General features: G+C 72.7%; 39 protein-coding genes (1 of these 39 running past the window's edge). 24 read left to right on the forward strand and 15 right to left on the reverse strand.

What is annotated here, in order from left to right:
• The 10 genes from AWX74_RS34765 to AWX74_RS40985 form a co-directional block, all read left to right on the forward strand.
• A partial coding sequence (locus AWX74_RS34765) for an HNH endonuclease (RefSeq protein ID WP_131799613.1) occupies positions 1-427 on the forward strand: 427 nt, incomplete at its 5' end.
• Between the two features lie 208 nt (positions 428-635).
• Positions 636-1,223, forward strand: a complete 588-nt coding sequence (locus tag AWX74_RS34770; RefSeq protein WP_091285469.1) for a DUF6529 family protein — start codon at positions 636-638, stop codon at positions 1,221-1,223.
• 17 nt (positions 1,224-1,240) lie between these two features.
• Positions 1,241-1,687, forward strand: coding sequence for a Rieske (2Fe-2S) protein (locus AWX74_RS34775; RefSeq protein ID WP_091285472.1), 447 nt, complete (start codon positions 1,241-1,243; stop codon positions 1,685-1,687).
• 14 nt (positions 1,688-1,701) lie between these two features.
• Positions 1,702-2,250 (forward strand): FHA domain-containing protein, encoded by a 549-nt coding sequence (locus AWX74_RS34780; RefSeq protein ID WP_091285475.1) that lies wholly within the window; start codon positions 1,702-1,704, stop codon positions 2,248-2,250.
• Positions 2,251-2,379: 129 nt separating this feature from the next.
• Positions 2,380-3,618, forward strand: coding sequence for an MFS transporter (locus tag AWX74_RS34785; RefSeq protein ID WP_091285479.1), 1,239 nt, complete (start codon positions 2,380-2,382; stop codon positions 3,616-3,618).
• A 264-nt stretch (positions 3,619-3,882) separates the two neighbouring features.
• A complete protein-coding gene (locus AWX74_RS34790; protein ID WP_165615917.1) occupies positions 3,883-4,557 on the forward strand; it encodes a DUF2510 domain-containing protein in 675 nt (224 codons plus the stop codon).
• Between the two features lie 69 nt (positions 4,558-4,626).
• The gene (locus AWX74_RS34795) at positions 4,627-5,451 is read left to right on the forward strand and encodes an oxygen-binding di-iron domain-containing protein (protein ID WP_091285485.1); all 825 of its coding nucleotides are present in this window, start codon (positions 4,627-4,629) and stop codon (positions 5,449-5,451) included.
• Positions 5,452-5,523: 72 nt separating this feature from the next.
• Complete coding sequence (locus AWX74_RS34800; RefSeq protein WP_091285588.1) at positions 5,524-5,790, forward strand: GNAT family N-acetyltransferase; 267 nt, start codon at positions 5,524-5,526, stop codon at positions 5,788-5,790.
• Between the two features lie 542 nt (positions 5,791-6,332).
• Positions 6,333-6,944: a nuclease-related domain-containing protein gene (locus AWX74_RS41785; protein ID WP_242666562.1), complete on the forward strand. Its 612-nt coding sequence runs from the start codon at positions 6,333-6,335 to the stop codon at positions 6,942-6,944.
• 95 nt (positions 6,945-7,039) lie between these two features.
• Positions 7,040-7,705: a hypothetical protein gene (locus tag AWX74_RS40985; protein ID WP_091285490.1), complete on the forward strand. Its 666-nt coding sequence runs from the start codon at positions 7,040-7,042 to the stop codon at positions 7,703-7,705.
• 14 nt (positions 7,706-7,719) lie between these two features.
• Here AWX74_RS40985 and AWX74_RS34815 read toward each other — a convergent pair whose 3' ends face one another.
• A complete protein-coding gene (locus AWX74_RS34815) occupies positions 7,720-8,673 on the reverse strand; it encodes a TauD/TfdA dioxygenase family protein (protein WP_091285492.1) in 954 nt (317 codons plus the stop codon).
• A gap of 403 nt (positions 8,674-9,076) precedes the next feature.
• On the opposite strand from AWX74_RS34815, the gene AWX74_RS34820 reads away from it, so the two are divergent.
• The 4 genes from AWX74_RS34820 to AWX74_RS34835 all read left to right on the forward strand — a co-directional run bounded on the left by AWX74_RS34820 (position 9,077) and on the right by AWX74_RS34835 (position 14,534).
• Positions 9,077-10,663 (forward strand): ABC transporter substrate-binding protein, encoded by a 1,587-nt coding sequence (locus tag AWX74_RS34820; RefSeq protein ID WP_091285494.1) that lies wholly within the window; start codon positions 9,077-9,079, stop codon positions 10,661-10,663.
• A 75-nt stretch (positions 10,664-10,738) separates the two neighbouring features.
• Positions 10,739-11,698 (forward strand): ABC transporter permease, encoded by a 960-nt coding sequence (locus AWX74_RS34825; RefSeq protein ID WP_091285497.1) that lies wholly within the window; start codon positions 10,739-10,741, stop codon positions 11,696-11,698.
• Positions 11,695-12,672, forward strand: coding sequence for an ABC transporter permease (locus tag AWX74_RS34830; protein WP_091285501.1), 978 nt, complete (start codon positions 11,695-11,697; stop codon positions 12,670-12,672). Before AWX74_RS34825 ends, AWX74_RS34830 begins: the two co-directional genes overlap by 4 nt.
• A gap of 62 nt (positions 12,673-12,734) precedes the next feature.
• Positions 12,735-14,534: a dipeptide ABC transporter ATP-binding protein gene (locus tag AWX74_RS34835; protein WP_091285504.1), complete on the forward strand. Its 1,800-nt coding sequence runs from the start codon at positions 12,735-12,737 to the stop codon at positions 14,532-14,534.
• A gap of 17 nt (positions 14,535-14,551) precedes the next feature.
• Here AWX74_RS34835 and AWX74_RS34840 read toward each other — a convergent pair whose 3' ends face one another.
• The 3 genes from AWX74_RS34840 to AWX74_RS34850 all read right to left on the reverse strand — a co-directional run bounded on the left by AWX74_RS34840 (position 14,552) and on the right by AWX74_RS34850 (position 26,169).
• A complete protein-coding gene (locus tag AWX74_RS34840; protein WP_091285507.1) occupies positions 14,552-15,112 on the reverse strand; it encodes a sigma-70 family RNA polymerase sigma factor in 561 nt (186 codons plus the stop codon).
• A 193-nt stretch (positions 15,113-15,305) separates the two neighbouring features.
• Positions 15,306-18,197, reverse strand: a complete 2,892-nt coding sequence (locus tag AWX74_RS42195) for a right-handed parallel beta-helix repeat-containing protein (protein WP_091285512.1) — start codon at positions 18,195-18,197, stop codon at positions 15,306-15,308.
• Positions 18,198-18,264: 67 nt separating this feature from the next.
• On the reverse strand, positions 18,265-26,169 hold the full coding sequence (locus AWX74_RS34850; RefSeq protein WP_091285515.1) for a hypothetical protein: 7,905 nt from the start codon (positions 26,167-26,169) through the stop codon (positions 18,265-18,267).
• 342 nt (positions 26,170-26,511) lie between these two features.
• Here AWX74_RS34850 and AWX74_RS34855 point away from each other — a divergent pair, with 342 nt between their 5' ends.
• Genes AWX74_RS34855 through AWX74_RS34865 form a run of 3 tightly spaced genes read left to right on the forward strand, consistent with a single transcriptional unit; the run spans position 26,512 to position 28,180 of the window.
• Positions 26,512-27,525 (forward strand): hypothetical protein, encoded by a 1,014-nt coding sequence (locus tag AWX74_RS34855; protein ID WP_091285519.1) that lies wholly within the window; start codon positions 26,512-26,514, stop codon positions 27,523-27,525.
• Positions 27,526-27,555: 30 nt separating this feature from the next.
• Complete coding sequence (locus tag AWX74_RS34860; RefSeq protein ID WP_054567627.1) at positions 27,556-27,849, forward strand: hypothetical protein; 294 nt, start codon at positions 27,556-27,558, stop codon at positions 27,847-27,849.
• 16 nt (positions 27,850-27,865) lie between these two features.
• Positions 27,866-28,180, forward strand: coding sequence for a WXG100 family type VII secretion target (locus AWX74_RS34865; RefSeq protein WP_091285522.1), 315 nt, complete (start codon positions 27,866-27,868; stop codon positions 28,178-28,180).
• A gap of 46 nt (positions 28,181-28,226) precedes the next feature.
• Here AWX74_RS34865 and AWX74_RS34870 read toward each other — a convergent pair whose 3' ends face one another.
• From AWX74_RS34870 to AWX74_RS34905, 8 genes are all read right to left on the reverse strand, one after another.
• A complete protein-coding gene (locus AWX74_RS34870; protein ID WP_091285525.1) occupies positions 28,227-32,900 on the reverse strand; it encodes an FtsK/SpoIIIE domain-containing protein in 4,674 nt (1,557 codons plus the stop codon).
• A gap of 2 nt (positions 32,901-32,902) precedes the next feature.
• On the reverse strand, positions 32,903-34,363 hold the full coding sequence (locus AWX74_RS34875) for a hypothetical protein (RefSeq protein ID WP_091285528.1): 1,461 nt from the start codon (positions 34,361-34,363) through the stop codon (positions 32,903-32,905).
• Positions 34,356-35,270 (reverse strand): RICIN domain-containing protein, encoded by a 915-nt coding sequence (locus tag AWX74_RS42200; RefSeq protein ID WP_091285531.1) that lies wholly within the window; start codon positions 35,268-35,270, stop codon positions 34,356-34,358. The genes AWX74_RS34875 and AWX74_RS42200 overlap by 8 nt, the downstream gene beginning before the upstream one ends.
• 415 nt (positions 35,271-35,685) lie before the next feature.
• On the reverse strand, positions 35,686-36,645 hold the full coding sequence (locus AWX74_RS34885; RefSeq protein WP_091285535.1) for a Rieske (2Fe-2S) protein: 960 nt from the start codon (positions 36,643-36,645) through the stop codon (positions 35,686-35,688).
• A gap of 58 nt (positions 36,646-36,703) precedes the next feature.
• The gene (locus AWX74_RS34890; protein ID WP_091285539.1) at positions 36,704-36,952 is read right to left on the reverse strand and encodes a hypothetical protein; all 249 of its coding nucleotides are present in this window, start codon (positions 36,950-36,952) and stop codon (positions 36,704-36,706) included.
• Positions 36,953-37,349: 397 nt separating this feature from the next.
• Complete coding sequence (locus AWX74_RS39270) at positions 37,350-39,041, reverse strand: serine/threonine-protein kinase (protein WP_114476449.1); 1,692 nt, start codon at positions 39,039-39,041, stop codon at positions 37,350-37,352.
• 269 nt (positions 39,042-39,310) lie between these two features.
• Complete coding sequence (locus tag AWX74_RS34900) at positions 39,311-40,120, reverse strand: adenylate/guanylate cyclase domain-containing protein (RefSeq protein WP_226930837.1); 810 nt, start codon at positions 40,118-40,120, stop codon at positions 39,311-39,313.
• A gap of 82 nt (positions 40,121-40,202) precedes the next feature.
• Positions 40,203-41,600, reverse strand: coding sequence for an FAD-binding oxidoreductase (locus AWX74_RS34905; protein WP_091285542.1), 1,398 nt, complete (start codon positions 41,598-41,600; stop codon positions 40,203-40,205).
• 239 nt (positions 41,601-41,839) lie between these two features.
• Between AWX74_RS34905 and AWX74_RS34910 the strand changes: the two genes are divergently transcribed.
• The gene (locus tag AWX74_RS34910) at positions 41,840-45,733 is read left to right on the forward strand and encodes an ATP-binding protein (RefSeq protein WP_091285546.1); all 3,894 of its coding nucleotides are present in this window, start codon (positions 41,840-41,842) and stop codon (positions 45,731-45,733) included.
• A 568-nt stretch (positions 45,734-46,301) separates the two neighbouring features.
• Complete coding sequence (locus AWX74_RS34915; RefSeq protein WP_091285550.1) at positions 46,302-47,636, forward strand: ABC transporter substrate-binding protein; 1,335 nt, start codon at positions 46,302-46,304, stop codon at positions 47,634-47,636.
• 135 nt (positions 47,637-47,771) lie between these two features.
• On the opposite strand, the gene AWX74_RS34920 is transcribed toward AWX74_RS34915, so the two are convergent.
• The gene (locus AWX74_RS34920; RefSeq protein ID WP_091285553.1) at positions 47,772-48,641 is read right to left on the reverse strand and encodes a hypothetical protein; all 870 of its coding nucleotides are present in this window, start codon (positions 48,639-48,641) and stop codon (positions 47,772-47,774) included.
• 356 nt (positions 48,642-48,997) lie between these two features.
• On the opposite strand from AWX74_RS34920, the gene AWX74_RS41815 reads away from it, so the two are divergent.
• The 3 genes from AWX74_RS41815 (at position 48,998) to AWX74_RS34935 (ending at position 51,648) form a co-directional block, all read left to right on the forward strand.
• Positions 48,998-49,297 carry a hypothetical protein gene (locus tag AWX74_RS41815; RefSeq protein ID WP_226930838.1) on the forward strand — a complete coding sequence of 100 codons (300 nt, stop codon included), beginning with the start codon at positions 48,998-49,000 and terminating at the stop codon, positions 49,295-49,297.
• A 197-nt stretch (positions 49,298-49,494) separates the two neighbouring features.
• Positions 49,495-50,532, forward strand: a complete 1,038-nt coding sequence (locus tag AWX74_RS34930; protein WP_091285556.1) for a hypothetical protein — start codon at positions 49,495-49,497, stop codon at positions 50,530-50,532.
• Positions 50,533-50,679: 147 nt separating this feature from the next.
• Entirely contained in the window at positions 50,680-51,648 is a 969-nt protein-coding gene (locus AWX74_RS34935) for a TIGR03621 family F420-dependent LLM class oxidoreductase (RefSeq protein WP_091285560.1), read from the forward strand.
• Here the strand turns inward: AWX74_RS34935 and AWX74_RS34940 are convergent.
• Complete coding sequence (locus AWX74_RS34940) at positions 51,576-53,021, reverse strand: acetyl-CoA hydrolase/transferase family protein (protein WP_091285564.1); 1,446 nt, start codon at positions 53,019-53,021, stop codon at positions 51,576-51,578. The genes AWX74_RS34935 and AWX74_RS34940 overlap by 73 nt on opposite strands.
• A gap of 638 nt (positions 53,022-53,659) precedes the next feature.
• Between AWX74_RS34940 and AWX74_RS34945 the strand changes: the two genes are divergently transcribed.
• Both AWX74_RS34945 and AWX74_RS34950 read left to right on the forward strand, forming a co-directional pair.
• Positions 53,660-54,862 carry an ABC transporter substrate-binding protein gene (locus AWX74_RS34945; protein WP_226930840.1) on the forward strand — a complete coding sequence of 401 codons (1,203 nt, stop codon included), beginning with the start codon at positions 53,660-53,662 and terminating at the stop codon, positions 54,860-54,862.
• A 458-nt stretch (positions 54,863-55,320) separates the two neighbouring features.
• Complete coding sequence (locus tag AWX74_RS34950) at positions 55,321-56,517, forward strand: ABC transporter substrate-binding protein (RefSeq protein ID WP_242666563.1); 1,197 nt, start codon at positions 55,321-55,323, stop codon at positions 56,515-56,517.
• A 72-nt stretch (positions 56,518-56,589) separates the two neighbouring features.
• Here AWX74_RS34950 and AWX74_RS34955 read toward each other — a convergent pair whose 3' ends face one another.
• Positions 56,590-57,671, reverse strand: partial view of a DNA polymerase gene (locus AWX74_RS34955; RefSeq protein WP_091285597.1) — the 3' portion only. It continues 1,075 nt past the right edge of the window; only the last 1,082 of its 2,157 coding nucleotides appear in the window; its start codon lies beyond the right edge, outside the window; its stop codon occupies positions 56,590-56,592.

A 57,671-nucleotide genomic window follows, 5' to 3' on the forward strand; every position in this document is an offset into this window, starting at 1 on the left:
CGGCCGCCGCCACCGCTTCCCCACCAGCCGGCTACGCACCGCCGTCCACGCCCGTGACCACGGCACCTGTCAGTACCCGGGCTGCGACCACACCCGATGGCTGAACATCCACCACCTCACCGGCTGGGCCAACGGCGGCCACACCGACCTCGACAACCTCACCCTCCTCTGCGGCACCCACCACCGCCACCTCCACGACGAAGGCATCGTGCTCCGCAGAACCCCCGACGGCACCACCACCGCGCTGCTCCCCGACGGCCGCACCCTCACCCCCGCACCACCCGTCACACCCGGGGAACACCCCACCACCGCCCTCGCCGACGACACCGAACACGTCACCCCGGACGCGATCACCACCCGCAACGGCGGCCGGCTCAACCTCGGTGAATCCCTCTTCGTACTCCTCCAGGGCCGTGCCGTGGCGTAACGGGCGAAGGAGGCGGCTGGTGACCGCCGGTGGGTCTTGTTCGTGGATCGACGTGGCCAGCCCACTGGAAGATCCTGAGTAGCTCGTCGTCGGACGCGGTCGGCTTTCTTTTCCTCCGTTTACCTGTCGTTCGACTGACGCTCCTGCGTTCGAGTTCGTCTTCTCCTGCATAGTTCGCCGAACAAGTTCCTTGTCTGAAGGGGGGCGGATGGAGCTCGGCGTCAAGACCGACGGCTCACGCTCAGGGGAGAACACGCGCTCGGCCGGGGCCGGGTTCGCCGTGGCCCTGCTGGCAGGCGCGGCGGTCGCGCTCTCGTTGGGCGTGTACGCGAAGGCCCACGACCCGGCGGCGCGTCCGTTGTTCACACTCGGCTTCTCCGGAATGCTTCCGATGAAGGCCTGGCTCACCACCGCCGCGGCGGTGCTGCTTCTCGTGCAGCTCACGACCGCACTGTGGATGTGGGGGCGGCTTCCCGGCGCCGGCAGTGCTCCGGCCTGGGCGGCCCCGACGCACCGCTGGAGCGGCACCCTGGCCTTCGTGCTCACGCTCCCCGTCGCGCTGCACTGCATCTGGGCGCTCGGGTTCGCCAGCGACGAGACCCGCACGCTCGTCCACAGCCTGGTCGGCTGTGGGTTCTACGGCGCCTACGCCGCGAAGATGCTGGGCCTGCGGACCCGGCGGCTGCCCGGCTGGGCCCTGCCGGTCCTCGGCTCCGCGGTTCTCCTGTGCCTGCTCGTGCTCTGGCTCAGCGCGTCCCTGTGGTTCTTCACCCGTCCCGACATCCCGAAGTTCTGAGAGAGGCCGACAGAGACATGGCACAGGAAGCAGCGACACGTCGTGCCGTGCTGCCCGGCCTCGCGGTGACCGTGGTCGCCGCCGCCGCCGGTTACGGGGTGGCGGCGAACAGCAGCGCGGCGGACGCCAAGTCCGTGACCGCGGCGGCCAACGGCGGTGCGACCGCACCGGACACCCAGGGCCCACTCGCCCAGCTCGCCGACATACCCCAGAACGGAGGGCTGGTCCTGCGCGCCGAGGGAATCGTCCTGACCAGGGACGGCGGGGACAACGTCCAGGGGTTCTCCGCGGTCTGCACCCACCAGGGGTGCACGGTCTCCTCGGTCACCCAGGGGCAGATCATCTGCCCGTGCCACGGCAGCAGGTTCGACGCCTCCACGGGGCAGCCGGTCGCCGGCCCTGCCAAGAAGCAGTTGCCGCCGGTCAATGTGGCCGTTCGTGACAACGCTGTCTTCGGCGTGTGAGGGGAGACGGACACGTGGACCTGACCAGCATCCGGGTGACCACGCCCGCGGGCACGGTGGAACTGAGCCCGGACCGTTCGCATGTGATCGGCCGCGGTCGTGAGGCGGACGTCCCGTTGACCGACACCAAGGTCTCCCGCCGCCACGTCGAGCTTGTCCCAGAACCGGACGGGTGGATCGCCCGCGACCTGAGCTCCAACGGAATCTGGCGGGACGGCGCCCGGAGCCGACAGGTGGTCGTCCACGGCGAGGTCGTCCTTCACCTCGGCGGCAGCAACGGCCCGCGGATCGTGCTGTGGGCGCCGCAGCCGCAGCCGCGGCCTGAGCCCGAGCCGCACGGAGCTCGCCAGGCGCCGCCGATGAAGGACAACTCCGAGGCCCAGACCGTTCTCGCCGGTCCGGGCGCACGGATGGCGCCGCCACCCCCAGCGGTGCCCGCCGGTGCCCCCGCCGGAACCGGAACCCCGGCGCCCGCTCGGGCGGGTCTGATGCGGATGCTGCCGACGTTGATCTGGCTCGCGGCGGTCGGCTTCACCCTCGGAGCCCTGGTCGCGCTGTCCTGACCGGCGCCTGATGTGACTTTCGCAGGCGTCCGGCCGGTCGGGCCGGGAATGCGGGATTCTCGGGAAGGATCTGGAGCACGGGCGGCCGTCCCCCGCCGCCGGCGGTGGTCGGCCGCGTGGAGGAGGACCGTGAACCCGTTCCGTTCGCTGCGCGTGCGCAATTTCCGGCTCTTCGTCGCCGGGCAGATCCTTTCGGTTGCCGGCACCTGGATGATGGTGGTCGCTCAGGACTGGCTGGTGCTCGACCTGACCGACGACTCGGCGAGTGCGCTCGCCGTCGTGACCGCGCTGCAGTTCACCCCGTCGCTGCTGCTGATGCTGGTCGGAGGCCGGCTCGCCGACCGTTACGACAAGCGGCTTCTGCTCACCGCGGCGAACGTCGCCTCCGGTGTGGTGGCGTCGATGTTCGCGGTGCTGGTGCTCAGCGGCGGCGTGACCCTGTGGCAGATCCAGCTGTTCGCGCTGGCGCTGGGTGTGGTGAGCGCGGTGGAGACCCCGACCCGGATGGCGTTCATCAGCGAGCTGGTCGGGCCGGAGCTGCTTCCGAACGCGTCGGCGCTGAGCGCCGCGTATTTCAACGTCGCCCGGGTGGTGGGACCGGCGCTGGCCGGTGCGTTGATCGCCGCCGTCGACGCCGGGCCGGTGATGCTCCTCAACGCGGTGAGCTACCTGGCGACCGTGGTCGGACTGCGCATGATGCGTCCCGAGGAGCTGCGCCGGTCCGCACGCCCGGCGGCACGGGCCCGGATCATCGACGGAGTGCGCTACGTGCGGTCACGGGACGACCTGCTGCTTCCGCTGGTCCTCGTCGGGGCGGTCGGCCTGTGCGCGATGAACTTCCAGCTCACGCTGCCCCTGCTGGCCAGGACGGTGTTCCACACGGACGCGGCCGCGTTCGGGTTGCTCACCACCGCCTTCGCCGGCGGGTCGCTGCTGGCGGCGCTGGTGACGACCGGGCGCCGCACCCGCCCGTCGGCGGACCTGGTCAACGGCGCGGCGCTCGGTCTCGGCGTGGTGATGACGCTGACCGGCTGGGCCCCGACGTTCGCGACCGCCGCCGTCGGCCTGTTCGCCACCGGGTTCGCGGTGATCTTCTTCGCGCAGGCGGCGAACCACCGGATCCAGCTCGGCAGCGACCCGGCGTTCCGCGGGCGGGTGATGTCGATCTACTCGACGATCATGATCGGTTCGACGCCGCTGGGTTCGCTGCTGGTCGGCGCGCTGGCCGAGGCGGTCAACGCGCGGGCCACGATGTGGTTCGGCGGAGCCGCCTCCCTGGTCGCGGTCGGCGCCGTCCACGCGGCCGGCCGCCGTGCCCGCGACGGTCGTCCACTTCCCAACCCGGCCGAGCTCGCCCGGAACGCGTGAAGCCTCCCTTTCCCTGGACCCTCGCGTCCCTGGACCCTCGCGTCTGCCGCACGTCGCACCGGCCGGCGTACCGCGGCGCCGTGTCGGGACGTCGCCGTACTGTTCTGACTGCTTCCTCGCAATCTATGGATTGTCCGTAGTGGGTTTCATGATCGAATCGTGATCAGCTGGATCCGGACACCCCATCCCAGGATGGGTTCTCGGGCTCGCGTCAGACCTACACTCGGCCGCTATGTCGCCTCGCACGGTTGCGCACCGCGGCCGGTGACCACACCAGGCGGCGGGCCTGCCGCTCCTGGCTGGTATCCCGACCCGCAGGGGCGCTTCGCCCACCGCTATTTCGACGGCAGCGGCTGGACGGACCAGATCGACGACGGTCGCGGCTGGCACGGGCCCGAGTCCGGCTGGCCGGCACAGCTCCGCCCGGGCCCCGGTCCCGGCGCGGGCGGGGGAGGGGGCGGGGGCGCCGGCGGTGGAGGGGACGGGCCGAGCACCGCCGGCGTCACGGTGGTACTGCTCGGCGCCCTCACGATGATGCTCGGCCTGTTCTCCCTGCCCTGGCTCTCCGACGAGGGCGAGACGGCATCCCTCGAAGACATCCGTGTGCTCGTCGACCGGTATGTGGTGGACGCACCGGGAATCGTCGGGGCCTACTTCGGCGTCGGCGTCTTCTTCGCCGCCTTCGGTGTCCCGATCGTGGCGCTGGCCGCCGTGTTCGCCCGCGGACCGCTGCGGCGGGCGTTGATGGTGATCACCGGCGTCGCGGGCGGCCTGGCCGTGGTCTGCCACCTTCTCGCCTGCCGTGATCTGGTCGACGGCCACATCGAGGAGTACAGCGCCGGCCCGTGGGTGGCCGCGGCAGGGATGGTGATCACCGTGGTCGGTGTGTCGCTTCCGCGCCCCCGGGCACCGCGGCTCGATCCGTTCGGCCCCCGGTAGCGGGGGCCGAGGTGCGCGGGTAGCGTCCGGCCGGGTCGTGGGCCGCTCGCGAGTGGAGGACGATGCGCCATGGGCACAGAGGTCGACGAGATCGCCGATGGCATCTACCGGATCTCCACCTTCTTCCCCGAGGTGGCCGGGCCGGCCGGGTTCACCTTCAACCAGTTCCTGATCGCCGCCGAGGAACCGCTGCTGTTCCACACCGGTATGCGCCAGCTGTTCCCGGAGGTCTCCGCCGCGGTAGCCCGGGTGGTGCCGGTCGAGCGGCTGCGCTGGATCGCCTTCGGCCACCTGGAGGCGGACGAGTCCGGCGCCATGAACGAGTTCCTCGCCGCGGCACCCCGCGCCCAGGTCGCGCACGGCCAGCTGGGCTGCGAGATCTCGCTGCGTGACCTCGCGGACCGCCCGCCGCGCTCGCTCGCGCACGGGGAGGTCCTCGACCTCGGTGACCGGCAGGTGAGCCGCCGGGCCCGTCATTTCGACACGCCGCACGTCCCGCACGGCTGGGACTCCCGGGTGTTGTTCGAGGAGACCACCCGGACGCTGTTCTGCGGGGATCTGTTCGCCCAGCTCGGCGACGGCCCCGCCGTCACCGACGACGACCCGGCCGACCTGGTCGAACGCTGCCTGGACGCGGAAGCGGCCCTGCGGCAGACCTCCTGCCTGACGGCGGCGACGTCCACCCTGCGACTGCTCGCCGAGCTGGAACCGCGCACCCTCGCCGTCATGCACGGGACGTCGTGGCAGGGCGACGGCGCGGCGGCGCTGCGCAGGCTTGCGCTCGGTCTGGAGGAGCGGTTCAGCCCGGAGGCCGAGTTCGCCTGGCGGCCGAGCGTCCTCGCCGCGCCCGGCGGCACGGGGCACCCGCAGGTCGTCGACGCCGTCCGCCGTTAGATCCGCTCGGAATGGTCGCTTCACCCGCACCGCGGTGACCGTTCTGCGACGGTGGGGCCGTGAGAACCCCGCATCCGCCGCAGCCGGTGTGGGCATGCCACCGACGCGGTCCGCACCGTTCTCGGCCTTGGCTTCGGCGTCCTGGAACTCCGTCGGATCAGCGCCGCGATCGGCCCCGACAACCTCGCGTCCGTCGCCGTTGTCGAGCGGCTGGGCTTCACCCGGGAGGGGCGGATCCGGGATCACGTTTTCACGAACGGCGCCTGGCGGGACAGCATCCTCTACTCGTTGCTTCAGCCTGAATGGGAGGCCGCGGCCCGCGGGTCGCGGTCGAGATGACAGGGAAGGCCGTGCGTCGGGTCGGCGCGGAAATCGGCGCTTCGGCACCTGTGCCAGTTCCGGGAGGATAACGTGATGCGGCCGAGCATTTCATGGTTGTTGAGCGGGAGGCCCCCCGGGCTGGATCAGGCGGCGGAATTCGCGGCCGGTGCCGTGGGCGGTGTTGGAGGCGAAGCGTGGATGAGCTGCTGGTACGCCGGTGGAAAAGGTACGGGCAGCACAGACTTTATGTGAGTCTTCCGGACGGCAGAAGCGTTGCCTGCTTCGACCGTCTGACCGGTCGACTCACGATGCTGCTCGACGAGGTGGATCGCGACGCGGTGCTGGCGGTGCTCGAGACCCACGGGGTGAGTGTGCCGAAGTCCGCGGTGCCCGTCGGCCCCGCCGAGCCGGTCGGGCCGGACGGTCGGGTCGGGCCGGCCGTGCCGGGCGGGATGGCTGTGCCGCAGGGGCCTTCCGGGAGCGGGGTGGGAAGATCGCGGGCGGAGCGGCGGATCGCCGAGCCCGCGGCGGTGAACTCCCCGGCGGCGACGGCACACCCGATGGACCTTGCGGCCCACCGTCCTGGCGAGGCGATCAGCGCGAAGCTTCGCGAGCTGCGGCCCGGGTTCTGGCGGGCGCTTGCGGACCGCCTGCTGCGGCGCGCCCGGCCGGAGACGGAAAGCTGGCGCACGGGGCTCGCGGGCGAGCAGATGGTGGCGGCGGAGCTGGCGCCGCTCACGGCCCGGGGCTGGCGGCTGCTGCATTCGATTCCGTTACCGCGCAATGTCGATATCGACCATCTTCTCATCGGCCCGGGTGGCGTCTTCACCATCAACACCAAATATCATCGCGGTCGCCGGATATGGGTGGGCGACGACGCCGTGCGGGTGGGTGACGGGTTTCATCCGTATGTGCTGAAAGCCAGGGCCGAGGCGGTGCGTGCGTCCGAGGCGCTGAGCCGCGCCTGCGGTTTCGGTGTCGGTGTCGCCGGAGTGCTGGCATTCGTCGAGGCGGAGAGCCTGACGGTCGTGCCGTCGCTCACGGATGTCCTCGTGGCGCACCACGACGATCTGCGCCAGGCCTTTGACGGCGTCGCGGGCCAGTGGACGGCGCAGGACGTCGAGCTGATTTTTTCCGCCGCGCGTGACCGATGTACCTGGCCGGTGATCTGACCCAGGCCCGCCAGGCCAGGCGCAGCTGTCGGCTCGGCGTCGTTCGACGGCGGGCGGCTGTTTGCCTCGGCTACAAATCTGGCATGTCAAGGGTGATGGCTGTTCTGGCCGCGGTGCCGGCGCTGCTCGTCGGTGGGCTTCTCACGGTTGCCTTCCTGCTTCCCGACGATCAGCTGTACCTGCTGGGGCCGCTGATCGCCGGGACCGTGATCCTCGCGATGTTCACGGTCTTCGCGCTGGCGCCGCGCCTGCTGCGGTGGCGGCTGGCGGAGCTGTTCGGGCGCGAGGGCAGCCGGGTGCCGGGGATGGGTCCGATGCCGGTCGCCGGGCGGCCAGGCAGCCCGGCAACCGGTTTCTCCTTCTTCTTCGGTAACGGCGCGGGCAACGGCCCGATGTGGTTCGACGGCGCGGGCGCCGCTGGTGACCCGCATGAGCCGTGGCGCGGCTGGCACCCGCACGGCGACGCGCGCGGGGACCAGCCCTGGTGCCACACCGACGGCGGTCACGGCCACTCCGGGTATTCGGGCCACGCCGGTCACCCGGGCCACCACGACCAGCATCCGTGGGGGACGGACTCCTGGAGCGGTTCGTACAGCCACGGCGGCGCGGCCGACAGCTGTTCGAGTGCCTCGTCGAGCCACGGGTCCGACGGTTCGTGGTCCAGCGGCAGCTCGGACAGCAGCTCGTCCAGTAGCAGCTCGGACGGCGGCAGCTCGTCCAGCAGCAGTTTCGACAGCTCGTCCAGTGGTTCCAGCTGGTGAGGGCCGGGCGCGGGTCAGGCCGCGATGGGGGAGAAGTGTGAGGCGTCGCCCTTGAGCGGGCGGCTGGGCGTGCCGTCCACGCTGACCGGGATGTCGCCGGCGAGGGTGATGCGGTGCAGGCGGCGGGGCTGGTCGTCGTAGTCGGCGATCGCGTAGTGCTGGGTGGCCCGGTTGTCCCAGATGGCGATGTCGCCGTCGCGCCAGCTCCACTGGACGGTGTGCTCCAGCCTGATGACGTGCCGCTGGAGCAGGTTGAAGATGTCCTGCGAGTCGCGGGTGGACAGGCCGACGATGCGGCGGACGAAGTGGCCGAGCAGCAGGCTGCGCTCGCCGGTCACCGGGTGGACCCGCACGACGGGGTGCTCGGTCTCGTACTCGATGTGACCGAACTCGGCCCGGTACGCCTCCTCCTTGACGTCGATGCCGCCGATCGCCTTCTCGGTGCGCTCGGCGGCGTAGTCGTAGAGGTTCGAGTGGACGGCCCACAGCCGGTCAGCGAGGGCCTGCAGCGCCGGGTTGAGCGTGGCGTAGGCGTGGGCGGTGTTCGCCCAGGTCGTGGTGCCGCCGTAGGGCGGCAGCGTGACCGCCCGCAGCACGCTGGCGGACGGGATGCGGTCGACGAACGTCACGTCGGTGTGCCAGGAGTTCGCCTTGCCTTCGGCCGCGTCGATCGGCAGGACCGAGTTGTCGGCCCCGGTGACGGTGGGGTGGGGCAGGGTCGGGGTACCGAGGAGGCTGGCGAAGGCACGTTGGGCCGCGTCGTCCGCGTGCTGCTGGCCGCGCAGGAAGACGACCTTGTGCTCGACGAGCGCGCGCCTGATCTCGCTGACGGTCGCCGCGTCGAGGTCGCCGTCGATGCGGACACCGCCGAGGACGGCGCCGATGTTCGCCGAGACCCGGTCGACGGTGATCGAACGGTACCCGGTGACCGCGGCAGTCTCCCGGTACGCGCGCAGCTGTGTGGTCATCTCCGCTGGTCCTTCCTGATGGGACGCCCGGCCTGGTTGGGGGGACGGTACCGAGCTAACAACCCTTTCTCGATCGGACTGATGGGTAAAGTGAAGTAGGCAACAAAACGGTCATGTTGCTTGACTCTTCCGGTGCTGCGGCGTTTGTATGCCGGCGTGATCGATGTCGCCGATGCCGCGCGCTGGCCCGTGCCGCGGTGCTGTTGTCGGCGGCGCTGTCATCGGTGGGACCTCCGCCGATCCTGTCGGTAGGAGCACCACCGCCGCGAGCCTGATCGTGGGCCGCGCGGCACCCGGGCTGTCCGTCCTCCTGGCCCGTCTCGGTCGCGTTGCCTCGGGCTGAGCGGGCCTCCGCCTTCATGCTGGCTTGCTGCCCTGGCATCGTGACGAAAGATTCCCTACAATGTCGATGGAAAATAACGGCATCTCGCGTCGGTCTCTGCTGGCCGGCCTCGGGGCCGGCGGCGCACTGCTCCTCGCCGCCTGCTCGTCGGCGGTGGACGAGGCGGGCAGCGGCGCGAGCGCCGGTTCGACGCCCAAGGCCGGTGGCACCCTCAAAGTCGCGATCCCGGACGACCTGATCCCGAAGAACCTCTTCACCAACTCCAACACGGCGATCACCACGCTGATCGGGCTGGTGTACGAGAGCCTGACCCGCTATCCCAACGACAGCATCGAGCCGAAGCCGCGGCTGGCGAAGTCGTGGACGGCGAGCGCCGACGGGCTCAGCCTCACCCTCCAGCTGCGTGACGACGTCGTGTTCCACAGCGGGCGGGCCTTCACCTCCAAGGACGTCGAGTTCTCGATCAAGGCGTACGCCGATGCGAGCTGGCACGCGCAGGGCCAGATGCAGAGCACCGCCCAGGCCGTCACCTCGGTCGACACCACCGACCCGCACCAGGCCGTGCTGCATTTCGCGCACCCGCTGGGCAACATCTTCGACCTGCTCGACACGGTGTTCATCATCGACAGCGAAAGCGTCGAGGACATCAAGACGGGCAAGGGATTCGTGGGCACCGGGCCGTTCACCTTCAAGTCCTGGACGCCGAACTCCTCGCTGGTCTTCGAGAAGAACCCGAAGTACTGGCAGCCGGGCCGCCCGTACCTCGACGGGGTCCGGATCGGCATTGTTCCCGACACCAACGCGATCGCCGCGCAGCTGAAGTCAGGCCAGGTCGACTTCGCCGAGGGCGTCAGCCCGCGGGACACCGAGGAACTGGGCAAGGACACCAAGAAGTTCAACAAGACCACGCTGGAAGGCGCCGAGCAGCAGATCTACGTGGGGACGAACGTGACCGCGCCCGCGCTCGGGGACGTCCGGCTGCGCCAGGCGATCGCATACGCGATCGACCGTGACCGGATCATCTCCGAGGTCTTCCGCGGCAACGGCTATGCGACAAACCTGCCGTGGCCGAAGTACTCGGTCGCCCACGACGCGGAGAAGAACAAGCGGTACGCGTACAACCCGGCCAAGGCGAAGGAGCTCGTCGCGCAGATCGGCACACTGCCGACGATTCCCTACACCTACAACACGGCCCTCCCCGTCTACGCGGCGACGGCCCAGATCGTCCAGGCGAACCTCGCCGCCGTCGGCATCAAGGTGGAGCTCGAGCCGGTCGACGCGGCGACCTTCGTCAAGCAGCTCATCGGCGCCGAGTTCAAGGGCCTGTGGACGACGTTCCACTCCTGGGCGCAGTACACGCCCTCGACCCTGGTTGTCAGCGCGTATCCGTTCAACGCCCTGCACAACGCCTCGCACTTCACCTCCGATGACTACACCACCTCGTCGCAGGCCGCCTGGAAGCAGCCCGACGGCCGGTCGGACGCCGCCATCACCGAATACGCCAAGGTCAGCGACGAGCTGCTCGAGGCGCTGTTCCTCGTCGAGATCGGCGTCATTCCCTTCCAGTGGGTGAGCTCCACCCGGCTCTCCGGGCTTTCGTACACCAAGCGCTGGGAGCTCGACGTCACCAACGCCTACCTCGCCTGACCGGGCCGGATCCCTGACCCCGATCCGGATCAGCCTGGACCCGACCGGTACCGAATCGAGCCCCGGAGGCATTCGTTGTTGCGTTATCTCGTCCGGCGCCTGCCTTCGGCGGTGCTCGTGCTCTTCCTGGCGTCGGTGCTGATATTCGCGATCATCCGGCTGATACCGGGGGATCCCGCGACCAGCCTCGCGGGATCCGACGCGAGCCCCGAGGCCGTCGCCGCCATCCGGCACGACCTCGGCCTCGACCAGTCGGTGCCGTCCCAGTACCTGAGCTGGATCGGAAACGTGCTGACCTTCGATTTCGGCCAGTCCTACAGCGTCGGCGGCGAGATCACCTCGCTCGTCGCCGACGGCTTCGGTAACACCGTGATCCTCACGCTCAGCGCGCTGCTGCTGGCGATTCTCATCGCGATCGTCGTGGGGCCGGTCTGGGCGACCACACGAAACCGCTGGCTGGAAAGCGCGATCACGGTCGTGAACACGATCTCGGTGGCACTGCCGACATTCGTCAGCGGTGTTCTGCTGGTGCTGCTGTTCACCGTGATCTTCCCGGTCCTGCCCAGCGCGGGCGTTCCGCCGGACGGGATGTTCGCGCGCCTGGACATCACGTTGCAGTACCTGGTGCTGCCCGCGCTCTGCCTGGCACTGCCCGTGTCGGCGGTGCTGTCCCGTTTCCTCGCCGAGACGCTGCGGACGCAGCTGCGCCAGCCGTACATCCTCACCGCCACCGCGTTGGGCGTCCCGCGCCGGCGCCTGCTGCTGCGGTACGCGATGCGCAACGCGCTGCCGACCACCGTGACCGTGATCGGCCTGCAGGCCGGCAGCCTGCTCGGCGGCGCCGTGCTCGTCGAGGCGATCTTCGCCTGGCCGGGGATCGGCCAGCTCATCGAACAGGCGATCGGCCGCCGCGACTACCCGGTCGTCCAGGTGCTTCTGCTGCTGTCGGTCTTCGTCTTCGTGGTCATCCAGTTGCTGACCGACCTCGTCCACGCCCTTCTCGACCCGCGCGTGCGCATCGGAGGTGCCCAGTGACCGACACGATCCAGACGCCCGCCAGGCCCGCGGCGGATGCGCCCACGGCCCCCGAGCAGCAACTCCCGACTGCACCGGCACCGGCACCCGCGCCCGCGCCCGCTGCGGCAGCGGCAGCGGCAGCGGCAGCCGCAGCCGCAGCCGCAGAGGACGTGGCGGTCGTCCCTCGCCGCCGACGGGTTCTCCTGCACGGGCGCGGCCTGTTCGGTCTGCTGCTGGTGGGCGGCATCCTGCTGCTCGGCCTGTTCGCCCCGCTCCTGACCCCCTACGGCCCGACCGAGCAGATCCCCGGCGCGAACCTCCTCCCAGCCAGCGGCAGGCACCCGTTCGGGACGGACGAGGTCAACCGGGACGTGCTGACCCGTGCCCTCTACGGCATCCGAGTGGACGTCCTGGTGGTGTTCGTCGCCGTTCCGCTCGGTGCGCTGCTCGGCACGGCCGCGGGCACGCTCGCGGCGCTGATCCGGCCGGCGGACGTCGCCGTGCAGCGCGTCTTCGACGTGATCCTGGCGTTCCCCCCGATCATTCTGGCAATCGGGGTGACCGCCATCCTGGGCGCCGGCATCACGCCGATCTTCGTGGTCGTCGTGGCCGTCGAGATCCCGTACTTCGGGCGGCTGCTGCGCTCGTCCATCCTGACGCTGCGGGAACTGCCGTTCGTGGAGGCCGCGGAGGCCATCGGCGCCTCGCGGTGGTGGATTCTGCGCAGGCACATCCTGCCGAACTCGGCCGAGCCGCTGTTCGTCCAGCTCGCGCTGTCGATGTCGATCGCGGTGTTCCTGGAGAGCGCGATGAGCTTCCTCGGGATCGGTGTGCGCCCGCCGGAGCCGTCCCTGGGCACCATCATCGCCGACGCCGTGTCTGACCTGGACACAACGCCCATGCAGGCGGTCGGACCGCTGCTGCTGGTCACCGGCTTCGTCCTCGGCTTCCAGCTGATCGCCCAGGCGGTCGGCGCCCGCAGGCGCATCTGATGACGCGCCACCGCGTTCCGCGTCCAACGGTCGGCACCGCAGACCCCGCACAGGAGAATGACGTGGCCACACCGGTTCTGAGCGTCCGGGAACTCATCGTCGAGTTCCCCGCCGCCGTCGTCCACCCGCGCGCGGTCGACAACGTGTCCTTCGAGGTCGCGCCCGGGGAGATCGTCGCCCTGGTCGGCGAGTCCGGCTCGGGCAAGACACTGACGGCGAAGGCGGTGCTCGGCCTGCTCCCCGACACGGCCCGGGCCACCGGCAGCATCGATCTGGCCGGCCAGCAGGTGCTCGGCCTCGACGAGAAGGCACTGCGTTCGGTGCGTGGCCGCCGGGCCGCGATGGTCTTCCAGGAGCCCTCGACCGCGCTCAACCCGGTCGAGACCGTCGGCTGGCAGATCGGCGAGGCGCTGCGCGCGCACCGGAAGGTGAAACGTGCCGACGCCCGGCGCCGCGCGGTGGAACTGCTGGAGCTCGTCGGCATTGCGGAGCCCCAGAAGCGGGTGGGCTACTACCCGCACCAGCTCTCGGGCGGCCAGAAGCAGCGGGTCGTGATCGCGCTCGCACTGGCCAACGAACCGGATCTGATCATCGCAGACGAGCCGACCACGGCGCTCGACGTCACCGTGCAGGCCGAGATCCTCAGCCTGCTGCACGATCTGCGTGACCGCCTCGGCCGGGCCGTTCTGATCATCACCCACAACATGGGCGTCGTCGCGGACCTCGCCGACCGGGTGGTCGTGCTGCGCTCCGGGCGGGTTGTCGAGACGAGCCCTGTCCTCGAGCTGTTCGCCCGGCCGCGGGCGGACTACACCCGCGAGCTGCTCGCGGCCGTCCCCCGCGTCCCCACGACCTCGGACGTGGACGCAGAGGCGTCCGGGGATGACGATTCGGCGCGGTCGCGGCCCGCGAAGCCGGGGGCCGCGGTGAAGCCGTGCGGTTCCGCGGAACCGCGGGGTGCGGTGAGGTCGTGCGGTTCCGCGGAACCGCGGGGCATCGTGAAATCGCCGGCCTCCGCGGAGCCCGCCGGTCTCGCGGAGGCGTCGGGTGCCGTGCGGCCGGTGGTGGACTTCCGTGACGTCGTCGTCGAATACCCCGGGCGGCTGGGACGTCCGGCGTTCACCGCGGTCGACGGGGTCACGCTCTCCCTCGCGCCGGGCGAGGTGCTCGGCCTGGTCGGCGAGTCCGGCTCCGGCAAGACGACGCTCGGGCGCGTGGTTGTCGGCCTGCTCCGGCCGAAGGCGGGGCGGGCGGAGGTGCTCGGCGCCGACCTCGGGAAGCTGTCGGCGGGTGCGCTGCGTGAGGTGCGCGCGCGGATCGGGCTGGTGTTCCAGGACCCGGCGACCACCCTCGACCCGAGGCGCACCGTCGGCGACGCCGTCGGTGAGCCTCTGGAGGTGCACGGCCGGGCCCGTGGCCGGGAGGCCCGCGCACAGGTGGCCGCGCTGCTGGAATCGGTGCAGCTGCCGACGTCCTACGCCGACCGGCGTCCGGCCGAACTCTCCGGCGGGCAGCGCCAGCGGGCCGGGCTCGCCCGCGCGCTCGCGCTGGACCCGCAGCTGCTCGTCGCCGACGAGCCGACGAGCGCCCTCGACGTCTCGGTGCAGGCCGCCGTGCTGCGACTGTTCCGCGACCTGCAGGAGCAGTACGGCTTCGCCTGCCTTTTCATCAGCCACGACCTGGCGGTGGTCGATGAGGTCGCCGACCGTGTCGCGGTGCTCCGGCACGGCCGGGTGGTCGAGGTCGGCCCGGCGGCCGACGTCCTGCGCCGGCCGAGCGCCGACTACACCCGTCGACTGGTCGACGCGATCCCCGTGCCCGATCCGGCCGTTCAGCGCGCGCGGCGGGTCCTCGCCGGCTGAGGACGCGGCACAAGCGGTCAGCGGCCGTCGATCCCGCGCTGGTCGAGTGCTCGGCGCAGCGCCCGCACGGCCGTGTGGTGGCGGGATTTGACCGTTCCGAGGGGGACGTCCAGCAGGCTGGCGGTCTCCCACTGGGTGCGGTCGAACAGGTGCAGGTGGACGAGTGCCTCCCGGTGCGCGACGGACAGCGTCCGCAGTGCCTCGACCAGGTCCGTGCGCAGCAACACGGCCTCCAGGCTGTCCTCCGCCAGCGGGTCGGTCATCCGGGCGCTGTCCTCGCCGAGCGCCTCGGACTCCCCGAGGCGTGCGGCCTGGCGGCGGTGCCAGTCGACGGCGAGGTTGCGTGCCACCCGGAACAGCCAGGCGCGGGCGCTGCCGTGTGCGGCGAGTCCGTCGCGGTGCCGCCACGCCCGCAGGAACGTCTCCTGGACCAGGTCCTCGGCCCGGCCGGGATCCTCCGGACTGATCCGCCGGACATACCGGAGCAGGTCCGCGGAGTTCTCGTCGAAGAGGGTCCGGACGAACCGGGCCGCGGGTTCCCGGCCGGGTGACGCCGTGCCGCCCGACGGGCTCGCCATATTCCAGGCCCTCCTCGCCGGGGAAGGACATCACCGCCGGATGCTCGCGACCGGTCGTGTAGTGCCAGATTACCGTTTTCCGTGCAATTCGTCCCCCGGTGAAAGATGTGGCATCCTGTTTTTCTGGCAGGTGTCCTACGGTCATTTTCTGTTCAGAAGATATTTCCCGGCGTGAATTCCTGGCGTGGTCCTTTCAGGTCTCCGTGCCATCGCTCGGCAGATCCACGGGATCCAACCGCAGCAGATCCTCCGTCGTCGGCGTGGCGAGCTCCGCGACGCGCTGAGCCTGGTTCTCCGTCATCCGCTGGAAAACCTGGCGGGCGAGCCGGCCGTTACCGAAGCCGCGGTTGCGGGGGAGCGCCTCGAAATAGGTGTCCAGGGCCGCGACGGTCGGCTCGGGGAGCTGGTACTCGTGCTGGCGGCACTGGCTGGCGACGATCCGGGTGAGCTCCGCCGAGCTGTAGTCCTCGAAGGTGAGGGTGCGGGAGAACCGCGAGGCCAGCCCCGGATTCGAGGCCACGAACCGGCCCATCTCCGCCGGATAGCCGGCCACGATGACCACGATCCGGTCACGGTGGTCCTCCATCAGCTTGACCAGGGTGGCGATGGCCTCCTGGCCGAAGTCGTTCCCCAGCCCGTGCGGGACGAGGGAGTAGGCCTCGTCGATGAACAGCACACCGCCCAGCGCCCGCCGGAAGACCGCCTGCGTCTTCGGCGCGGTATGGCCGACGTACTCGCCCACCATGTCCGACCGGTCGGTCTCGACCAGGTGGCCGTGCTCGAGGATGCCGAGCGTGGCGAGCAACCGGCCGTAGAGCCGTGCCACCGTCGTCTTCCCGGTCCCCGGATTACCCGCGAACACCAGGTGCCGGCTCAGCGGCGGCGCCGGCAGGCCGGCCTCCTGCCGGCGCCGGACCGTCTGCATGAGCTTGACCTGCGCGCCGACGTCCTGCTTGACCCGGTCCAGGCCGACCAGCCCGGTGAGCTCGGCCAGCAGGTCCTCCAGGGTCTCGGCCGCTTCCGACCCGGACCCGGCGCCGTCCCCGCCGGCGCCGACGCCGGCGCGACCGGCAGTTCCCCCGCCGAGCGCGGTGGCGGCGCCGATGGCGGTCGCCGCGGTGGCGCCGGGGCCGGAGCGGCCCGTGCCGGGCAGGTGCGACTGGCGCACGCCGTCGGTCTCGCAGCGCTCGAAGTGCGGCTCGGCACCCTCGGCCAGGCTCAGGTCCGTCTCGCAGTCCGCGATCCGGCAGCCGATGAGCCTGGGCCGGGCGCCGGCGCCGATGTGCACCGCGGGGAAGGCGGAGCCGGCGATCTCGCACCGCTCGAACGTGCCCGCTCCACCGTCGCCGATGAACAGACCGTTCTTGCCCGGGCGGCGCAGCCGGGTCGACCGGACGTCGGGAGCCGCGCCGGTCCAGACGACCAGGCCTGAACCGCCGGTGTCCTCGATCCGGCAGTCCTCGATCAGAGTGCGGGCACGGCCAGCCAGCACCACGCCGGCCGTGCCGGTCCGCTCGACCCGGCAGGCACGCAACGTGGCCTCGGTGTCGACGCCGATCTGCACGCCCGCTCCGGACCCGCCGGTGATCCGGCAGTCCGTACAGGTGACCGTCGTGCCGGTGGCCACGGTGAGCCCGGTGGCGTTGTCGTCCAGCTCGCAGCCGGTGGCCACCAGCGTCGCCGTGCCCTCGGCGTGGACGCCGGACATGACACTGCCCCGGACAGCGACCGCGGTCAGTCGGGCGACCGCGGCGCCCGCCAGGTGCAGGCCGTGCTCGCGCGTACCCCGCAGCCGGGCACCGGTCAGCTCACCGTGGGCGTCGCCGCCGAGATGGACGTTGCTGTAGCCGCTTTCCTCGACGGTCAGGTCCCGCAGCGCCGCCCGGGCCGCGTCGCTGGCGAAGACTCCGTTCGCGCCGCTGCCGCGCACCGTGAGGCTCTCGCCGTCCAGGGCCCCGCCGTCACGGGCGACCACCCCGCTGGTTCCGGCGGTGTCGACGTCACATTCCACCAGGCGCAGGACCGCGGTGCCGGTGACGACCGCGCCCGCCTGGGTGGGGCGGCGGATCCGGCACCGGGTGAGCGCGACCTGGGCCGCGCCCTCGACGAGCAGCCCGTCCGCGCCTGCGTGGGCGACCTCGCATTCGACGAGACGCACACCGCCGCCCGCGTCGCCCGCGTGATCGGTGCCGTCGGCATCGTCCGAGTCGGTGGCGTCGGCACCGGCGGGCGCGGGCGTGGGCGCGGGTGCGGTGGCCAGCGGGGACGAGCCCAGCAGGCGCACCCCCTCCGCACCCGGGTACAGGAACTGGCAACCTGTCAGCGTCGCGGTGGCGCCTCCCTCGACGAGCAGTCCGCTGCGCCCGGCACGGTTGATCTCGCAGTCCCGCGCCAGCAGCGTCGCGCCGTCCCTGGCCCGCAGCCCGGAGCCGCTCACCCGGCTGACCCGGGTGCTGACGAGCTCCAGGGTGGCCGTGCCGCCGACCACCAGGCCCGTCCCGGCGACGCCCTCGACGACGCAGCCGTCGAGGTGCACGCGCGAGTCACCCAGCACGTGCATCCCGGCCAGGTCGGCGCCGGCGAGCCGGCAGGCCCGCAGCCGGGCCCCGCCGCCGGCGATCTCCACCCGCCCACCGGCGATGTCGCAGTCGGTAAGATCGACGTCACCGGAACCGACGAACAGTGCGGCGGTGTCGGGCTGAGCGGCGACGACGATCAGCCCGACACCGGTCATGGTGACGGCCGCCGCGCTCACGACCACCGGGCCCGGCCCGCTCAGCCACACCGTCCCCGGCCCCCGCTCGGCGACCAGCCGCACCGGCCGGTCGAGGACGAGCCGCTCGGGATAACGGCCGGGGGCGATCGATACCGTGCCGCCGGCCGTCACCGCGTGCAGGGCGGCGGTGACAGTCGTGAACGCTCCCGGTCCGACCCGCGCCACCGCGGCATCGCGGGTGCCGTCGGCACGGCCGGCGCCGCGGTTCCCATCGCCGGTGACCGGATCGTGGTCCGTCCCGGCGCCGCCATCCGCGGCGGGATCGACGCCGTCGGTGACGTGCCTCGGCCCGACCCGCAACCTGCGCATCTGCGTTCTTCTCCCCTGTCCACTGCCGTGCCCGCCCAGTCCGTCCCGTGCCTGTCCGCCCTGTCCGTCACATCGGCGGCGGCGGGGCGGGCGGGACGACGACCGGTGGTGGTGCCGGGATGTTGTCCTGCGGACGCAGGCCGGCGGCGGTGAGCAGCAGGTAGGTCCCCATCGCCCGCTCACCCAGCCGCTCGACGAAGGAGAGGCCGATGTCGGCCAGGCCGCCGCGGTGGAAGTAGCGGCCGGAACCGAGCTGGTGTGCCAGGGCGCGGGCGCCGCCGACCGTCGAGCTGACGACCAGTGTGCCGGCGCCGCCCCAGGCCCCGGCGAGCGCGGCAGCCCCACCGGCCAGCGGGACGTAGTCCTTGGGCAGTCCGAACGCGGCGGCGTTGACGGCGTTGGCGACGAACGCGGCGACGAAGTTCACCGCGATGGTGGACTGGAAGTAGTCATAGGTGGTCTGCCGCCAGCGCGGTGGGTTCTCCGTCCCGCCCCATTCGTTGTCCCAGTGCTTGTCATGGTTGTACGGGTTGCGGTTGAAGTCCTTGCCGCCGTCGACGTTGGCGAGGCCGTCCTTGACGCCCTTGAGCCCGAGGGCGGAGCTGTCGTGGTACATGCTGTTGCCGGTCTTGATACCGCTGGCGATGCCCGCGCCGACCAGCGCCCGGAACCAGTCCTGCGGGTTGAGCTGGCCCTGGTTGAAGGCGAGGCCGATCAGCACCTGGGCGGTGAAGTCCAGGACGAACTCCTGGCTGAAGTCGAGCGCGGCCTTCTGCAGAATGCGGCGGGTGGGGCTGACGAACTCGCCGGCAAGGCCGTCGATCGCCTTGTACTGCAGCCGGTTGGACTCCCGCCACATCCGGTTCTTGCCGCGGAACTCGCTCAGCCCGCCCCGGAACTCGAACTCGCGGCCGACCTGGGAGAAGTCCCGGTGCTGGATGGACCACCGGTTCAGCGGGCCGCGCTCCCACACGGTGCCGGACAGCGAGCGGTAGCGCAGGAGCCGGCCGTTCGCGTCCGTCTCGCGCCACTGCTTGTGGAAGCTCTCCGTCTCCCGGAACACGCCGCCTCCGGAGTCGACCCGCTCCCGGAAGACACCGCCCTGGTCGAACTCCTTCCAGGCCCCGGTGCCGGCCGGCGCGTTCGCGGGCCGGGGGTTGGTGTACTGGCGGACCCGGCCGTCGACCAGCTCGCGCAGGACGTGACCGTTCGCGTCGACGTCGCGCCAGTGCGGCTGGCCGGTGCCGGGCGGCGCGTTGCCGGCCCACGTCCCGTCGCCCCGGGTGAACTGGCGGGTGCCGGCGCTGTTCGGCACGGGGGCGCCGTCCGCGCCGCGGATCTCGGCGCGCCAGGTGCCGTCGGGCATCCGCTGGGCGGTCAGCGACGTGCCCTTGCCCAGCGCGCGGACATCCCGGATCTGGTGCTGCACACCGGCGGCGTCGGCGCGGAAGTCGCGATAGGAGTCGTCCCACGAGCCGGACCAGCGTTCGTTGCGGCCGCTGGTGCGGACCCCGCTGTTCGTGCCGTCGTCCCAGCGCCACCTGCCGGTGCGGGCGTCTCCGGCGGCCTCGACGGTGATCCGCGCCGGGCCGGCCTGGCCCGCGCCGAGCGGGGCGTCTGAGAGCCACTGCTCCGACCGGCCGACGATCTGCCCCATCGTGTTGCGGGTGATGGTCTGCCCGGTGTGCACCGGGGCGAACGGGCCGTGGCCGTGGCCGCCCGGCGGCCTCGGGTTGAACAGCGGCCGGTGGCCCGCCCCGACCGTGCTCACGACATTGCCGGCGGCGTCGGTGTGCCGGACGACCCGCAGCTGCCCGGCGGGGGCCCCGGTCGCGGTGCCGTCGACCCAGTGCTTCCCGTCGGCGAGGAAGTGCCGTTCGCCGTTCGCGACGACGTTCTTGGCGGAGTCGATCTCCCGCCAGTCCAGGGTGCGGGAGCCGGCGGCGGGCAGGTTGCCGTCCAGCGAGGCCCACTTCCCGTTCGCGGCCCGGCCGATCTCCACCGTGTTGCCGTTCTCCAGTTTGATCGCCCCGCGGACGAACAGCCCGTCCCGGGTGAAGTCGGAGAAGGAGCCCTCCGGGGTGATCGCCCGGACGCCGGTGGCCACCTGGGCGCCGTGGGCGTCGGTCTCGGTCCAGCGGAAGACCTGGTAGCGGCTGTCGCCGAGGATCGAGCCGCGGGCGGGGAAGTCGACGGCGCCCAGCTTCGACCCGGCGAGGTGCGAGACGGCCTTGCCGATCGGACGCCCGGGCAGGCCGGCCGGTGTCTTCCAGAGTGCGTCGGGCGGGCGCTGCTCGGCCCACCGGGTGGTCTTCAGCGTGTTGCCGTTGCCCAGGACGTCGAGCGTCCCGGTGTCCTTGATCTGCGGCGAGAACTCCTTGAAGGCGTCGGTGGTCTGGAACCCGCCACCGGGCCTCGGGGCGACGGTGTACTCCCGGTAGTGCAGGGCCTTGGGGAAGAAGTTGACCGCCGAGTGGTAGCGCTGGGCCACCACCTGCGCGCCGTTCGCCCCGGTGTAGGTGTCCCGCCAGCTGGTGCTGAGCCAGCGGTGGTCCCGGACGCCCTCAAGGGTCAGCTGGCCGCCCGCGTCGAACCGGTACCAGCGCCACGACCCGTTCGCCTGCACCTCGGCGCGGATCACGCCGCTGTCGGCGGCCCGGCGGTACTCGCGCACCGTCCGGTCGGCGGGCCAGCCGTGCTGGTGGTCCGACCACAGCCGGCCCTCGGGAAGATCCTCGAAGACCCGGGTGCCCCGCCCGGCCGAGGCGCCCAGCGTGCCGTCGGCGGCGCCGCTCCACTGATGCCAGTAGCGCCGGCCGTCGCCGCCGCGGAAGACCTCCAGGGTGGGCCGCGGGTGGCCGTTGCCGTTGCCCAGGGTCTCCCGGGCGTAGAACGACGTCCGGTCGCCGCCGACGAGCTCGATGTCGCCGTTGGCCTTCACCGTGACGGCGCCGCGGCTGTTGTAGCCGCGCACCGCCGGCGGGGCCTGTCCCGGGCCGAACCCGGCCCGCGGCGCCGCGTTCGCGTGCCCGGCTAGCGGGCGTCCGGCGCCGTCCTGGCGCGCCCACTGGTTCGTGCGGTAGTCGACGGACAGGTGGGTGCCGTCGGCCTGGCCCTTGCGTCCCAGGAAGGAGATCCGCTCCGAGTGCAGTGCCCCGTCGTGGCCGATCACCCGGTAGTCGCCGCCGTGCGGGCCCGGCCCGGTGCTGGTGATCCGGTAGTCGGCGCCGTCGATGGTGACGCGGGTGTTCGGGACGGGGTTCCCGCCGTGGCGCAGCTCCAGCACCGGGTTGCCGGCCGGGTTCAGCGTGGTGTGCAGCCGGCTCGGGCCGAGGTTCCCCCGCGGGTCGCGCGGGGCGATGATCTCGTCGGTGAGGCCGCCGCCGGGTGTGTAGCGCTGCATCTCCCCGGCGGCGTTGCTGAGCCGGAGCTCGCCGCCGGCCCCGATCTGCAGGGTGGGCCAGTCTCGCGGCGCGCCGCCGGGGGCAAGGTGGCGGCCGGTGCCGGCAACGATGTCGAGCTCCACCGCGCCGAACGGGTTCCCGCCCAGGTCGGAGGCGTTGAACCGGGTGGCGGTCTGGTTGCCGGCGGCGTCGTAGCGGTGCCAGGAGCCGTCGGCCGCGTTGGTGATCTGGTGCCCGCCACCCGGCTGGGCCTGGTAGGTGAAGTTGTCGGGCGCGGGCTGGCCCGGCCGGTGCAGGGTCGCCGTCCCGGCGGTGAAGTCGATCTCCAGGCGGCCGGCCGCCGCACCGGCCGGGCCCTGGACGTCGAGCCCGGCGCCGGTCTGGTCGCCGGCGCCGTCGAAGCGCAGCGTCGAGTTGTCGGCCGCGTTGGTGAGCTGGTGCCCGCCGCCGGGCAGCGGCTGGTACGCGAAGTTGTCGGGGGCCGGCTGGCCGGGGCGGTGCAGGGTGGCCGCGCCACCGGTGAAGTCGATCTGCAGGCGGCCGGCGGCCGCGCCGCCCGGGTCGCGGACGTCGAGGCCGGCGGCGGTCCGGGTGCCGGTGTGGTCGAAGCGGTGCCAGGAGTTGTCGGCGGCGCGGGTGATCTGATGCCCGCCACCGGGCCGGAGCTGGTAGGTGAAGTCGTCCGGGACGGGCTGCCCCGGCCGGTGCAGCGTCGCCGTGCCCGCGGCGAGGTCGGTCTCCAGATGGCCGGCCGCCTGGCCGTTCGCCTCGCGGATGTCGAAACGGGCGGCGGTCAGGTCGCCGGCGGCGTCGAACCGCTGCCAGGACCCGTCGGCGGCCCGGGTGATCTGGTGCGCGCCACCGGGCAGCGCCTGGTAGACGACGTTGTCGGGTACCGCCTGGCCCGGCCGGTGCAGGCGGCCCGTGCCGGCGACGATGTCGATCTCCAGCTGGCCGGCGGGCAGACCGCCCGCCCGTACCTCGAACAGCGCGCCGGTCTGGTTGCCGGCGGCGTCATAGCGAAGCCAGGACCCGTCGGCGGCGCGGGTGATCTGGTGCGCGCCACCGGGCAGCGGCTGGTAGGTGAAGTTGTCGGGGGCGGGCTGGCCCGGGCGGTGCAGGGTCGCCGTGCCGGCGGTGAAGTCGATCTCCAGGCGGCCGGCCGCGACAGCGGCCGCACCACCCGGGCCGGCCGCACCACCCGGGCCGGCGGGGCCGGCCGGGCCGTGGACGTCGAGCCCGGCGTGGGTCAGCTGGCCGGCGGCGTCGTATTCGCGGAACAGGCCCGCGTCCGCCGGGTCGGAGATCCGGAACCCGCCGTGCCCGAGTTCGGTGACCTCGCCGCGGAAGATCACCGTGCCCGCGCGGTCGATGACGGTCCCGAGCTCGGGTCCGGCGTGGGCGGCCGCTCCCGTCCCGGCGGGCGCCGGGACGTCGAGGTTCAGGTGCAGCCCGCCGGCCAGCGGCCGGCCATAACCGTGGACGGCGCCGTCCGGCCCGAGCTGGCGGATGTCGGTGGGGCGCATGCCACCGAGCAGCCGGGGGCGTTCGAGCAGGGAGAGCCGTAGCGCCTCGTCGTCCGCCGCCTGCAGCCGGTTGACGTCGAGGCCCAGATCGTCGAGCCGGCCCTGCGCGACGTCGAACCGGGCCGCGGCGCTCTCCAGGTTCGCACCGGCCTCCAGCTGGGCCGGCGTGGCGACCGTCTTGCCCTTGCCGGCGCCCGCCACCGACGTACCCTCGCCGAGCGGCCGGGTGTCCGGGCCCGGGTGCAGGTCGTCGTGGACGGTGCGGGCCTCGGCGAGCTGGTGGCGGGCGATCTTGAACTCCGCCCAGGCGTGGTCGGTCGCCGCCGCGAACGGGTCGTCCACCCCGCGGGCCCGCAGCCCGGCGGCGAGCTTCGCCTGGACGGCCTCGGCGACGTGCAGGTTCTTCTCCGCCCGGGCGATCTTCTGGGCCGCGGCCAGTGGGTCGCTCCCGTTCCCGCCGCCGAGCCGGGTGATCTCCAGGTTCTCCCGGGCGAGGCGCACCTCGGCGGAGATCCGGGTGAAGTCGTTCAGCGCGTTGCTGATCGCCGCGCCGCCGTCGCGCGCACCGCCCTCCACCGCCCGAGCGCTCACCGCCTCCGTGGCCGTGGCCGGCGTTGGCGGGCTGAACGGTTGCGGGCCGGGGGCGTGTGGCGGGGCGAGCAGGTCGAGCGCCGAGTGGACCGAGGGGTCGCGCGGCTCTGGCAGCCCCTGGCCACCATCGGCTGACCGGGCGGTCAGCCCCAGGTCGTCGCCGTGCACGGTGCCGAGGGTGCCCTGCTGCAGGCCCGCCAGCTCGCCCGGCCGGCCCAGCTCCCCGGTGTGCGGGGCCGGGTGCACCGGTGCCGCGATCTGCACGCCGTTCGCACCGATGAGCAGCTCGGTCCGGGCCGGCGGAGCGAGGGCCGCCGGGCTCGGCAGGGCACCGCCGAGTGCCGCCGCGGCGGGCGGGGCGGTCACGGCCGGCGGCGGCGCGATCTGCTGGGCTACGTGGCTGGGCGGGGTCAGCTGGGTGGGCGGGGTCAGCTGGGACGGCGCGGGCGCCGATGGCGCGTCGAAGGCGCGGCCCGGGAACACCGCTCCGTCGTCGGCCGCGCCCAGGTTGAAGGCGACCTGGGTGTCGGAGACCCTGACCGCGGTGAGATCACCGTTGAGCGCCGCCCGGATCTCGGGCAGGCCGTTCACCGTCGCGTCGCCGGCGTGGTGCACGGCCAGCCGGGCCGGGGAGACGAGGTCGCTCACCTGCGCGCCGCCGGCCGGGGTGACACCGCCGAGGGCGCTGGTGCTGGCGGGCGTGTGGACACTGGCGAGCGGGTTCGCGCCGGTGGCGGTGTTGGCGTCGGCGAGGATCTTGGTGGTGTCGGCCGACAGGTGCGACGTCGCCGGCAGGCTCGCGGGCGCGGGCGCGGCCTCCTTGCCAGGCGTCAGCAGGACGGCGCCCGAGAGGTCGAGGTCGGACCGGACCGGCGCCACCGGCTCTGGCCTGAGTGCCGCGAGATCCCGGCCGGCGACGGTCAGGTTCACGTCGGGCAGGGGCGAGTCCGCGGTGACGATCCGCGCGCCCAGCCCGGCGGGGTCGAGCGGCTTCGCCGAGACCCCGCCGCCGAGATCCGTCCGCAGGGCCGAGACCCCGTCGGCTTTCTCCGGCACCAGCAGGCCGGATTCGGTGCGCACCGTGCCGGGCTCCGGCGGGTCGACACCCCGCAGGATGCCGTCACTGACTCGCAGCGCCCCGCCGGCCGCCGCCGCCAGCTCGACCTGCCTCGCCAGCCCCGCGTAGCGGCTGGCCTGCCCCAGGCCGCGGCCGAGGACCGCGAGCCGGAAGGCGTCCTGGACGCCGAGGACGCCGATCTCCACGCCGTTGAGCGGCAGGAAGATCTTGAGCCACTTCCACCCGCCCAGCTCGTTGCTCAGCACCTTGCCCACCGACCGCGCGGCCTCGACGGACCATCCGCCCAGCCCGCGGGCGAAACCGGGCACCGCACGCACGCTCGCGACCAGTGCCGACGGCAGCCTGCCGGTCAGGTTGACGATGTTGCGGATGAGGCCCGCGGTTGCCGCCGGGCCGGTCACCACGAAGTTCTTCAGCGAGACGAACCCGCGGGCGGCGAGGCCGTCGGCCGAGGTGAACGCCTTGAACATCCAGGTGGAGCCGGCCCGGACGGTGTTCGCGAGGGTGGCGGAGATGTCGCCGACGCCCTTCACGACGGCGGAGAAGGTGATCGTCGAGATCGCCTGCCAGAAGTCGCCACCGATCCTGGCGATCGTCACGCCGACGGAGCTGGCCGCACCCTTGAGGATCTTCGCGGTTGCGCCGGCGATACCGCGCAGCGTGGACAGGGCGATCAACGGTTTGGTGGACGGGCCGAGCAGACCGAGCAGGCCCAGGACCAGGCCGGTGATGTTCGTCTTCCCCGAGGCGAAGTCGACCAGCGCCTTGGTCGCCATGATCGCGTTCAGGCCGAGCGCGATCAGGCCGAGCGGGCCGCCGACGAAGATCGCCACCACGGTGATCGCCAGCACGATCCAGCCGAAGATCTCCCAGAAGACCTCGCAGGCCGACTTCTTCGGGTTCGGCGAGCGGATGTGCTCGCGGGCCCCCCTGATCGTCGCCGCGGCTGTGCCCGCGGCCGTCTTCAGATCGGTGCCGGCCTGGTTCGCGTCCGCGGTCAGGGTGTCGCGGCGCGAGTCGCCCTCGGCCAGGCCCGCGGCCTCGGTGAGCGCTCCGTCCGCCCGGGACTGCGCCTCCCGCAGCGCCGAGATGTAGCTGCGCACCGCGGGCTCGGTCTGCCCGAAGGCGGTGCGCACGCCGCCGATGAAGTCACGGATCGCGGTGGAGATGGTGTCGCGCAGCCAGTCCGCGGTCTTCCCGACGAACGCGCCCTCGCCGCTCTTGGCGACCACCTGGTTCAGGCCGGTCTCGGCGGTCTGCGCGTGCCCGGCCATGGTGTGCATGAAGTCGGCGACGGCCACCAGCGCCTCGGGGTCACCGGGGGTCGGGTCCCCGGCCAGCCCCAGCGGCGACCAGTCGGTCGGACGCGGCACGCGGGCCTCCTGTCGGCGGGCGGGGCACCCTCAGCGGGCGGGGCACTGTCGGCGGGCGGGGCACTGTCGGCGGGCGGGGCACTGTCAGCGGGCGGGTGGACGTCGCCGGCGGGCGGCGTTGCCGGCGGCGCGGCCGTGGCTGGCAGCCACGGCTCCGGCAGGTACTACGCACCCGCCGGGCACCGCGGTTCACCGGTGGACGCCGCGCGGCGTCCACCGGTGAACCTTCTGTGGCCGGGGCGCGTAGTAGGCGGTGGACCAACTGCCGGGGGCTCGCCGCCGAGGCCGCGGCAGTTCCGCGTCCCGCGTCCCGCGCGGGACCTGTTGCGGTCAGGAGCCGGTATGGCCGATCTCGTGCTCGACTACGCGCTGCTGCACGACCTCGCGGGCAGTATGCGCAGCCTGCGCGCGCAGATCGAGACCGACGTGAACACGGTCTCCGGGCGCTCGGTGGTCGGCTCGGGCGGCGAGGTCGGCTCCGTCGCCGTGGGTGACGGCACCCTGTTCGCCGCGCTGAGCGCCTTCTACTCGGCCTGCCACAAGCCGTTCAAGGACTCGATGGACAAGCTGAAGGAGCTCGGCGACCTGCTCGACAGCGTCGCCAAGGCCTTCTTCGACGTCGACGCCGACTTCGCCGGCAAGGTCAACACCGGCCGGCTGCAGGCCCAGATCGGCCAGTGGGAGGCCAAGAAGCTCGCCTGGGAGCACTACCAGGAGACCAAGGACAAGGTCATCACGTACCAGTACTACGACGAGAACGGTGTGCTCCAGACGGCCACCATCCCGCTGTGGGGGCCGGACCGGCCGCCGCCGGAGGACCCGGGCGTGATGCCCACCAGCCTGACCGGCGGGCCTGGTGAGTCGACGACGACCAACGCCGCCGAGGTGAACGACCAGGGGCTGATCATCTCGGAGACGAGCACCACCACCACGCCGAACGGGCTGACCTACACCGAGACGACGTCCTACACCTACGTCGACCGCGACAACGACGGGGATCCGGACGTCGTCGACTACACCACCACCATCACCCATTCGGACGGCACCACCGAGGAGATCGTCAAGAGGACGAACCCGGACGACAGCTATGTCGTCACCAGCACCACCGGGGAGGGTACGACCACGACGTCCGTCACCCCGGCGGCGAACGGCGGCTACCAGAGCGTCACCGTGGACACCGAGGGCGAGACGACCACCGTGACCGTCGCGGTGAACCAGGACGGCACCGGGACGAAGACCGAGGTCGGCCCGAACGGGACCGACGTCTACACCGGCACCCCGGCGATCGGCCAGTGGACGCTGCAGTCCCACACCGACCCCGAACCGGACTACTCCCAGTACCCCATCGGCGTCTGATCACCAGGATCTGATCACCAGGAGCGGCCCATGCCCAACATCTCGATCGACTACGCGAAGGTGAACACCGTCGCCACGTCGCTGAACGCCGCCGTCACCGAGACGGTGCCGAAGCTGACCTCGCTGCAGTCGGCGGTGACGGCGCTGCTCACCAGCGACGGCGGCCTGTGGCTGCAGAAGTCCAGCCCCGTGCTCAGCCAGCAGTACACCGACTTCAACACCTCGGTGACCGGCGCGGTGAACAACATCACCAGCTTCGCCCAGCAGTTCAACAACATCGTCGCCCAGCTGCAGGCGATGGACGACGCGATCAGCGCCTCCTGAGAGAAGGACGGAATCCATGGCGGAGATCCAGGTCGACTACGGCCAGGTCAACACGGTCGCCAGCCGACTCACCACCGAGGGCGGCGAGATCAAGACGACGCTCACCCGGCTGCAGGGGCAGGTGACCGAGCTGCTCACCGGCAGCGGTGGGTTGTGGCTGCAGCAGTCCAGCCCGGTGATGAGCGCCCAGTACACCGAGTTCAACGCCTCACTCACCACCGCGATCGAGAACATCGGCAAGTTCGCCGAGAGCTTCAACCTGATCGCGCAGAACCTGCAGAACATGGACACGGAGCTGTCCAAGCCCCCGCCCGCCTCGACCGGCGGCTGAGCGGGCCCGGCGGGCCGCGGCGGCGTCCGCGCGGGCCCGGGGCTGTCTACCGCAGGACGGTGTGCGGGATGGTGATGGTGCGCAGCGTCCCGGTCGCGTCGGTGACGTAGCCGCGGCCGGGGCGGATCCCGCCGCGCAGCAGGCTCGGCGGGATCCGGGTGCCCAGCAGGTCGCCCTCCAGAGAGGACTGCGGGGCCAGCAGCACGCCCTGCCGGGAGCGCCGCGCCTCCCCGAGCCAGCCGCTGATGGACTGGGACAGGATCTCCCCGCTGCCCGCGTAGGCGAGGCCGACGCCGCGGTCCCGCCCGGCGGCGACGATCTCCCGCAGCGGTGGGTCGAGCGGCGCGTTGAACCCGAAGAGGTCCACGTCGTCGACGAGGACGACCGCCGGCCCCTGAACCTGCAGGGAGTCCATGCCGGCCAGGGTGACCTGGGGGTGGGCGGCGAGCCGGCGCAGCGGGGAGTCCCGCGGGGTGACCACGACCAGCCGGGTGCCCCCGGCGAGCAGCGACACCGCCAGCGTGGCGAGCGTGTTGCTGCGCCCGGACCCGGGGGGCCCGGCGACGAGGAAGGTGTGCGCCCGGCCGGCGAAGTCGAGCGTCATCGGCGCGGCCTCGTCGCCACCGAGCCCGAGCAGCGCCCGCAGCGGGCCGCGCTCGGCCTCGGGGACCCGCGCGAACGCGTCGGCGAACGTCAGCGCCCGGGGCAGTGCCGCGACCGGGAACGGGCGCCGGTCGGCCGGTACGTCCCGGTCGCGCACGCCGGCCCGGGTGGCGATCCGGCGCAGCGCGTCGGCCTGCGCCTGGCCTGCCGGGTCGGGGTCGAGCAGCGCGATCTGGAGCTCGGCCTGGTTCACCGACCGCCACCCGCGCCCCGGCGGGACGTGCGCGGGGACGCGCTGCGGCGGGACGCGGATCGTGGCGTAGTCGGTGCGCTCGCCCATCCGCAGCAGCACGCGGTGATCGTTCATGCCGCCGGCCCGCCCGGCCAGCAGGCCCCGGTCGGCCGTGGCCACCACGTGGATCCCGGCACCGGTGCCCTCCCGCAGCAGGGCGAGCAGGGCGTCGTAGAGCCGGCCGCCGTCGTGCTCCGGCAGGGTCGCGGCGAGGGAGTCCCAGCCGTCGACGAACAGCACCAGATGGGCGGGCGCCGTCCCGGCGGGCATCGCGGCGCGCAGCTCGTCCAGGCCCGCGCAGGAGTACTCGGCGAGCAGGGACTGCCGGCGGGCCAGCTCCACGGTGAGGCGGTCGCAGAGCCGTCCGACCCGCTCCAGGTCGGACGCCGTGACGACGGCTCCGCAGTGCGGCAGCTCGTCGAGGACGGCCAGTGCCCCGCCGGCGGCGTCGATGCCGTAGAGGTGGACGTCCGCGCAGGAATGGACGCGGGCGAGCCCGCCGGCCAGTGTGCGCAGCACCTGGGAGCGCCCGGAGCGCGGCGAGCCGATGACGTACAGGTGCCCGAACGTGCCGAGCTCGCAGCACACCGGCCGCTGCAGCTGCCGGCTCGGAACATCCTCCAGCGCGTACGGCACCGCCCCGGGCCCGCACCGCTCGAGCAGGTCCTCGAACAGCACCCGCTGGCGCAGCGCGGGCAGCCAGGGGCTGGGCTGCGGCTCGTGGCCGGTGCGGTCCGCGGCGGCGCGGATGGCGTCCACGAGCACGTCCAGATCGGTGGGAGCGAGATCGTCGGCCGCCTGGTCCGGGTCGGTGCCGGCTGGGGCGGCGATGATCGGCAACGGGCGGCCGAGAGCGGTCCACGACAGCGGCACGGCCGCTGGCTCGTCGCCCGCGCCGCGTGGACCCGCGAAACCCGCGAAACCCGCGGAATCAGCTGAAGCCGCTGAAGCCGCTGATGCGGCTGAACCGGCCGCGTCGGCGGAGACACCTGGAGTAGCGGCACCGGCCGGATGGGTGGATGGATAGGGGGCGCCGCAGTAGGCGGTCTGGAACAGGAGGGTCGACCGGTGCGCGAGCCGGGTCAGCGCTCGCCCCGGAGCCGCCGCCGGGATGAGGGCGGCGTCCGGGGTGTCGACGACGTCCGAGCTCTCCATCGGGTCGGTGACCCGCAGGGCGATGCGCAGGTTGGTGTTGGCCCGGATGTCGCCGGTCACCACGCCCGCGGGCCGCTGGGTGGCCAGCACCAGGTGGATGCCGAGCGAGCGGCCCCGCTGTGCCAGGCTGACCAGCCCCGGGATGAAGTCGGGCACCTCGCGGGCGAGCGTGGCGAACTCGTCGATGACCAGCAGCAGCCTGGGCAGCGCGGGCAGGCCGGGCTCCCGGGCCCGCAGCGAGCGGTAGTGGACGATGTCCTTGGCTGCCGCGGCGGCGAGCACCTCCTCGCGCCGGCGCAGCTCGGCCGCCAGCGACTCCAGGGCCCGGACGGCGAGCGCCGGGTCGAGGTCGGTGACCATCCCGAGGGTGTGCGGCAGGCGTGCGCAGCCTCGGAAGGCGCTGCCGCCCTTGTAGTCGACCAGGACGAAGACCAGCTCGTCCGGGCGGTTGTGGGCGGCCAGCGAGCCGACGAGGGACTGCAGCAGTTCGGACTTGCCCGCGCCGGTGGTTCCGGCCACGAGCGCGTGCGGGCCGTCGCGGACGAGGTCGAGGACGACCGGGCCGTCGAAGCCGGTGCCCAGCGGGAAGCGGGTCGAGGCCGGCCGTGCCGCCCAGGCGGCGGCGACGACGGCCGGGAGCTCGGGCTGGTCCGGTTCGGCCAGCCCGAGCAGGTCCAGCAGGCGGACCCGGTCGGGCAGTCCGTCGGCGGTGTCGGGGCTGATGTCGCGCAGCGGTGCGAGGGCCCGGGCGACCTGCTCGCACCAGTGCGTCAGGACCAGGTCCGGACGTACCCCGGGCACCTCGGGGATGTCGCTCTGGCGCACGGTCAGGCTGCCCACACCACCCTCACCGCCCGCACCGCCGCCGTTACCGCCGCCCCCGCCGTCGCAGCGCACGACGGCGGTGCACTCCTCAGGCAGCAGGCGTGTCTCGGTGTCGAGGCAGATGGCGAAGATCCGCACGGCGGGACCGTCGGTCAGCACCTGGATCATGCCCGGCACATCCCGCAGCCGGCGTGCTCCGTCGACGAGCACGACCACGTCCGGCTGGGTGAACATCACCGGTCCCAACGCGGAGCCGCGGGCGGACTGCCGGGCCCGGATCTGTGCCTGCAGCTCCGCGACTCGGTGGGCCACGGTCTCGGGATCGTTGCCGATCAGCGCGAACGGACCGTGGCCGGTGGCCGCCGCGGCCGGGCGGGCGTGGGGCAGCCAGCGCACCCACTCCCAGCTCTGCCGGCTCGCCGCGTCGGTGAGAACGACGAGCTGCAGGTCACGTGGGCTGTGCAGGACGGCGCACTGAGCGAGCAGCCAGCGAGCGAGGGCGTGGACGGCGCTGCGTTCACCGGCAACGCCGACTACACCGCGGCCGGGCAGGTCCACCGCGAGCGGCACCTCGGGGACGTTCCAGCGCAGCTGGCGGTCGTAGTCGTCGAGCGCTGGGTCGTCCACCTCGATCAGCGACGGCTGGTCGACCGTCCCGACCCGCAGCAGGAGGTGGTCCGGGTCGGTCCGCCGGCGTTCCCAGAGCCGGTGGCCCGGGCCGGTGGCGGTCAGGCCGATGGCCGCCGGGTCGGGTGCGGCGTCGCAGCGGGCCAGCCGCTCGGCGAGGACCGCGGTGCGCAGGTCGCTCTCGCCCGCGGCCCGGCGGGTCCGGTACCGCGCGCACTCCTCCCGGTAGCGGCGGCGGCCGCTGCGCCTGTCCTGGCTCCAGTTGGCGAACGCCAGGATCGGGCTGAACAGCATGATGACCAGGAAGAAGAAGGAGTGGAAGAACCACACGAACGCCAGGCCCAGCAGCATCGGCGCGATCATCATCAGGACGGGGACGGGCCGGCGGCCGGGCGGCGACGGAGGCGTCGGGAAACGCCGGCGTGAGGTCAGCAGCGGCGGAACGATCCGCGGCGGCCGGTTGAAGTCGTGGCCGACGACGTCCTCGGCCGGTGTGATGGCGGCGTCCGGCTCGAAGGGCTCGGCCAGGCGCAGCAGCACCGGTCCGACGACCAGGTCCGACCCCACCTCCCACGGCGTGCACCCGGGTGCTCCGGGGCCGGCCTCGGGCCAGTCCGGCGGTTCGGGCGGAAGGGGCAGGTCCCGGTGCTCGACGCGCAGTGCCGCGCGGTGCTCGTCGGTGCGGCGCAGCTCGGGCGCGCTGGGCACGGTCGTGCGCACCCCGGTCGGGGAGATCCCGGTGAGCCAGGTGTCTCCGCTGTGCCCGATGTGCAGCACCGCCGCGAGCGGCGGGACGCCGTCGTCGTCCAGCTCGATGGCGCTGCCCGCCGCCGCGCCGATGTCGTGGGCGCCGGGGCCGACCCGCCAGACCCGTCCCGCGTCCGGACCGCCGACTACCCGCACCTCGAACCACAGGGCCGGGCCGGTGTGCGTGACCAGCGGATCGACCGGGCGGGGCGGGGTGTCGAGACCGAGTCGCAGTCCGGGCACGATGCCGCTGCCCCGGACCGTGGCACGCGGGTCGAGTGGTCGGGTGCCCAGGAAACAGGTGGGCGCCGGGTCGGCGAGGCTCGCGGCGAGCTCCCCGACGGTGCTCGTGGGCCGCAGCTGGACCAGGACGTCGCCGCGGATGTCGACCGGGGGTGGGCCGAGCGCGGGCGGTGGCGGGAACGGGGCCGGGCGGTCGGCGGGGTTCTCGATGCTGAGCAGCACGTGCACGGTCAGTCCTCCACTCCCGCCGCGCCGACGCCGGCGTCGACCGTCCCGGGCCGGCCGATGGCCGCGGCGGCGTGGCTGCCCTCGTGCCGGGCCGGCTCGGGTTCGGTCAGTCCGCCGGCACCCCGGGGGGCCGGGCTGGTGCTCGTCGCGTCATCGGCCACTGATGTGTTGCTTTCTGCCACCGCGTCGCTGTCTGGTGCTGTGCCGCTGTCTGGTGCCGTGCCGCTGTCTGGTGCTGTGCCGCTGTCTGGTGCCGTGCCGCTGTCTGGCGCTGGGATGTCGGATGGCGGCGGGTCGCTGTCTGCGGCGGCGGCCGGGACGGGCCGCCAGGCCGCCGCCGGCTCCTCCGGGGCCGCACGGCGATGCTTCCGGTCGAGGTCCCTCAACGCACGGGCCACACCGCGCTCCAGCGGGGCGCAGTCCGCGTGCAGGCCGAGCTCCGGAGCCGTGATCCGGCCCAGGGCGTCCAGTTCGAGCCGCCAGCGCGGACCGGGATGCCGGCCGACCATGAGTACCCGCAGGCCGGGCAGCAGCTCGACGAGGCGGACGAGGCGTGGCAGATCTTCGGCTACCGGAGCGGGGCAGACCAGCACCGTCGGGTCCGTGGGCCCTGCCTGGTCACCGTCGCCGACGCCGGTCCGGCCGCGGCTGTCATCCCTGGGCGGGCCGCCGGCCGGACCAGGGCCGCCGAGGACCAGGCCGGCAGTCGCCTGCCAGTCGAGGAGGTCGAGGGCGTCGGAAAGCGGCGGTCCGCCGAAACCTGGCAGGATCGCGTCGACGACGATCAGCCGGGTTCCGGCCGGAGCCACGAGGCCGGCGGCGATCTGCGCCGCGATCGTGGCCGCGAGCCGGCGGGACAGGACCGGCGGGCCCTCGATGGTCCCGACCGGGGGGAGCGCGGCGAGGTCGAGCAGTGCCAGTGCGGCGCGCGACCCGGGCAGCAGGCCGACCGCGACCGGGCAGTGCGTCCGCGCTGGGGCGCGGCCCGGCGCTCCGGCCGCCGGCAGGTCCGCGGTACCGGGGGTGACCGGTGGCGCGGCCATCTCCGCGCGGGTGAGCACCGGCCCGGCGGCGTCCACCTCGCGCCCGGCGACACGGGCCTGGATCGTGTCGGCCCGTACGACGGCCTGGAACGGCCAGGCGTCCGCCCGCCGTCTCACCGGCGGCGCGGGCTCGCCCCCGTCCGCCGCGGAGAGCGCGGCGACGGTGTGCGGGCCGAGTGTCGGGTCCGTGAGCAGCACGGCGATGTCGCCTACATCCCGATGGAAGCGGTACCAGGCGGTGGCGAGGCGGCCGAGGTCCCGCACACCTCCGGTGAACTGGCGGCGTCGGTGGGAGATCGTCCGACGCCAGCCTCTGGTCCGGGAGAACCAGCGGGTGAACACGATCACCAGCACGAGGCCGACGATGCCGGTCAGGATGTCAAGGATCAGGGCGCGGTGCTCCCGCAGCAGGTCAGCCACGTGTCCACCGCTGGTACGAGCCGTTGTTGCAGCCCATCGTGTAGAGATTTCCCTGGCCGTTGCTGTCCAGACAGAGGCCGGTCGCGACGTCGACCAGGTTCACCGTGCCGTAGCTGGACTCGACCATCCGCCACTGCTGGTACTGGCCGTTGTTGCAGCCCATCGTGTAGGCGTTGCCGCTGGCGTTGCTGTCCAGGCACAGGCCGGTCGCCCGGTTGACGAGCACCAGGGTGCCGTAGCCGTACACCGTCCACTGCTGGTACTGGCCGCCGTTGCAGCCCATCGTGTAGCCGTTCCCGGCGCTGTTGCTGTCGAGGCAGTAGCCGGTCGCGAGGTCGGTGAAGGTCACGACGCCCGAACGCTGTTGCTGGGTGGTCGCGGGTGCCGCGGCCGCCGGCGCGGCGGCCGGGGCGGGCGCGGCGGCCGGGGCCGCGGCGGCGGCCGCTGGTGCCGGCGCGGCGCCGGCCGGGGCCGCCGCGGCCGGTGGCTGGGCCGGCGTGCCGCCCCCGCGGGATGTCGGCCGGGTGGTCGACGGCTTCGGCCGGGGTGCGGTGACTGGCGGGGCGGCCGCCGGGGAAGGCGGTTCTGGGGAAGGCGGTTCGGTGGTGGGTTCGGGCCGCTCACCAGCCGCGGTGGGCTCCTGAGCCGGTGCCGCCTCGGTCCCGGCTGGCCGCGACGGGCCGCCGGCTGACTGGGTCGGGCGCTGCTGCGTGCTCGCCGCGGCTTCGTCGCCGGCTGGTGACCAGGGCCCCGGAGGCTGCCCCGGGCCGACCCCGCTCACCAGGAGCGCGGCCGTTGCGAGGACCGCGGCGGTGCCGAGCACGGTCCAGGAGCGGCCCGAGACGCGGGCGCGGGGGCGGCGGCCGCGCGGCGCACGGCTCCAGGCCGCGAGGAACGGGTCTGTCACGGGTCTCACCTCGCCGCTGGGAAACCTTTGCTGGCCGAACGGTCCCCGTACGGAACATTCCTGGAGGGGGAATTGTCCGAGATGGGAAGCTATCGAGATGTCGCGGCGAGGTCGAGTCCGTCATGGAACATTCATCGGGACTTTGCCGTGCGGTCACCGTGGGTCCGGGTGAAAGCCGTCGGCCCGCACGGTGACTCCGCGGAGGCCGGCCGGGACCCGTGTGCCCGCGAGAGGCTCAGCCTTTTGCCTGCGGGCTGCGGAACCCGGTCGAAACCCGTCGGCTGTTCGGCCTTCGGGCGTGATGTGTCCACCGTATTTCGCGGCGGATTATGCTCGGCGATTCCGGGCCGCGCCGCGCCGAACGCGGTTCACGGTGGCTCCGGTTCGCGGCATGGAACGTCGTGCCAGGGCACCGTCACACGTGCTGTCTCGGTCGATCCGCCGCGGCCACGGCGTGGCCCTCGGCCGTGACCCTCGGCCGCGCCTCGTGCGGGCCGGCTGACGGCCCGACGGGGTTGGCACGCAGCGCCCGGACCTCCGGCCGGCGGATCTGCACCCGCCCAGCGATCTCACGGACCTCGTAGAGCGGCTGCGGACGGGTCGCCGGGCCTCGCACGACCTCCCCGGATTCCAGCTCGAAGCGGCTGCCGTGCCAGGGGCAGCGAACGCAGCCGCCGACGCGATCGCCCTCGTGCAGGGGGCCGCCCCGGTGGGTGCAGCGGTCGCTGATCGCGACGATCTGACCGTCGACCCTGGTCAGCAATACCGGCACCCCGTCGATCTCGACCTTTCGCGGTTCCAGGGTGACCTCGCTGGCGGCCAGCACATCCGTCCAGTCAGCCGGGCCCCGCTGGAAGGCGGTGGTGTCGACGCCGACTCCCTGCGCGTACGCGAGGTGGCCGCCCAGCCAGCCGCCGATGCCGAGGGCAGCCGCTCCGGTGACGCTGGCGGCCAGTCCGCGGGCGCCGCGGCGGCGCTGGTTCCACGACACGGCGTAGCTCGCGATCCCCACGATGTTGGATGCGGCATGGACGAGGCCGACGCGCCGCTCGGCGCCCGTGGTGTCGAGCCAGTCCGACCAGCCGGCGAGCGCGGCCGGGCCGGCTGACAGCAGACCAAGCCCGATGAGCCGGCGGGCCGCGGGGCGAAGGGACGCGCCGCCGGTGGTGTCCAGGAGGGTCGCGCTCAGCAACGTTCCGGCTGGCACGAGTATCGCCGCCGGGTGCAGCGGATGCCCGAGCATCCGGCCGCACAGCACATCCCGCAGACGCTCCGATCGGAGCGTTGATGACCAGAAGCCCGAAACGCCGTCGGCGATCGTGTCAAGGCGCTCTTCCCGTTCAATGCGGTCGAGCAGCCGTTCGGTTCCGCGCATATCGACCTCTTTTCGCGTGCTCGGACGACCTCACTGGTTCGCGGGGCACCGTCGTTGCTCACGGTCGGTGGCTCCGGCCTGTTCCGCCCGCGCTGCCGGCCTTGTCCTCGCCGTCCTCACCGTCATTGCCGTCCTCGCGGTCCGAGGGCCGAGCCAACGACAGAAGGGCCCCGACGGCGCAGACGACGCCGGCGAGAATGACCGCGTCGCTGCCGGCCCGGCTGGTCATGACGCCGGCGCCGATCACGAACAGGGCCACCGCGACGGCCGTGAAGCCCAGGGCGATCAGGATGTTGCGTGGAGCCATGCTGGGCCTCCTGCCGATGTCAGGTGCGCTCGACCGCGGCTTCGGTCATCTTCATCCGAAAAGTCCGTCTTGTGATCCCCCTCGGCGCGGACGGAGCAGGGTAGGGGACAGGTCTGGGCGTGCCCTGTTGTCAGGGTCCGAACCACAGCCGGGGTCGCGGCGCCGCGCTGAGACGAAGCCGCGGGTCCGCTGGTCCCGGTGGCCGGGGCCGCCGCTGGCCGTCCAGTGGGCGGTGGCGTCGAGGTCGTCGGCGGTAGGCGACGGCGGAGACTCCAGTGCCGCCGCGACCCGCTCCAGTGCCGCCGCGACCCGCTACGTCGCGGCCGGCCGGAGGCGCCCACCATCGTGGAGCAGGGCCCGGGCCCGGACCGGGGTTCGGGCCGTCGTGTCGCCCGCCCTAGACGACGGTGACGCGCCAGCCTTCCGGCGTACTGACGAGGTTGACCTCCCGGATGGTCGAGGTCGCCCCCGGCCTGCGGTCGACCACCGAGCCGTCAGCGGCCACGACCGTGAACGGCGCCATGCTCGCGGTGAACCGCAGGACCACGACCGACGCGTTGTGGGTCACCACCTCGACCGACTGGACGGTCTGCTGCCCGCCCCTGCCGTGCGCGCCGACTGAGCTCATGAGCTCGATCGCCTCCTCGTCCGCCGCCCGCGCGCCGCTGCCCTCGGCGTAGACCCGGGAGAGCAGGCCGACATCGGCGGACTCGAACGCGGCCACCCGGGCCTGGTCGAGCTGCTGCAGAACGCTGATCCAGTCCTGCTCGCTGTACTGCGGACCGGCCGACGCGGTGGGCGTCTGCGTCGAGCTCGCAACGGTGGGAGCGGGTTTCGCGCCGGGATCGTCGGAGTCCGTCAGGTAGCCCCCGACGAGCAGGGCCACGCCGGTCGCCCCGAGCACGGCGGCCGTCGCCGCCGCGGCCCCGACCGCGCGGCGCCGCCTGGTCTCCCGCTGGGAGCGGCGCCGTCGGGAGCTGCGTGGGCCCGCCGCTGGGAGGCCGTTCGCCACGGCATCCTCGTCCGCGGCGGGCTGCGGCGCGGCGGTCGGTGCTGTGCTGGTCTGCTGTACGGGCGCCGGGTGCGCTGGGGGTGGCGGGGGTGTCGCGGGCGGCCCGAAGCCGGTCGCGGTAGCCGGTGGTGGCACGGACGTCCGGCGGCGCAGCTCCGCGTCCTGCTCCGGCTCAGGCGCCCAGGCCGGGGCTGGGGTCACCCCGCGCGGATGCGCCTGCCCGGAGGACCCGCTCGCGGTCAGCGCGGCCGAAGGACGGGTCGACCCGGTCAGTTCGCCGAGCAGCTCGGCGGCGCTCGGGCGGTCCGCGGGGCGCTTGCTCATCGCCGCTCGGACCAGGGGGAGGAGCCGGGAGTCGAGACCGTCGAGATCCGGCTCCTCGTGGACCACGCGGTACATGACGATGGGTGGGGCTCCGATCCCGAATGGTGACCGCCCGGTGCCGGCGAACGCGAGGACCCCGCCCCAGGCGAACACGTCGGCGGACGCACCCGTCGGCTCCCGGGCGGCCTGCTCGGGAGCCATGAAGGCGGGGGTGCCGATGGTGTCCGATGCGTTGGTCAGCAGGGACTGGGACTCGATCGACATCGCCACGCCGAAGTCGATGACCCGCGGCCCGGTCTTCGACAGCAGCACGTTGGCCGGCTTGATGTCGCGGTGCACCAGTCCGGCACTGTGGATCGAGATGAGCGCCGCGGCGATGGACACCGCGAGCTGGTGCAGGTCGGTCGTCGACAGAGGACCGTGCGTGGTGACGGCCTCGGCGAGGGTGGGTCCTTCGAGGAACTCGGTGACGATGTAGGGCCGGCCGTCGAAAACGCCGAAGTCGAGGACCTCGGCGGTGCAGAACGGCGCGACGCTGTACGCGATCCGGGCCTCCCGCTGGAACCGGGCCAGATACTGCTCGTCCCGGGCCAGATGATCGTGGATGACCTTGATCGCGACGCGGCGGCCGGCCGGCGAGCGCCCCAGGTAGACCCGGCCCATCCCACCGCTGCCGAGAACGCTCTCGAGGGTGTGCGGACCGATGAGGCGGGGATCCGTCGGACGCAGCGGCTTCACGCCGCCGATCGCCATGTGCGCACCCCGAAGCCCTTCTCGCTGCGATGCCCAAACGCCTCTTCCGGGCGTTCCGTATCCGGGCGGTCCATACCTTCCCGGACGATTCTGCCGTCGCCGAGTTCCAGGCGCCAAGGCGGGTCGGCACCGGTGCTTCGGTGCCCGCGGGCTTTCCCCGAAAGGAATAGGGAAATCCCGCGAAGTGCCCCCGTCGGTGTTTCGGTGCCGGCATATCCGAACGCTTCCCTGCGCAGGTCAGGCCGCTACACGAGCCGGCGGCGGTGGGCTCAGGCAGCGGCCGCGTGGGCCGGGCCTGCGTCGGGCCACCCGCGAGAGTCGGCCACGGGTTTCGGGTGACGCCGGGTGATCACGTTGTCGACGAGCCGGTAGGCCTGGACGAGGCCGACCCGGCCCTTGACCGTGGTCGGTGCCAGGCCGAGGACCTCGGCACCGGCCAGCCCGGCGGCGGTGGCGGCGGACACGACCGTCATGCCCGGCTCACGGGCCATGCTCTGCAGCCGTGCGGCGAGGTTCACGGTGTCGCCGACCAGGGTGTAGCCGAGCCGCTCGTCCCCGCCGAGCACGGCCGCGGCCACCTCACCGGTGCAGACACCGATGCCGAGACCGAACGGCTCGAGACCGCGGGCGACCCACTCGCCGTCCAGGCGCCGTTGCCGTCGGTGCATCGCCAGGGCGGCTCGGCAGGCGCGCCGCCGATGGTCCGCGCGCCGGGCCGGCACCCCGAACGCCGGCATTCCGAACGCGGCCACCACCGCGTCGCCGGCATACTGCACGACGATTCCCCCGGCCTGGCGGATCGCCGCGACCATCTCCCGGCGGTGGGCGTCCAGCTGACCGGCGAGGACCACCGGATCGGACCGCTGCGCGATGCCGCTGTAGCCGCGGACGTCCGACATCAGCACGGTGACCACGAGGCGCTCGGCCTGCGGTGACGGCCAGCGGGTGGTCGCGGTCCGGTTGTTGGTCGCGGTCCGGCTGGTGGCGGAAAGGGGAGCGGGGGAAGGAACGGCGGCGGTGTGGGCGGCGTGGGCGGTGGTGATCGACCTCGCGCCCGGGAGGGCCTGGATCGTGTCCATGGGTTCGGCATCCTTCGCAGGGCTCGGACTGCTGCGGGGCTGGGGACTGTTGCGGGGCTGGGGGCGGGTGTGGTCAGCGGGCTCAGGCGGTCAGCGGGACCGGGTGGCCCGCGACGAACATTCCGCCCGGGTCGACGGCGGCGCGGATCGCCCGCAGGCGAGCCCAGGCGAGTGGGTCGTAGCCGACGGCGACGTCGGTGCGGTTCGCGGTGAGGTTGAGGTACTGCTGGCGGGCACTGAAGGGCGCCATGGCGTCGACGACCCGGCGGGCGTCCAGCCGTGCCCGGGCGAGCAGCTCGGAGGTGGGGACGACGCCGCAGGCGTACAGCACGAACGCGCCGTCCAGCGAGGCGAGCGCGCCCCCGCCGGCGGCCGGCCGGGACAGCGCCCCGCCGAGCTGGCGAAGCTCGGCGGCGACCTGCAGCGAGGTGCCTGAGTCCGGGCCGGCGACGTCCAGCAGCGTGCCGACCGCGCCCGCCGGCAGCTCGTGCAGCGTGCGGCTGGCGGAGACCAGCGGTGTCGGGCCCTCCGGCTCCAGGTGCAGCCGCAGCAGCGTGGACGCGGGCAGCCGGGTGAAGGTGTCGAGCTCCGGGGCCAGCTCGCGCAGCGGTGCGAGGATCCGCTCGGCCTCGGGGTTGTCGGCGAGCACCGCACCGTCGATCATGACGAGTGCTCGGCCGCGGACCGGCTCGGGCATCTCGGGAAGCGGCGGCACCTGGACGAGGCGCAGCGACGTGCTGACGGCGTCGGGCGCCGGGCCCGCCCAGTCGAGCCATCGGGTCAGCACCCGCTCGCTGTGCCGCCAGTCCCAGGCCAGCAGGCCCGCGTAGGCGGTGCTGATCGGGTGGAGGGCGAACTCCAGCGCGGTGACGACACCGAAGCTGCCCCCGCCGCCGCGCAGGGCCCAGAACAGGTCGGGTTCGTGGTCGGCGTCGACGCGCACCAGCGTGCCGTCGGCGGTGACGAGCTCCGCCGCGGTCACGCTGTTCGCCGCCAGGCCCAGCGCCCGGCCGTACCAGCTCAGGCCGCCCCCGAGCGAGTAGCCCACCACCCCCACATCGGGGGACGAGCCGTGCAGCGCGGCGAGGCCCTGCCCGCCGGCCGGGGGCACCACGTCGAGCCACCGCGTTCCGGCGCCGACCCGGGCCCGTCGTGCCCGGGCGTCGAGGGCGACGCCGGTGAGCCGGGACGTCCGCAGCAGCACCACGTCGTCGAGCGGGCCGAGCGCCCCGGCGCCGTGCCCGGTCGCCTGCGCGGCGACCCGCAGGCGGCTGGCCGCGGCCAGCCGGACCACCGCGGCCACCTCGGCGGCGTCGGCGGGATGCGCGATCGCTGCCGGGCGCTGCTCCACGGCCAGGTTCCAGGGCTTGCGGGCGACGTCGAAGCCGGGGTCGCCGGCGACGAGCAGACCACGCGGATACGTCGCGTGTGTCGCGCCGCCGGACGAGGCGGATCCGGTCGTGGTCGGGTGTGTGTTCACAGCGCTTCTCCCAGGCCTGTCGTGCGATGGGACGACAGTGCCGGCAGCCGCTTGCGAGCCACTTGCGGCTGACCGGTTGCGGGCGACTTGAAGCCTGATGCTCCTGGAGCACCGCTTGTTGAGCGTGGGCTCCGGCCCACGTCACGGGGCGTCGGGCGTCGGACCGGGGCACGCCCGATCCGCGTCATATGCGACGATGCGACGGCAGAGCCGGGCAGCCGGGCAGTGGGGGGAGAGCTGTGCGGGGTGGTCCAGGCCGTGTCGGACCGGACGCTGGTGACCGCGGCGGCGACGCCGCCCTCCCTGCCGCCACCGAGGGGCATGGCGAGGTGGCCGAGGCGGCGGCGATCACCGTCCTGGGGGACCTCACGGCGTCCCGTGGCGGCGTCGAACTGGATCTCGGTGGTCGCCGCCAGCGGGCGGTGCTGGGCCTGCTCGTGGTGGCCCGCGGCGACGCCATCGCCGCCGACCGGCTGATCCATCTGCTGTGGGCCGACCATCCGCCGTCGGGGCCGAGCGGGGCGCTGCAGTCGTATGTGTCCCACCTGCGTCGCGCCCTGGAACCCGAACGGACCGCCCGGTCCCGGGCCTCGATCATCATCCGGTCGGGATCCGGGTACGCGCTGCGGGTCGCACCCGACGCGGTCGATGCCTGGCGATTCGAGGAGCTGGTGCGCCGGGCCGCCGCCGAGGTGGACCCGGACGCGCGGGTGGCGGTGCTCACCGCGGCGCTGGGCCTGTGGCGCGGGCCGGCCTTCGGCGAGTACCAGGACGAGCCATGGGCGCAGCCCGAGGCGGCCAGACTCGCCGAGCTGCGTGAGGTCGCCCGCGAACAGCTGATCGAGGGACGGCTCGGCCGCGGTGAGACGGCTGTCGTCGTGCCCGAGATCGAGGCGCTGGTCGCCGAGCAGCCGCTGCGGGAGGAGCGCTGGCGGCTGTTCGTCCTGGCCCTCTACCGATCGCGGCGCCAGGGTGACGCGCTGTCGGCGCTGCGCCGGGCCCGGGAGGTCCTCGCGGCCGAGCTCGGGATCGACCCGGGGCCGGCACTGCGCGCCCTCGAGGCCGAGGTGCTGCGCCAGTCACCGGCTCTGGAGGCGCCGGCGCCGTCGCCGTCGTCGCCTGTCCCGCCTCCCCCGATCTCCGCCACAACCACAACCACAGCTTCGGCCCTGGCCCCCATCCCAGCTCCAGCCATTGCCACAGCTCCAACCCCGAGCACAGCCGCGGCCCCGGCCCCGGCGCCGGGGCCGGGGTGGGCACCGCTACCGGCACGGCCGGGCGGATGGTCCGCGCCGGTGCCGGCGGGTGACGACCTGGTCGATCGTGACCGGGAGGTCGCCGAGCTCGCCGCCTGCGTCGCCGACGCGGCCGAGGGGCAGGCCAGGCTGGTGGTGATCGAGGGCCCGGCCGGGATCGGCAAGAGCCGCCTGCTCGTCGAGGCCCGACGTCCCGCCGTCGCCGGCGGGTTCCGGGTCCTCACGGCCCGGGGAAGCCAGCTGGAGCGGGAGTTCGCCTTCGGCGCGGTCCGCCAGCTGTTCGAGGCGGAGGTCACCGCGGCAACGCCCGACCATGAGGTGCTGACCGGCCCGGCGGCGCAGGCCGCCACGGTCTTCGACCTCGGCCAGACCGGTGACATGCCGAATCTGTGGGGTGGGCGGGTCGGCCACGACACACGGGACGGGCGCGACGGGGGACGCCCGGGTGACGCGCCGGCCGTCCCGCGGGGCGACGGCTCGCTCGCCGTGCTGCACGGGCTGTACTGGCTGACGATGCGGCTCGCCGCCCAGGCGCCGATCATGCTCGCCGTCGACGACCTGCAGTGGTGCGACAGCGCGTCGCTGCGGTTCCTGGCCTACCTCGTCCGCCGCACCGAGGGCATGCCGGTGCTGATCGTCGCCACGGTGCGGACCGGTGAGCGCGGCGAGGACGAGGCCCTGCTCGCCGAGGTGACGCACGACCCCGCCACGGTGTGGATCCGTCCCGCACCGCTGGGTAGGCACGCGGTCGCCGACCTGGTCCGGGCCCGCCTCGGCACCGACGCCCAGGACGGTTTCGTGGCCGCCTGCCACGACGCCACCGCCGGAAACCCGCTCTACCTGCGGCAGCTGCTGCGTGCGCTGCTGGTCGAGGGGGTCCGCCCGGACAGCGCGCACGCCGGCACCGTCACGACGATCGGTTCGCGGGCGGTCTCCAGCCTGGTGCTGATGCGGCTGGCGAGGATGCCGCGGGAGAGCATCACGGTCGCCCGCTGGATCGCGGTGCTGGGCGGCGGCGCGGTGCTGCCGACCGTCGCCGCCCTGGCCGGCCTGTCGGACGCGGCCACGGCGGCCGCCGTCGGCGCGCTGGCCCGGGCCGAGGTGCTGCGCGACGACTACCCGCTCGGGTTCGTGCATCCGCTGGTGGCCGACGCGGTCTACCGGGACCTGCCGCCCGGGGAGCGCCAGCTTCACCACGACAGCGCGGCCCGGGTGCTGTACCAGTCCGGCGCCGCACCCGAGCAGATCGCCGCGCACCTGCTGCAGGTTCCGCACCGCGGTGACCCCTGGGTGGTCGACGTGCTGCGCCGGGCGGCGGCTCGGGCCAGCGAGCGTGGTGCGCCCGACGCCGCCGCGTCCTATCTCGCCCGCGCCCTGCGCGAGCAGCCCGAACCGCGGCTGCGTGCGCAGGTGCTGCCCGAGCTGGCACATGCGGCCGTCCTGAGCGACGGGGTCGCCGCCGTCACCCACCTGGCGCAGGCGTACGCGGAGCTGGAGGCCGGGCCGCTGCGGGCGGAGATGGCACAGATGCTGACCCGGGCGCTGACGTTCGCGGGCACCCCCGGCGAGGCGACCCGGTTCGGTTACGAGGTAGCGGACGAGCTGCCGGCCGAGCTGGACGACGAGCGGCAGGGGCTGCTCGGCCTGGCCCGGATCGGCGGCTACATGCACGACGTCGAGGCGGCCGTCTGGCGTCGACAGCCCGAACCGGCGGTGAGCGGTGGTGGCCCCGGCGCGCGGATGCTGGCGTCCGCGCTCTCCTGGGAGCTGGCGATCGATGGGACGGACCGGGCCCGCGCGATCGAGCTGGCCCGGTTCGCGGTCGACGGCGGGGTGCTGACCCGCGCCGACGTCGGCCTGCTGTGCGTGGTGGCCGGTGTGACGCTGCACCTGGCCGACGAGGACACCGACGCGGTGTGGGCGGAGAGCCTGGCGTACGCGCACCAGCATGGCTCGGTGTTCGGCGCGCTGGGCGCGAACCTGTGGCGCGCATACTGCACCTGGGGGCTCGGCGACCTGCGTGAGGCCTATCAGCTGTTCCGGATCGCCAGTGACCAGTCGGCGTCCTGGGGGCTCGCCTTCGGCGCGGGATACGCGAACGGCTACGCGGTCGGGGTACTGATCGACATGGGTGACCTGGCCGCGGCCCAGTCGCTCGCCGACCAGGTGCGGGACACCCCACGGCCGGCCGACGCGGACCGCGTCTTCGCCGAGATGCACGCCGGTCTCCACATCGCTCACGGGCGTTTCGAGAAGGCACTGATCGCGCTGGACGACAGCCGGGCGCTGATGGTGAGCGCGCGTAACCCGGCCTGGCGGCCGTGGCGCGCGCTGCGCGCCCAGGCGCTGTCCGGTCTCGGTCGGCATGCCGCGGCCGTCGAGCTGCTCGGGGAGGAGCTGGCGGCGGCCCGGGCCTGGGGTGCGCCGAGCGCGGTCGGACGTACCCTGCGCCTGCTCGGCGAGCTTCGGCTCGTCGCGGGCGACGTCGACGGTGGGGTGGATGACCTGCGGGAGGCCGCGACACTGCTGGCTCCCACCCGCTCCAGGCTGGAGTACGCACGTGCCCTGTACGCGCTGGCCGGGGTGAGCTCGGCGGCCGAGGCGACGGTGCTGCTGGGGCAGGCGGCCGACCTGGCCTGGCGGTGCGGTGCCACCGGCCTGTACGAGCGGATTCGGGACCGGCTCGCCGTGGCCGGTGCGCCGCTCGCCCGCCGCCCGACGGCGGAGCTGACCCGGACGGAACGGGACATCGTCACCCGGCAGGCGGCCGGTGCCGACGAGCGTGAGATCGCCGAGGCGCTGTTCGTCACGCCGCAGACGATCCACCGCATCCTGGCGTCCGCCCGGGAGCGGCGGGCGGCGCACAGCGGGGGCTGACGGGCCGCGGGCGCGGGCGGCCGGCGGTGTGCGCACCGGCCGATGTTGACGTCGAGTTTGACAATGTGCGCCGCGGCCGGTCTGATGGACGCATGCGGCGGCGGAGCTGGGACCCGGGCTCCGTGGCTGGTTGCTTCGGCCCGTGTGACCAACCGATCGGCCGGTCGGCTGCTCGGTCGGCCAGCCCCGGGCCGAGTGCCGTGCGTGGTCGGTCGGACTATTCCTCCGGCTACGGAGTCATGGCGTCGAAAAAGGTGTCGAGATGGCACTCGAACGGCGGCGAATCTGCGTTGGCGAAGCGCTGTCAAGTGATCCTCGGTACGTCGGGGAGAACTGGCGGTGCGGGTTTGGAGAACATGTTGACGATGACTGCTCTTAGTACGGATCAGGTGGCCGGCCCGCGGGCCGGCGCACGGGCCGTTACACGGGGCCGCCGCCGGCTGGCGCAATGTGTTCGGCTGGTCGCGGAGGGGGCCGTCTCAACCTTCCTGACCCGCGGTTGGGTCATCAGCTCACCGTCCGCTCTGCCGTTATCAGGTTGAGCACATCTACGAAGGAAGAACTACCGATGAACCTTCGCCCCGGACGCCTGCGCGCCGTGGCCGTGCTGCTTGTGGTGCTCGGCCTGGTGGCTGCGGCGTGCTCCAACTCCAGCGGTAAGCCGGACAGCTCTGCCAGCACGGGCGGGAACAGCGCCAGCGCGCCTGGCGTGACCAGCACGGAGATCAGGTTCTCCGTGCTCGGCACGAAGACGAACAACCCGCTGGGCAACTGTCTGCACGAGTGCTTCCTCGAGGGCATCAACGCGTACTTCGCGTACCGCAACAGCGAGGGCGGGGTGAACGGCCGCAAGCTCGTCGTGAGCAAGGAGGTCGACGACCAGCTCGGGCAGAACAAGCAGCGGGCCGTCGAGATCGTCTCGGCGAACGACACCTTCGCCACCTTCAGCGCCACCCAGCTCGCCACCGGCTGGAGCGAGTTCTCCGACGCGGGCGTCCCGCTGTACGGGTGGGCCATCCACCCGGCGGAGATGACCGGCAAGGACTCGATCTTCGGCAACTCGGCGCCGCCCTGCCTGGACTGCATGGACCGCACGTTCACCTACGTGGCCAAGCTGGCGGGCGTCAAGAAGATCGCGGCGCTCGGCTACGGCGTGACCGACAACTCCAAGCAGTGCGTCAGCCAGATCACCGACACGGTCGACCGCTACAAGGCCACCACCGGCCAGGAGATCGTCTACAAGAACGACTCGCTGGCCTTCGGTCTCGCGAACGGGGTCGGCCCCGAGGTCACGGCCATGAAGAAGGCCGGCGCCGAGATCATCATGACCTGCCTGGACCTCAACGGCATGAAGACGCTGGCCCAGGAGCTCAAGCGGCAGGGCATGGACAACATTCCCATGTACCACCTGAACTCCTACAACCAGAAGTTCGTCACCGACGCCGATGGCCTTTTCGAGGGCGACTACATGAGCGTTGCCTTCCGCCCCTTCGAGGCCAGTGACGGCGACAGCTCGATGGCCGCCTTCCGCAAGTGGATCGAGAAGGAGGGTGGGGAGCTCGACGAGATGGCCATGTACGGCTGGATCAACGCGGACCTTGCCTACCAGGGCATTCTCGCGGCTGGGAAGAACCCGACCCGGGAGGCGGTGATCTCCGCCACCAACAAGCTGACGGACTACACCGCCGGCGGTCTCGTCTTCCCCGTCGACTGGTCGCGTCAGCACGTGCCGGCCACCAAGGCGGACCCGATCACCCACGGTTACAAGCAGGTGTGTCGGGCGCTGGTCCAGGTGAAGAACGGCAAGTTCCAGCTGGTCGGTGGCACGAAGGACAAGCCGTTCGTCTGCTGGCCCGCCAAGGACGACACCTGGACCGAGCCGACGCTGAGCACCTTCAAGTAGGCAGCAAGCGGCAAGCAGCAAGCAGCAACCCGGCAGCATGCCGGCCGGATGAACAACATCTCGGGTCCGGAACGGCCAAGCCGCCGCACGGCCCACGCGCAGTCAGCAGGCGCGTGGGCCGTGCGGCGTTTTCGGTCAGCCGCGCGAGGTCCGCGGTGGGGGCCCGGCCGGGATCTCGACGGCGATCTCGTCGCTCAGGCGGTAACCCGCGGTCAGCGGCAGGTCGTCGCCGCTCCAGAAACGCCCGGGGTCGTACCAGTTCGGCCGGCGCCCCGGCGGCAGCAGCCCCATCGCCTCGTAGGTGACGGCCACGACCTCGGCGCAGTAGGCGGACTCCAGACCGGCTGGTGAAGGCTCGGCCCGGGCCTTCACCAGCCGGGCTCCCCGCAGGACACCCAGCACCCGCGACGCGCGGGTCGGCGTGGAGGCGCCTGGCGCGGTGGGGAAGCCCGTCTCCGGCGGGATGCCTGCCTCCAGAGAGGTGCCTGTCTCCGGCGGGACGACCGTCGCCGGCGAGGCGATGTCGACCTCCGGTGACGGACCCGCTGCGTTGCCGGCACCGGGCCGGCGCGGCCGTGGTGCCCGGCCGGCGAGCCACCGCCCCGCGAGCCGTGCCGTCGACGGGAACGGGGTGCCGTCGAGCCGGGCGACCGTCCGCAGCACGGCGTCCTCGGCCGCCCGGTCGACGGTCGGCTCGAGCTGGCGCAGCCAGGCCCGCTGGCCGTACCGGTTGCCCCAGACGACGACGGCCTCGCGCAGGTCGTGCAGCTGTACTCCGCGATGGTGACCGCCGGCCCACACGTCGTGCAGGGAACGACCCAGCTCCGCGTGCCACATCAGCGGCGGAAGGTCGTCGAGGACGACGGCCATCCCGACATGGTTCACCGGGCTGTTGGTCGTGAGCTGGATCGCGCGGTCCATGGTGCTGCGGCCGCGGAAGATCCACACGTCGCCGGTGCGGGTGAGCTCCACGGCGTCGTCGAGGGTCAGGGGTCGGCCGCCCATGACACCAGCCTAGAGCTCGCCGGCCAGGACCTGGCGGTAGGCGTCACACCCGCCACAGGCCGACCCGCCGGGGACCCCACGCCGCCGCACTGCGCCGCCAGATCAGACCGATATGGAGAAATCGGGCAGAGAGTCCCTTGGTAATCCGCAAGAAGTGAGGATGTCCGTTGCTGTCGCAGCCAGAATCATCACTTCTTGCGTGGAGGCGGCGGCGGCAGCGGCGGTCCGAGGCTCGGGACTCTGTGACGGGCGCTCGGCCGGCCATATTCCTCGGGGCTTGTCGGGCGGCAGTGGCGGCGCGTCTGGATGCCTGTCCGTCAGCCGGCCCGGGGGTGCTCCCTCCGTAGCCTGAGCGCATGACGAGATGGAAGCTGTCCCTCGGCGTGGCGCGCGGCCGTTGGTGGAAGGCGCTCGGGCTGGCCGGCCTCGTGGGGGTCGCGGCCGGGGGTGCCGCGGTGGCGCGCGCGGAGCGCTCCCGGCGCGCGTACACCCCGGACGAGGTCAGGGCGCGGCTGGTCACCCGGTACGCCGAGGCGGCCTCCGGGTCCGCCTCCGGATCCGCCGTCGAGGTGGTCGACGAGACCGCTGGCGAGGCCGCCGCCGACGGCACCACGGCGGAAGCCGGTCGGGATCGCGAAGGCGGCAACGGCTCGTAGCGCCCTGCCCCAGGCCACTCTCGGCCCCTCCCGCATCCCGCCGCCATCTGCCTATCGTTGCAGTATTGCAATGCAGTGCCCGCCGATGACACGATACTGGCGCCAACTTTGTCGATCAGACTTGTGAAGTTATGGCGTCCCGCCGGGTGGATGGACCTGCCGTGCGGCCCGCCGCCGTGCGCCACGGGAGGAACACAGTGACCATCGACCTGACAGGCGGCCTTGACGCGGAGCGCGAGTTCGTTCTCCCGGGCCAGCCGGACGACCCGGAGATGCGTGAGTCGGTCAACGCCTGGATCTGGGACGACGGCGCCGAGTTCGGCCTGCCCCGCGTCGGCATCGAAGCGGTCGGCGACCAGTGGGAGACCCACGACATCCAGGTGAACATCGCGCTCGCCGACGGCCGGGTGTTCAACATCTTCGACGCCGGCAAGGTGCATAATCCGATCGGCGCCGACGGGCGGCCCCGCATCCTCGGTGCCGGGCCGCTGTCGTACGAGCTCGTCGAGCCGTTCCGGCACTGGCGCGGGCGGCTGGATGGCCTGGCCGTGCAGACCACGGTCGGGGCACAGATCGACGGCAGCTACCGGCGCGGGGCGTCCGACGGTCCGCTGGTTCCGGTCGAGCTCGACCTGGACCTGCGCAGCGCCGTCCCGCCGTGGGAGGGCGGCACGTTGCTGGAGGAGGCCGGTCGGGTGCTCGCCACCCAGGAGGAGGGCGCGCTGATGGGCGGGCCCCGCTTCGAACAGCTCTTCCGGGCCTCGGGGCGGCTGCGCCTCGGTGACGAGGTGTTCGACCTGCTCGGCGGTGGCCTGCGGATCCGCCGGGCGGGCATCCGTCGGCTGGCCGCGTTCCGGGGCCATGTCTGGCAGTCGGCGCTGTTCCCGAGCGGCCGGGCGTTCGGCCTGTGCCTGTACCCGCCGCGCCCCGACGGCAGGCCCACGTTCAACGAGGGCTACCTGTTCGACGGCGACGGCGAGCTGATCCCGGCGCGGGTCACCCGGGCGCCCTGGCTGCGTGAGCTGCGGGCCAGCGGCGGGGACGTCTCCGTCACCCTGGAGACGTCGCGGGGCGAGACGACGATCGAGGGCGAGACATTCCTGTCGACCTTCGCGACGATGGGCGCCGACATCGGCTCCGCCTCGCGTCTGCACCTGCAGCAGGCCCTCGCCCGCTACAGCTGGGACGGGGAGACCGCGAACGGCATGATCGAAAGGTCGGCCGTTCTAGGCTGAGTATCGCGACGCCGCGGTGGACAGCGGCAGCGGTGCACAGCCGCGGCGGACAGCCGCGGTGGGCGGGCGTCGCGGTCCACCGGGACGGTGGTCGAGATCAGGCACGCGGGCGGGACGTGCTCCGCGCGCGAGGGGAGTGCTCGAGAGATGGCGCGGCGTTTCCGCTTCAACACCGGCCCGGGCCGGACACCGGACGTCGGCGCGCTGCGCCAGGCCGGCCAGCGCATCGAGGCCTTAGGCTACTCGACCTTCGCGCTGGCCGACCATTTCATGATCCCGTTCGCGCCGCTGATCGCGCTGCAGGCGGTCGCGGACGCGACGTCCACGCTGCGGATCACGCAGACCGTGCTGAACCAGGACTTCCGCCATCCTGCCGTTCTGGCGAAGGAACTGGCGACGCTCGACGTGCTGTCCGAGGGCCGCCTGCAGATCGGCCTCGGTGCCGGCTGGATGCGGGCCGAGTACGAGCAGGCGGGCCTGCGCTTCGATCCCGCTCCGGCCCGCATCGAGCGCCTGGAGGAGGTCGTCGTCATCCTGAAGGGCCTGTTCGGCGGCGAGTCGCTGCATCACGCGGGCAGGCACTTCACGGTCGACGGGCTGCGCGGCACGCCGCGGCCGCACCAGCGCCCGCGCCCTCCGATCATGATCGGCGGTGGTGGCCGGCGGCTGCTGTCGGTCGCCGGGCGGCAGGCCGACATCGTCCAGATCATGCCGCGGATCTCCCGGGGCGGACCGGCGGAGCCCGAGCGCGACCCGTTCGGCGCCGACACCTACCTGGAGAAGATCGACTGGGTGCGGGCGGCCGCCGGTGACCGCTTCGCCGACATGGAGCTTGCCGCCCAGCTGCTGCACGTGACCGTCGGCGCGGAGCCAGACGAGGAGTTCGAGTCGTTCTACCAGGGCTTCGTTCGGCAGCGGGTGGACACGGGGGTGGGTGCCGTGCCGACCCGCGAGGAGCTGCGCGCATCGCCGATGGTGTTCGTCGGCTCCCTCGACGAGGTGTGCGCGCAGTTCGTGGACGTCCGCGACCGGTTCGGTATCAGCTACTTCTCGACCCCGCTCGGTGCGACCGCCGAGGCGCTGGCACCGGTCGTCGAACGGCTGGCCGACTGCTGAGGCGCAGACGCCGACGGGCGGGGCCGGTCGGCCTCGGCGCGCGCGCCGCTGTGAACGTCGGCGCGCGCGCCGCCGCGTGCGTCGGTGTGCGTGTCGGCGAACGTGGCGGCGAGCGCGTCGCGCGCGTCCGGGTGCGCGACGTTGCGGATCAGTTCGTCCGCCTGCTGGCGCAGGCTGCTGCCCCAGATGTCGGCCACGCCGTGCTCGCTCACGACATGACTGTGCTGAAAGCTGGTGGTCGGCTCGGACAGCGCGGCGACGATGGTGGAGCTCGCGCTCCTGGCATGCCAGCTCGGCAGCGCGATGATCGCCTGCCCGTCGGCGGCGTGCAGGGCGCCCGTGACGAAGTCGGGCTGCCCGCCGAACCCGGACCAGATCCGCCCGCGGACGTAGGAGGCGTTCGCCTGCGCGTGCAGGTCGACCTGCAGAGCGGTGTTGATCGACGTCATCAGGGGCTGGCGGGCGATGACCGCCGGGTCGTTGACGGTCTCGGTGCGCAGGAACCGGATCCGTTCGTTGCGGTCGAGCCAGCCGTACAGCTGCTGCGAGCCGAAGACGAAACTGCTCACGATCGGCGCGTGCCGGTCGAGCGCCGCCGCCTGGTCCAGCGCCAGCAGCCCGTCGGAGAAGGTCTCCGTCCAGACCCGCAGGCCGCGGCGGCCGGTGAGCGCCGCGAGGGTCGCGTCGGGAACAGTACCGATGCCCAGCTGGAGCGTCGCCCCGTCGGGGACGAGAGCGGCGACGCGGGCGCCGATCTCCTGGTGGATGTCGTCGGGCGGGTGCGGGGTGGGGGAGACGAGCGGCATGTCGACCTCGATCGCCAGGTCCACCGACGCGGTGTCCAGCTCGCCGTCGCCGAAGGTGTAGGGCATGCGGGGATTGATCTGGGCGATCACCAGGCCACCGGTGGCCCGGGCGGCCCGGACGGCGGCGGGCAGAATGTTGACCTCGGTACCCATCGACAACCGGCCACCGACCGGCCGGCTGGTGTGCAGCACGACGACATCAGGGCGGTACCCGCCGGTGAACAGGCGTGGGACGAGGCCGAGGCGGCTGGGCAGGTATTCGAGTGCCGGGCGGCCCCGCATACCGGGGCCGACGAACGGGGTCACCGGAATGACTCCGGGCCGCTCCGGGAGGCCAACCTGGGGATTCAGCACGAAAAGCCGGTAGCGCTCGACCGCCCGGTCGAGGGCGCTCAGCGCGACGAGTGGTGACGCGAAGTTCCCGGCCGCCACCACCATCGGCGGATTCTCGCCACCTGCGCCGACGAGGCCGATTTCGCCGCGTTTGTCGTTTTCGTCAACTTTGCCGCGGGCGCCCAGACGGGCTGCGACCAGATCGCCAAGGGCCGATTCGTCGACGCTGCGCATGTCTCTATTGTCGCGGGTCGCTCGGGCGGCGGCCGGTGCCGGGTCCAGCGGACCGCCGATGTACCCACTGGTAACCCATTGCCGGCACATTCCGTACCCACCAGATGCCCATGGAGCCCCCCATGGATCCCTCCTGGGGTGCCCGTGCGGCGGTGGCCCGGGAATGCGCTCGGGCGTTATCGGTGGCGGCCACATGATGAATGGAGTGCAATCGCGGACGTGCCGTGAGACCGGGAATTCGGGCAGCGTGCCTGGTGCCGGCGGCCGGCGAGCCCGGTGCGCCGCAAGGTGGCTGACCGTGCCGCCTACGTCACTCCGTCGGCCGCGCAGGCGACCCGAACGGTCGGTCAGTCGGGTCCGTCCGGCCTGTGGCTCCACCCACATTCACCTGGATCAATCCGTCGGTTCAGGCGGTCGCCCCACCGCCCCGCCAAGCAGTGGTTGACGCGCCGGCCCGCGCTGCGAATCCTTGTCCTCCAGCGGGTGGGCTGGGGGCCGACTGGCGGGAGTGTGCATCGTGAGGAGCCGACGTGACCGAGGAAGTTTCCGCAACTCCACACCGGAGTTATTGCGGACGCTGGAAACCGCAGCGCCGCCCGTACTGGGCCCGGGGTCGCTCCAGGGATCTCGCCATTGCATTGTCGGTCATTCTGCTGGGTGCCACGGCCGGGTGTTCCACGCCGGATGAGTCGGCTTCACCGACCGCCTGCGCGGCCGTCCCGGGAGTCACCGACGACACGATCAACCTGGGAATGATCCTCTCCGACACGGGAACCGCGGCCAGCCAGGCCATCGGCGCCCGTGCCGGCGCCGACGCACGGCTGCGCTCCCAGAACGAGGCCGGTGGGGTGCACGGCCGGAAGATTGTCTACGAACTGCGCGACGACCAGTCGGACCAGGCGGAGAACCTGGCCGCGGCGAAGAACCTCGTGGAGAAGGAGGGCGTCTTCGGCGTCTTCAGCGCGACGAGTGTGTCCACCGGCTCGGCCGAATACCTGCACAACGCCAGGGTTCCGGTTTTCGGCCTGGCGATGGAAGCGGCCTGGGGCACCTACGACAACATGGTGAGCTATCTCAATCGCTTTCCTTCGTCGGTGGTCTTCGACACTCTCGGGAAGTTCGCGAAGGCGAAAGGCGTCCAGCGCGCGGTAATCCTCACGACCGGCACCTCCGTCGCCTCCGTCGCCGGCGCGGAAAGGATGACCTCGATTCTCCAGCATTCCGGAATCGAGGTGGTGGGGACCGTCGACTACGCCCCGGCGCTGACCACACCGGCAACCATCGGCCGCCAGATCGCGCGGACCGGGGCCGACGCCATGTTCGCCCCGGTGACCGGAGACGATTTCGTCGACGCCTACCAGGGCGCGATGGCCGCCGGCGCCGACCTCAAGGTCGGGCTCGGGGTCAGTGGGTACGGTCACGAGCTGCTGGCCCGGAAGGGCGCGAAGATGGCCGGCGCGTACTTCTACGTCGCGTATCTCCCCTTCGAGGCTGACACGGTCGCCCAGCAGACCTATCTCGACGCGATCGCGCGCTACGCGCCGGAGCTGGATCCGCCGGATGCGCAGGCCGCGATCGAGTCCTACATCACCGCCGATCTGCTGATCGAGGGGCTGCAGGCGGTCGGGCCGTGCCCGACCCGGCAGGGAGTGCTCACCGCGCTGCGGTCGATCTCGGACTACGACGGTGCCGGGCTGCTGCCCGCGCCGGTCGATCTCACCCAGGGGTTCGGCCAGTCCGCGCGCTGCCTGACCTTCGTGCGGGCCAATGCCGCGGGCACGGGCTTCGACGTCGAACAGCCGTCAGTGTGCGGAGATCAGATCGCCGGCGGTACCTCGTGACGTCGTGACGTCGTGACGGCGGCCAGTCCGGCGCCTGTCGAACGTGTTCAGCGGCGGTCCGTCGAATCGGCCCCGCGCCGCCACGCGGCCGGCCGACCCGGCGGCGCCGGGTAGGAGAGCGCGACCGGACAACCGACGGGGCGAGAAGGCGAACCGCGTAACGCCGCTCCGGCGCTCACGTGACGCCCATGTTGATCCCGCCGCATTCTGGATCAATCCGTTGGCGGGTGCCCTCCCGGTCTCGTGACGAAACAGTTGACGAGATGCGCCGCGCTGCGAATCCTTGTGCTCCAGCGGGTGGGCTGGGGGCCGACTGGCGGGAGTGTGTATCGTGAGGAGCCGACGTGATCGACGGAAATATCGCAACTCCACACCGGAGATCTTACGGCCGGTGGAAACCATCTCGCCGGCCGTACTGGGCCCGGGGCCGCTCGAGGAACCTGGCCATTGCATTGTCCGTGGCTTTGCTGGGCGCGGCAGTCGGGTGTTCGGCACCGGATGAGTCGACGGCGACGGCCGCCTGTGCGCCGGTCACGGGAGTCACCGACGACACGATCAACCTCGGTCTGGTCCTGTCCGACACGGGTATCGCGGCCAATCAGGTCATCGGCGCCCGCGCCGGTTTCGACGCCCGGATCCTGTCCCAGAACGAAGCCGGTGGGGTGCACGGCCGTAAGATCGTCTACGAGCTGCGCGACGACGAGTCGGACCAGTCGGTGAACCTGGCGGTGGCGCGGGACCTCGTGGCGAAGGAGCAGGTCTTCGGTATTTTCAGCGCGACGACCGTGTCCACCGGCTCGGCCGACTACCTGAACAAGGCCGATGTCCCGGTGTTCGGTCTTGCCACGGAAGCAGCGTGGACGAACCACGACAACATGGTGAGCTATCTCAATCGAATGCCGTCGTCAGTGGTCTTCGACACCCTCGGGAAGTTCGCCAGGTCAAAAGGCGTCCAGCGGGCGGTGATTGTCGCGACCCCTGGTTCCCTGACCTCGCAGGCGGGCGCCGGCCGGATCACCTCGATCCTCGAGCACTCCGGGATCGAGGTGGTGGGAACCCTCAACTACGCACCGGCGCTGACCTCACTGGCGACCATAGGCCGGCAGGTCCGGCAGACTGGTGCCGATGCCCTGTTCGCCCCGGTGACCGGCGATGACTTCGTCGACATCTACCAGGGGGCGGTTTCCGCCGGCGCCGACCTCAAGGTCGGGCTCGGGATCAACGGCTACGGCCACGAGTTGCTCGCTCGAAAAGGCGCGAAGATGGCCGGCGCGTACTTCTACGTCGCCTACCTCCCCTTCGAGGCTGACACGGTCGCCCAGCAGACCTATCTCGACACGATCGCGCGCTACGCGCCGGAGCTGGATCCGCCGGATGCGCAGGCCGCGATCGAGTCCTACATCACCACCGACCTGATGATCAGGGGGCTGCAGGCCGTCGGATCCTGCCCGACCCGGCAGGGAGTGCTCACCGCGCTGCGGTCGATCTCGGCCTACGACGGAGCCGGCCTGCTGGGCGCGCCCGTCGACCTGACCAAGGGTTTCGGTCAGTCGGCCCGCTGCCTGACCTTCGTGCGGGTCAACACGGCGGGCACCGGCTTCGGGGTCGAGCAGCCGTCGGTGTGCGGAGATCCGATCACCGGTGGCGCCCCCTGAGCCCGTAATCCCGGCCGCGTGCTGGTATCCCCGCGGCCGGGGATACCAGACCTTCCACGACCTGGCGTCAGACTACGACTTGGCGTCGGACCACCGCCCGACGACGGTGATGTCCGCGACGAAGCGGACGTCGCTTCCGGCCGCCCAGTACGCCGCGGTCGACTCCAGGGCCCCGCGGGTCGCGGCGACCGCCTCAACCGCCCGGGCGGTCGGAACGTGCAGCAACAGCTCGTCGTGCAGGCAGAGCACGATCTCGCCGCCCAGCGGCACGAGCAGCTGGCGTACCGTCACCGCCCAGGCTTTGAACAGCTCGGCGGCTGAACCCTGGATGACGGCGTTGCGGGCGAACCGGCCCCACGCCGCGGCGGCCCGGTCGGGATCGGCGCCGCCGACGGCTCCCGGGTCCGGGCCGCGATCGTCCGCGGCCCACGCGCCGGCGCCCGCGTCCACTCCCGCCACCGCGGCTGTGCCCGAGCGCGTGCCGCCGCCAGTCCCGGCGGCGCCGGTTCGCAGCGGAAGCCGGCGCCCGCCGAACGTGCGCAGCGGCGGCCCGTCGGAGCCGCCCCGCGCCGCCGCACGGCCGGCCGACTCGGCCGCGTCGAGGTAGGCGAGCGCGACCGGGTAGGAGCGGCGCATCTGGCGCAGCGCCTGGCCCGCGGTGCCGGAGGTCTGCCCGTACATCGCCGCGAGAACCGCGACCTTCGCCGTGGGCCGGTCGACGCCGAGCCGGGCCGCGACCGGCGCGTACAGGTCGTCCTGCCCGGTCGCCGCGGCGAGCTCCCGGTCACCGGAGACGACCGCCAGCACCCGCGGCTCGATCTGGCCGAGGTCGGCCCGAACGAACTGGTGGCCGGGCTCGGCGACCACCACGACCCGCAGGTCGGCCGGCAGGTTGTGCAGCCCGGCGGCGGCCGTCATCCGCCCGGCGGCGCCGTCGCTGCCGCGCCACTCACCGCGCAGCCGGCCGTCGGCCCCGACGTGCTCGTCGAGCCAGCGGAAACCGTAGGTGGTCGCGACCCGTTCGGCCCGGCGCCAGACCAGCAGGGCGTCTACCGCCGGGTGCGCCGCACGCAGGGCGGTCAGCCGCCACGACCGGGTGTCGGGCACGTCGATGCCGACCGCGGCGAGCCCGGCCCGGACGGAGGCAGGGTTGC

It is taken from the genome of Parafrankia irregularis, from assembly GCF_001536285.1.
GTDB classification, from domain to species: domain Bacteria; phylum Actinomycetota; class Actinomycetes; order Frankiales; family Frankiaceae; genus Parafrankia; species Parafrankia irregularis.

Coding starts and splice junctions, on each gene's coding strand:
- AWX74_RS34935 (WP_091285560.1), top strand. CDS start 50,680: ATGGCGCGGCGTTTCCGCTTCAACACCGGCCCGGGCCGGACACCGGAC.
- AWX74_RS34855 (WP_091285519.1), top strand. CDS start 26,512: ATGGCCGATCTCGTGCTCGACTACGCGCTGCTGCACGACCTCGCGGGC.
- AWX74_RS34920 (WP_091285553.1), bottom strand. CDS start 48,641: ATGGGCGGCCGACCCCTGACCCTCGACGACGCCGTGGAGCTCACCCGC.
- AWX74_RS41785 (WP_242666562.1), top strand. CDS start 6,333: ATGGACCTTGCGGCCCACCGTCCTGGCGAGGCGATCAGCGCGAAGCTT.
- AWX74_RS34890 (WP_091285539.1), bottom strand. CDS start 36,952: ATGGCTCCACGCAACATCCTGATCGCCCTGGGCTTCACGGCCGTCGCG.
- AWX74_RS34940 (WP_091285564.1), bottom strand. CDS start 53,021: ATGCGCAGCGTCGACGAATCGGCCCTTGGCGATCTGGTCGCAGCCCGT.
- AWX74_RS34865 (WP_091285522.1), top strand. CDS start 27,866: ATGGCGGAGATCCAGGTCGACTACGGCCAGGTCAACACGGTCGCCAGC.
- AWX74_RS34815 (WP_091285492.1), bottom strand. CDS start 8,673: ATGACCACACAGCTGCGCGCGTACCGGGAGACTGCCGCGGTCACCGGG.
- AWX74_RS40985 (WP_091285490.1), top strand. CDS start 7,040: ATGGCTGTTCTGGCCGCGGTGCCGGCGCTGCTCGTCGGTGGGCTTCTC.
- AWX74_RS34770 (WP_091285469.1), top strand. CDS start 636: ATGGAGCTCGGCGTCAAGACCGACGGCTCACGCTCAGGGGAGAACACG.
- AWX74_RS34820 (WP_091285494.1), top strand. CDS start 9,077: ATGTCGATGGAAAATAACGGCATCTCGCGTCGGTCTCTGCTGGCCGGC.
- AWX74_RS42195 (WP_091285512.1), bottom strand. CDS start 18,197: ATGCGCAGGTTGCGGGTCGGGCCGAGGCACGTCACCGACGGCGTCGAT.
- AWX74_RS34885 (WP_091285535.1), bottom strand. CDS start 36,645: ATGCGCGGAACCGAACGGCTGCTCGACCGCATTGAACGGGAAGAGCGC.
- AWX74_RS41815 (WP_226930838.1), top strand. CDS start 48,998: ATGACGAGATGGAAGCTGTCCCTCGGCGTGGCGCGCGGCCGTTGGTGG.
- AWX74_RS39270 (WP_114476449.1), bottom strand. CDS start 39,041: ATGGCGATCGGCGGCGTGAAGCCGCTGCGTCCGACGGATCCCCGCCTC.
- AWX74_RS34840 (WP_091285507.1), bottom strand. CDS start 15,112: ATGGCGAGCCCGTCGGGCGGCACGGCGTCACCCGGCCGGGAACCCGCG.
- AWX74_RS34775 (WP_091285472.1), top strand. CDS start 1,241: ATGGCACAGGAAGCAGCGACACGTCGTGCCGTGCTGCCCGGCCTCGCG.
- AWX74_RS34900 (WP_226930837.1), bottom strand. CDS start 40,120: ATGGACACGATCCAGGCCCTCCCGGGCGCGAGGTCGATCACCACCGCC.
- AWX74_RS34915 (WP_091285550.1), top strand. CDS start 46,302: ATGAACCTTCGCCCCGGACGCCTGCGCGCCGTGGCCGTGCTGCTTGTG.
- AWX74_RS34795 (WP_091285485.1), top strand. CDS start 4,627: ATGGGCACAGAGGTCGACGAGATCGCCGATGGCATCTACCGGATCTCC.
- AWX74_RS34860 (WP_054567627.1), top strand. CDS start 27,556: ATGCCCAACATCTCGATCGACTACGCGAAGGTGAACACCGTCGCCACG.